At 70.0% G+C, this 57272-nt stretch carries 49 protein-coding genes, 1 tRNA gene and 1 pseudogene; 26 read left to right on the top strand and 25 right to left on the bottom strand.

Going from position 1 to position 57272, the window contains the following annotated elements; genetic code table 11:
- From MLY01S_RS04140 to MLY01S_RS04130, 3 genes are all read right to left on the bottom strand, one after another.
- Positions 1-385 (bottom strand): protein adenylyltransferase SelO family protein (locus tag MLY01S_RS04140; RefSeq protein ID WP_174520634.1); only part of this gene is annotated, 385 nt, incomplete at its 3' end.
- Between the two features lie 176 nt (positions 386-561).
- Positions 562-1443 (bottom strand): HpcH/HpaI aldolase family protein, encoded by an 882-nt coding sequence (locus tag MLY01S_RS04135; RefSeq protein WP_067189582.1) that lies wholly within the window; start codon positions 1441-1443, stop codon positions 562-564.
- A gap of 109 nt (positions 1444-1552) precedes the next feature.
- Entirely contained in the window at positions 1553-2338 is a 786-nt protein-coding gene (locus tag MLY01S_RS04130) for an FAA hydrolase family protein (protein WP_067189580.1), read from the bottom strand.
- Between the two features lie 189 nt (positions 2339-2527).
- Between MLY01S_RS04130 and MLY01S_RS04125 the strand changes: the two genes are divergently transcribed.
- The gene (locus tag MLY01S_RS04125) at positions 2528-3427 is read left to right on the top strand and encodes a CoA transferase (RefSeq protein WP_167635509.1); all 900 of its coding nucleotides are present in this window, start codon (positions 2528-2530) and stop codon (positions 3425-3427) included.
- Between the two features lie 269 nt (positions 3428-3696).
- Here the strand turns inward: MLY01S_RS04125 and hpaD are convergent, their stop codons facing one another.
- The 8 genes from hpaD to MLY01S_RS04085 all read right to left on the bottom strand — a co-directional run bounded on the left by hpaD (position 3697) and on the right by MLY01S_RS04085 (position 13059).
- Positions 3697-4860, bottom strand: coding sequence for a 3,4-dihydroxyphenylacetate 2,3-dioxygenase (gene hpaD, locus MLY01S_RS04120; RefSeq protein ID WP_067189578.1), 1164 nt, complete (start codon positions 4858-4860; stop codon positions 3697-3699).
- Between the two features lie 193 nt (positions 4861-5053).
- Positions 5054-5836: a hypothetical protein gene (locus MLY01S_RS04115; RefSeq protein ID WP_067189576.1), complete on the bottom strand. Its 783-nt coding sequence runs from the start codon at positions 5834-5836 to the stop codon at positions 5054-5056.
- 98 nt (positions 5837-5934) lie between these two features.
- Positions 5935-6270, bottom strand: coding sequence for a hypothetical protein (locus tag MLY01S_RS04110; protein ID WP_067189574.1), 336 nt, complete (start codon positions 6268-6270; stop codon positions 5935-5937).
- 345 nt (positions 6271-6615) lie between these two features.
- Complete coding sequence (gene hpaE, locus MLY01S_RS04105) at positions 6616-8139, bottom strand: 5-carboxymethyl-2-hydroxymuconate semialdehyde dehydrogenase (RefSeq protein ID WP_067189572.1); 1524 nt, start codon at positions 8137-8139, stop codon at positions 6616-6618.
- 132 nt (positions 8140-8271) lie between these two features.
- The gene (locus MLY01S_RS04100) at positions 8272-8997 is read right to left on the bottom strand and encodes a GntR family transcriptional regulator (RefSeq protein ID WP_067189588.1); all 726 of its coding nucleotides are present in this window, start codon (positions 8995-8997) and stop codon (positions 8272-8274) included.
- A 17-nt stretch (positions 8998-9014) separates the two neighbouring features.
- Entirely contained in the window at positions 9015-10679 is a 1665-nt protein-coding gene (locus MLY01S_RS04095) for a fumarylacetoacetate hydrolase family protein (RefSeq protein ID WP_067189570.1), read from the bottom strand.
- Between the two features lie 205 nt (positions 10680-10884).
- The gene (locus MLY01S_RS04090) at positions 10885-12099 is read right to left on the bottom strand and encodes an aminotransferase-like domain-containing protein (protein ID WP_087134478.1); all 1215 of its coding nucleotides are present in this window, start codon (positions 12097-12099) and stop codon (positions 10885-10887) included.
- A gap of 87 nt (positions 12100-12186) precedes the next feature.
- The gene (locus MLY01S_RS04085) at positions 12187-13059 is read right to left on the bottom strand and encodes a GerMN domain-containing protein (protein ID WP_067189566.1); all 873 of its coding nucleotides are present in this window, start codon (positions 13057-13059) and stop codon (positions 12187-12189) included.
- Between the two features lie 190 nt (positions 13060-13249).
- On the opposite strand from MLY01S_RS04085, the gene MLY01S_RS04080 reads away from it, so the two are divergent.
- Entirely contained in the window at positions 13250-14095 is an 846-nt protein-coding gene (locus MLY01S_RS04080; RefSeq protein ID WP_067189565.1) for an HpcH/HpaI aldolase/citrate lyase family protein, read from the top strand.
- A 216-nt stretch (positions 14096-14311) separates the two neighbouring features.
- Here the strand turns inward: MLY01S_RS04080 and ald are convergent, their stop codons facing one another.
- Entirely contained in the window at positions 14312-15466 is a 1155-nt protein-coding gene (gene ald / locus MLY01S_RS04075) for an alanine dehydrogenase (RefSeq protein WP_067189563.1), read from the bottom strand.
- Positions 15467-15723: 257 nt separating this feature from the next.
- On the opposite strand from ald, the gene pdxS reads away from it, so the two are divergent.
- Complete coding sequence (gene pdxS / locus MLY01S_RS04070) at positions 15724-16665, top strand: pyridoxal 5'-phosphate synthase lyase subunit PdxS (protein WP_067189561.1); 942 nt, start codon at positions 15724-15726, stop codon at positions 16663-16665.
- Between the two features lie 113 nt (positions 16666-16778).
- Here the strand turns inward: pdxS and aceB are convergent, their stop codons facing one another.
- Together aceB and aceA are read right to left on the bottom strand one after the other, a co-directional pair.
- Positions 16779-18458 (bottom strand): malate synthase A, encoded by a 1680-nt coding sequence (aceB, locus tag MLY01S_RS04065; protein WP_067189586.1) that lies wholly within the window; start codon positions 18456-18458, stop codon positions 16779-16781.
- Between the two features lie 68 nt (positions 18459-18526).
- Positions 18527-19828, bottom strand: a complete 1302-nt coding sequence (aceA, locus tag MLY01S_RS04060; RefSeq protein WP_067189559.1) for an isocitrate lyase — start codon at positions 19826-19828, stop codon at positions 18527-18529.
- Between the two features lie 273 nt (positions 19829-20101).
- Between aceA and MLY01S_RS04055 the strand changes: the two genes are divergently transcribed.
- The 3 genes from MLY01S_RS04055 to MLY01S_RS04045 all read left to right on the top strand — a co-directional run bounded on the left by MLY01S_RS04055 (position 20102) and on the right by MLY01S_RS04045 (position 22502).
- Positions 20102-21577 carry a helix-turn-helix transcriptional regulator gene (locus tag MLY01S_RS04055; protein ID WP_067189557.1) on the top strand — a complete coding sequence of 492 codons (1476 nt, stop codon included), beginning with the start codon at positions 20102-20104 and terminating at the stop codon, positions 21575-21577.
- 74 nt (positions 21578-21651) lie between these two features.
- Entirely contained in the window at positions 21652-22149 is a 498-nt protein-coding gene (locus MLY01S_RS04050) for a DUF456 domain-containing protein (RefSeq protein WP_067189555.1), read from the top strand.
- 146 nt (positions 22150-22295) lie between these two features.
- Complete coding sequence (locus MLY01S_RS04045; RefSeq protein WP_135103317.1) at positions 22296-22502, top strand: hypothetical protein; 207 nt, start codon at positions 22296-22298, stop codon at positions 22500-22502.
- A 179-nt stretch (positions 22503-22681) separates the two neighbouring features.
- On the opposite strand, the gene MLY01S_RS04040 is transcribed toward MLY01S_RS04045, so the two are convergent.
- Both MLY01S_RS04040 and MLY01S_RS04035 read right to left on the bottom strand, forming a co-directional pair.
- Complete coding sequence (locus tag MLY01S_RS04040) at positions 22682-23431, bottom strand: FadR/GntR family transcriptional regulator (protein ID WP_067189551.1); 750 nt, start codon at positions 23429-23431, stop codon at positions 22682-22684.
- Positions 23428-25101, bottom strand: coding sequence for an L-lactate permease (locus MLY01S_RS04035; protein ID WP_067189549.1), 1674 nt, complete (start codon positions 25099-25101; stop codon positions 23428-23430). Before MLY01S_RS04035 ends, MLY01S_RS04040 begins: the two co-directional genes overlap by 4 nt.
- Before the next feature lie 436 nt (positions 25102-25537).
- Between MLY01S_RS04035 and MLY01S_RS04030 the strand changes: the two genes are divergently transcribed.
- The 3 genes from MLY01S_RS04030 to MLY01S_RS04020 are packed head-to-tail and all read left to right on the top strand — an operon-like array spanning position 25538 to position 28661.
- A complete protein-coding gene (locus tag MLY01S_RS04030) occupies positions 25538-26455 on the top strand; it encodes a (Fe-S)-binding protein (RefSeq protein ID WP_067189547.1) in 918 nt (305 codons plus the stop codon).
- Entirely contained in the window at positions 26452-28002 is a 1551-nt protein-coding gene (locus MLY01S_RS04025; protein WP_067189545.1) for a LutB/LldF family L-lactate oxidation iron-sulfur protein, read from the top strand. Before MLY01S_RS04030 ends, MLY01S_RS04025 begins: the two co-directional genes overlap by 4 nt.
- Positions 27999-28661, top strand: coding sequence for a LutC/YkgG family protein (locus tag MLY01S_RS04020; RefSeq protein WP_067189543.1), 663 nt, complete (start codon positions 27999-28001; stop codon positions 28659-28661). Before MLY01S_RS04025 ends, MLY01S_RS04020 begins: the two co-directional genes overlap by 4 nt.
- Before the next feature lie 108 nt (positions 28662-28769).
- Here the strand turns inward: MLY01S_RS04020 and MLY01S_RS12770 are convergent, their stop codons facing one another.
- Together MLY01S_RS12770 and MLY01S_RS04015 are read right to left on the bottom strand one after the other, a co-directional pair.
- Positions 28770-28898, bottom strand: coding sequence for a putative transporter small subunit (locus MLY01S_RS12770; protein WP_209279948.1), 129 nt, complete (start codon positions 28896-28898; stop codon positions 28770-28772).
- 32 nt (positions 28899-28930) lie between these two features.
- On the bottom strand, positions 28931-30628 hold the full coding sequence (locus MLY01S_RS04015) for a sodium:solute symporter family protein (protein ID WP_067189541.1): 1698 nt from the start codon (positions 30626-30628) through the stop codon (positions 28931-28933).
- A 181-nt stretch (positions 30629-30809) separates the two neighbouring features.
- Here MLY01S_RS04015 and MLY01S_RS04010 point away from each other — a divergent pair, with 181 nt between their 5' ends.
- The 4 genes from MLY01S_RS04010 (at position 30810) to MLY01S_RS03995 (ending at position 34114) form a co-directional block, all read left to right on the top strand.
- Positions 30810-31292: a VanZ family protein gene (locus MLY01S_RS04010; RefSeq protein WP_135103318.1), complete on the top strand. Its 483-nt coding sequence runs from the start codon at positions 30810-30812 to the stop codon at positions 31290-31292.
- Between the two features lie 8 nt (positions 31293-31300).
- Positions 31301-31373: transfer RNA gene (locus MLY01S_RS04005), tRNA-Ala, on the top strand.
- A 267-nt stretch (positions 31374-31640) separates the two neighbouring features.
- Positions 31641-32918, top strand: a complete 1278-nt coding sequence (locus MLY01S_RS04000; protein WP_082739657.1) for a glycosyltransferase — start codon at positions 31641-31643, stop codon at positions 32916-32918.
- Entirely contained in the window at positions 32915-34114 is a 1200-nt protein-coding gene (locus MLY01S_RS03995; protein WP_245232147.1) for a glycosyl transferase, read from the top strand. The genes MLY01S_RS04000 and MLY01S_RS03995 overlap by 4 nt, the downstream gene beginning before the upstream one ends.
- Positions 34115-34152: 38 nt before the next feature.
- On the opposite strand, the gene MLY01S_RS03990 is transcribed toward MLY01S_RS03995, so the two are convergent.
- Positions 34153-36216: a glycosyltransferase gene (locus MLY01S_RS03990; protein WP_067189535.1), complete on the bottom strand. Its 2064-nt coding sequence runs from the start codon at positions 36214-36216 to the stop codon at positions 34153-34155.
- Between the two features lie 115 nt (positions 36217-36331).
- Between MLY01S_RS03990 and MLY01S_RS12360 the strand changes: the two genes are divergently transcribed.
- The 7 genes from MLY01S_RS12360 (at position 36332) to MLY01S_RS03955 (ending at position 43605) form a co-directional block, all read left to right on the top strand.
- On the top strand, positions 36332-37375 hold the full coding sequence (locus MLY01S_RS12360; RefSeq protein WP_067189533.1) for a WcbI family polysaccharide biosynthesis putative acetyltransferase: 1044 nt from the start codon (positions 36332-36334) through the stop codon (positions 37373-37375).
- Positions 37372-38709: a hypothetical protein gene (locus MLY01S_RS03980; RefSeq protein WP_067189530.1), complete on the top strand. Its 1338-nt coding sequence runs from the start codon at positions 37372-37374 to the stop codon at positions 38707-38709. The genes MLY01S_RS12360 and MLY01S_RS03980 overlap by 4 nt, the downstream gene beginning before the upstream one ends.
- Positions 38702-40093 carry a glycosyltransferase gene (locus MLY01S_RS03975; protein WP_067189528.1) on the top strand — a complete coding sequence of 464 codons (1392 nt, stop codon included), beginning with the start codon at positions 38702-38704 and terminating at the stop codon, positions 40091-40093. The genes MLY01S_RS03980 and MLY01S_RS03975 overlap by 8 nt, the downstream gene beginning before the upstream one ends.
- Before the next feature lie 83 nt (positions 40094-40176).
- A complete protein-coding gene (locus MLY01S_RS03970) occupies positions 40177-41259 on the top strand; it encodes a 3'-5' exonuclease (RefSeq protein WP_067189526.1) in 1083 nt (360 codons plus the stop codon).
- A 116-nt stretch (positions 41260-41375) separates the two neighbouring features.
- Positions 41376-42275 (top strand): transporter substrate-binding domain-containing protein, encoded by a 900-nt coding sequence (locus MLY01S_RS03965; RefSeq protein ID WP_082739652.1) that lies wholly within the window; start codon positions 41376-41378, stop codon positions 42273-42275.
- A gap of 159 nt (positions 42276-42434) precedes the next feature.
- The gene (locus MLY01S_RS03960) at positions 42435-43187 is read left to right on the top strand and encodes an S-layer homology domain-containing protein (RefSeq protein ID WP_067189524.1); all 753 of its coding nucleotides are present in this window, start codon (positions 42435-42437) and stop codon (positions 43185-43187) included.
- A 208-nt stretch (positions 43188-43395) separates the two neighbouring features.
- The gene (locus tag MLY01S_RS03955; protein ID WP_067189584.1) at positions 43396-43605 is read left to right on the top strand and encodes a hypothetical protein; all 210 of its coding nucleotides are present in this window, start codon (positions 43396-43398) and stop codon (positions 43603-43605) included.
- Positions 43606-43692: 87 nt separating this feature from the next.
- Here MLY01S_RS03955 and MLY01S_RS03950 read toward each other — a convergent pair whose 3' ends face one another.
- From MLY01S_RS03950 to MLY01S_RS03935, 6 genes are all read right to left on the bottom strand, one after another.
- The gene (locus tag MLY01S_RS03950) at positions 43693-44880 is read right to left on the bottom strand and encodes a type II toxin-antitoxin system HipA family toxin (RefSeq protein WP_067189522.1); all 1188 of its coding nucleotides are present in this window, start codon (positions 44878-44880) and stop codon (positions 43693-43695) included.
- Entirely contained in the window at positions 44877-45104 is a 228-nt protein-coding gene (locus tag MLY01S_RS03945) for a helix-turn-helix domain-containing protein (RefSeq protein WP_067189518.1), read from the bottom strand. Before MLY01S_RS03945 ends, MLY01S_RS03950 begins: the two co-directional genes overlap by 4 nt.
- A gap of 386 nt (positions 45105-45490) precedes the next feature.
- On the bottom strand, positions 45491-45655 hold the full coding sequence (locus MLY01S_RS12355) for a hypothetical protein (RefSeq protein WP_157531270.1): 165 nt from the start codon (positions 45653-45655) through the stop codon (positions 45491-45493).
- A gap of 101 nt (positions 45656-45756) precedes the next feature.
- Positions 45757-46065: an AtuA-related protein gene (locus MLY01S_RS12025; protein ID WP_082739649.1), complete on the bottom strand. Its 309-nt coding sequence runs from the start codon at positions 46063-46065 to the stop codon at positions 45757-45759.
- Positions 46065-47408 carry an acyclic terpene utilization AtuA family protein gene (locus MLY01S_RS12020; RefSeq protein ID WP_218000444.1) on the bottom strand — a complete coding sequence of 448 codons (1344 nt, stop codon included), beginning with the start codon at positions 47406-47408 and terminating at the stop codon, positions 46065-46067. Before MLY01S_RS12020 ends, MLY01S_RS12025 begins: the two co-directional genes overlap by 1 nt.
- On the bottom strand, positions 47405-48826 hold the full coding sequence (locus MLY01S_RS03935) for a CitMHS family transporter (RefSeq protein WP_067189515.1): 1422 nt from the start codon (positions 48824-48826) through the stop codon (positions 47405-47407). Before MLY01S_RS03935 ends, MLY01S_RS12020 begins: the two co-directional genes overlap by 4 nt.
- A gap of 89 nt (positions 48827-48915) precedes the next feature.
- Between MLY01S_RS03935 and MLY01S_RS12015 the strand changes: the two genes are divergently transcribed.
- From MLY01S_RS12015 to MLY01S_RS03910, 6 genes and pseudogenes are all read left to right on the top strand, one after another.
- Positions 48916-49848, top strand: coding sequence for a LysR family transcriptional regulator (locus MLY01S_RS12015; RefSeq protein WP_082739647.1), 933 nt, complete (start codon positions 48916-48918; stop codon positions 49846-49848).
- Positions 49849-49981: 133 nt separating this feature from the next.
- Positions 49982-51943, top strand: coding sequence for a type I restriction-modification system subunit M (locus tag MLY01S_RS03925; RefSeq protein ID WP_067189511.1), 1962 nt, complete (start codon positions 49982-49984; stop codon positions 51941-51943).
- On the top strand, positions 51940-53154 hold the full coding sequence (locus MLY01S_RS03920) for a restriction endonuclease subunit S (protein ID WP_135103310.1): 1215 nt from the start codon (positions 51940-51942) through the stop codon (positions 53152-53154). The genes MLY01S_RS03925 and MLY01S_RS03920 overlap by 4 nt, the downstream gene beginning before the upstream one ends.
- 14 nt (positions 53155-53168) lie before the next feature.
- Positions 53169-56426 (top strand): type I restriction endonuclease subunit R, encoded by a 3258-nt coding sequence (locus tag MLY01S_RS03915; protein ID WP_245232141.1) that lies wholly within the window; start codon positions 53169-53171, stop codon positions 56424-56426.
- A gap of 277 nt (positions 56427-56703) precedes the next feature.
- The gene (locus tag MLY01S_RS12350; RefSeq protein WP_135103309.1) at positions 56704-56982 is read left to right on the top strand and encodes a hypothetical protein; all 279 of its coding nucleotides are present in this window, start codon (positions 56704-56706) and stop codon (positions 56980-56982) included.
- A gap of 8 nt (positions 56983-56990) precedes the next feature.
- Positions 56991-57272 (top strand): annotated as a pseudogene (locus MLY01S_RS03910) (hypothetical protein); the annotation flags it as partial.

Genomic DNA, 57272 nt, shown 5'->3' with positions numbered 1-57272 from the left:
TGCTGGGGGTGGCGGGGATCTCGCCGAGCAGCAGGGCGCGGCCGTCGCCGAGCACGGGGGAGTAGTGCCCGAACTGGTGTCCCGCATACGCCTGGGCCACCGGCCGGGCGGCGGCGGGGTCCTGGCCCGGGCCGAGCGCCGGGCGCTCGCCGGTCAGCAGACGCAGCCCCTCCTGACTGCGCAGCCACGCCGGGTCCAGGCCGAGCTCGGCGGCCAGCTCCTCGTCCACGACCACGACGCTCGGGCAGATCGGCTCCGCCGCCTGCCAGGGCACGGCGAGCTCCGGGAAGGCGTCGGCGAACACCGAGGCGAGGTGCGGGGCGCAGGAGGGGAGGCCGTCATCGGGAGGGGTGGAGCCGGAGGCGGGGCGGGAAGTGGAGTCCATCGTCCCAGCGTACGGAGCGGGCCGCCCCGGACGGCAGGTGCCGGGTCCTGCGGACAGGGGCCCAGCCTCCCGGGCTCTGGCCGTCCTGGGCGAGGCCACGGCAGACGGTGCCGCGCTCGCCGTCAGTGCTCTGCGGCTCGGCAGCTCCGGCTCAGTACGAGGCGCGGGCCGCCGGCTCAGTAGGAGGCGCGCTCGCCGTCCGCGCCACCCTCGCCGGCCCCGCCGTCGCCGGTCCCGCCCTCGACGGCCGGGCACCAGGTGTCCGCGAGCGCCTCGGCGCCGCGGGCCAGGATCGCCACGTCCGCGCCCACGTTCACGTAGTCGGCGCCGGCGGCCGCGTAGGCCTCCGCCTGGGCCTTCACGAAGGCGTTGACGCCCACGATCTTGCCGGCGGCCTTCACCGCCCCGATGGTCTGCTCTACGGCGGCCACGACGTCCGGGTGGGACTGCTGGCCCAGCAGGCCCATGGAGGCCGAGAGGTCCGAGGGGCCGATGAAGACGCCGTCCACACCGTCCGTCGCGGCGATCTCGGCGGCGTTCTCCACGCCCTTGGCGGTCTCGATCTGGACCATGACGCCCACATGGCAGTCCCCGTCCTTGAGGTAGCCGCCGATCCGGTTCCAGCGGCCCGAACGGGCCAGGGCGGAGCCCACGCCGCGGAGGCCGGGGCGCTCGCCGGCAGCGCCCGGGTAGCGGGCCGCGGCCACGGCGGCGGCGGCCATCTCGGCGTCGTCCACCATCGGCACGATCAGCGTCTGCGCGCCCAGGTCCAGGAACTGCTTGATCGCCACCGGGTCCAGGGCGGGCACACGCACCATGGTGGGCACGCGGTAGCCAGCGATCGTGCGCAGCTGGGCGAGGATGTCCGCCAGCGTCAGCGGGGCGTGCTCGGCGTCGATCAGCAGGTAGTCCATCCCGGCGCCGGCGCAGATCTCCGCGGTGGTGGCGTCGCCGGAGCACAGGAACATGCCGGCGGCCGGGCGGCCTCCGCGCGCGGCCACGGCCTCGGCGGTGAACAGGTCGCGGAACAGGGGCTGGGCGTTGTCGATCACGGGCATCTCACAGGCTCCTGGGGTGTCAGCGTGCGGTGGGGCGGGAGGAGGCGGGCCGTTCCCGGGGCGACGGGCCGTGCCCGAGGCGAGGGGCCGTCGTCGGGAAGCGCGGGGCTCAGGCGAAGCGGCAGGTGATGGTGCCCAGCGGGCCGTAGTCGGCGTACACGGTGTCGCCCTCGTAGACCCACATCGGGCGCGTGAAGGAGCCCGCCAGGACGATCTCGCCGGCCTCGAGTGCGTCGCCGTGCCCGGCGATGCGGTTGGCGAGCCAGTGCACGCCGTTGGCCGGGTGGTTCAGCACGCCCGCGGCCACGCCGGTCTCGATGATCTCCTGGTTGCGGGACAGGACGCCGGCGACCCAGCGCAGGTCCACCTCGTCCACCGTCACCGGGCGGCCGCCGAGCACCATGGAGCCCAGGGCGGCGTTGTCCGAGATGGTGTCCGTGATGGTGCGGCCGGCCATCTCGATGCGCGAGTCCAGCACCTCCAGCGCCGGGACCACGTACTCGGTGGCGCGCAGCACGTCGATCAGGTTCAGGCCCGGGCCGCGCAGCTCATCCTTGAGCACGAAGGCCAGTTCCATCTCGATGCGCGGGTGGGTGTACTTCTTCCACTCGTAGACGTGGCCGGACTCGAAGACCTGGTCGTCGAAGATCACGCCGTAGTCCGGCTCGTCGATGCCTGTGGCGTCCTGCATGGCCTTGGAGGTCAGGCCGATCTTGTGGCCCACCTTGCGGCGGCCGGCCTGAACCTGGCGCTCGGCCCAGATGCGCTGGACGGCGTAGGAGTCCTCGATCTCCATCTCCGGGTAGCGGGCGGTCAGCAGGGGGACCGGTGTGCGGTCGATGCCGGCCTGGTGCAGCTCGTCGGCGATCTTCACGTGCGTCTCGTGGTTCAGCATGGCGCTCCTTGCGTCGGCGAGGGTACAGGGGCTCTGGACAGAATCGTATATGTTCACCGGCGTCACGTTCGTGACGTGCTTCACATCCGCTGGCATGCTGTGGGCAAGACCCACGACGACGGCCGCCTCGCCGGGCCCTTCGCAGCTCCGGTGGAACAGGCCGTCGCCCGAGCCCCCAGGAGGCCCGCCGTGACCGCTGCCGAGACGACCGCGACCGAGGAAGGCGCCGCGAAGGAGCGGGCGGCGGCCCCGGCGCCGCTGCGCCCGCTGGAGGGCGTCACCGTCCTGTCCCTGGCCCCGAACCTGCCCGGCCCGTGGGCGGCCTGGCGGCTGCGGCAGTGGGGCGCACACGTGATCAAGGTGGAGAGCCCGGGCGGGGACATGATGTCCCGCATGTCCACGCTGATCTACGAGCGCTTCTCTGCAGAAATGGAGATCGTCGAGGTCAACCTGAAGAACAAGACGGGGCGGGCACAGCTGGCGAAACTGGCCGACCAGGCCGAGATCCTCGTGACCTCCATGCGCCCCTCGGCGGCCGAGCGGCTCGGCCTGCCCGAGCTTGCGGACCGCATGTCACTGGCCTGGGTGGAGGTCGTCGGCTCGGAGGAGGACCCGGAGGATCCGGGACATGACCTGACCTACCAGGCCGCGAACGGGACGATCGCGGCGGGCGGTCCGGAGGCGCCGCGGCTGCCGGCCGTGCTGCTGGCGGACGTCATGGGCGGCGAGCGGGCCGCCGGCCAGGCGCTGGCCGCACTGCTGCAGCGGAGGGCCAACGTGGCCGGCGGGCACGGCGGCGCCGTCCGCGTGAAGGTCTCCCTCGAACAGGCCGTGCGGGACGCCGCCGTCACCACCGACCTGACGCACGCCGAGGCGATCCTCGGCGGGACCCTGCCCGAGTACGGGATCTACCGCTGCGCCGACGGGTACGTGGCCCTGGCCGCGCTCGAGCCGCACTTCCGCGAGCGTATGGAGGCGCTGCTGGGTACGAGCGCTGAGGAGCTGGCCGCGGTGTTCGCCGAGCAGCCGGCAGAGCACTGGGTGGCCTTCGCCAAGGAGCATGACCTCCCGATCGTACCGGTGACGTGAGTTCAGGCCCCCGCGCCGAACCAGAGGGTTTGTGGTTCGCCGAGCCAGAGGGTTCGGCTGGTTCGCGGGGTGGCGAAGTGTGCGTTTCTTCTGGTTCGCCGAGCCAGAGGGTTCGGCTGGTTCGTGGGGCGGTGAAGTGTGCGTTTCTTCTGGTTCGGCGCAGGGGCGGGGCGCCGGGAGGCAGGCACGGACAGACGGCGACGGCGGCCGCCTGAGGTGGGCGACCGCCGTCGTTGTTCAGCTCAGCGGCCGGAGCCGCGAAGGGAGGGTCAGAGCTGGTTGCCGAGCTTGTACTCGCCCTTCTTCCAGTCCGGCATCTCCTTCTCGTCCTCGGCGCGGGTGTAGGAGAAGCCGTCGGCGCCGATGGTCACGGCCATCTCGGAGTCGTCGGTGCGGGCCACGACCTCCTTGACGTTGCCGTCCAGGTCCAGCACGAGCGAGGCGTCGGTGTACCAGGACGGCACCACCGGGGTGCCCCACCAGTCGCGGCGCTGGTTGTCGTGCACGTCCCAGGTGACGACCGGGTTGTCCGGGTCGCCGGTGTAGTAGTCCTGGGTGTAGATCTCCACGCGGTGTCCGTCCGGGTCGCGCAGGTAGAGGTAGAACGCGTTGGACACGCCGTGGCGGCCCGGGCCGCGCTCGATCGCGTCGGACATGCGCAGCGAGCCGAGCTTGTCGCAGATGGCGAGGATGTTGTGCTTCTCGTGGGTGGCGAAGGCGACGTGGTGCATGCGCGGGCCGTCGCCGCCGGTCATGGCGGTGTCGTGCACGGTGGGCTTGCGGCGCATCCAGGCGGCGTAGACGGTGCCCTTGTCGTCCTGGATGTCCTCGGTGACGCGGAAGCCCAGGTCCTGCATGTAGCGGGCGGCGCGGGGCACGTCCGGGGTGACCTGGTTGAAGTGGTCCAGGCGGACCAGGGCTCCGGGGGAGTAGAGGTCGTAGCGCCAGGCCAGGCGCTCCACGTGCTCCACCTCGTGGAAGAACTCGTACGGGAAGCCCAGCGGGTCCTCGACGCGCACGGAGTCGCCGACGCCCTTCACGAAGCCGTCCTTCCTGCGCTCCACGCGGCAGCCGAGCTCCTCGTAGAAGGCGACGGCCTTGTCCAGGTCCTCGGGGGTGCGCACGCGGTAGGAGAACGCGGCCACGGCGGCCGTCTCGCCCTTGCGGAGCACCAGGTTGTGGTGGATGAACTCCTCCATGGAGCGCAGGTAGACGGTGTTCTCGTCCTCCTCGGTCACCACCAGGTCCAGGACGTCTACGTAGAACTGGCGGGAGGCGGCCAGGTCGGTCACCACGAGCTCCATGTAGGCGCAGCGCAGCACGTCCGGAGCCGGGGACGTCGGGGTGGGAATCGGATTCTCGGTCTTCACCGGGCCCTCCTGGCCCACGTAGAAGCCGGACGAGGTCTTGGTGCGGCCCTCGAGGTTGCTCATGCTCACTCCTGACTCTGGGGTGTGGTGCCGACGGCGACGTCGGTGCGGAGGGTGTGCGCTGGGGCACGTTCCTTCTGACCAAGATCGTATATGATCCTGCGCCGCGGAGGAAGGGGTGAGGGGAGAGGGGCTGCCGAGGGCGAGGTGGGCACAGTTCCCCGCCAACGCGACCGGATTCCGGGGATCTTCGCCCTCAACTCCGGGGAGGACGGGAGGAGGGCGGCTGCACGGCACCGGTGAACATCCCGGCCTTCGCCGGCGGTGGGCCCAACGGTTCGCGCGCGGTGGAGGCACGGAACCACAGCATCGTCCCGGCCATGACCGGCAGTCCGGTGCCGCCGAACAGTCCGCAGATCACAAGCACGGTGCCCTGCGGGACGTCTGCGGTGCCCAGGAGGAACCACCCGCCGATCAGCCCGCCCAGGAACGTGACAAGGAACAGCGGCACCCCCACCAGCAGCCCTGGCAGGAGCCTGCCGGGCTGAGCGGTCATGCGGAGCATGAACAGGGCGCTGGCGGTGGGCCAGCCGAGCATGCCGAGGGCGTGGAGCATGAACACGCTCCACGCGGTCGGGTCCGTGTCCAGCAGGGCGACCGTCGACCCGGGCTCGTGCAGCTCCGCTCCGATCCGGGAGAGCGGCCCCACCACCAGCGCCAGGGAGACGAGCCCGATCGTCTGGGTCAGCAGGAGCAGGCGAAGGAAGCGGGGGCTCTGCGGGATGTAGTCGTCCGAGGCGCCGGTGGCCCGGTGGTAGAGCGGGTAGAAGCCCTGCATCATCGTCCACGCGTAGAGGGCGTAGGCCGGCTCGACGGGGCTGCCGCTGCGGTTGGTGACGGCGCTGAGGCCGCACAGCAGCATCACGACCGCCACGGCCCCGTAGTTCAGCGCCCACAGCAGCGTGCTCTTCGCCGCCGCCCGCACCCAGGAGAACTTTCCCGGTGGGGCGAACTCCGGATTGCGCGTCGGAACAGCCATGATCCCCTCCCCGTCGGTCCTGTCTGGGCCCATCCTGCGGGGCGAGGCCATGGAGGGCAAGGGCAGGGGCAGGGGTCACGTGGAGGCAGGGGACGCAGTCACGTGGAGTCGGGTGCCCACCACGCGTCGCGCACCGCCGGCAGCCCCGCAGCGTGCAGGTCGGCAAGCAGGGCGTCGTACTCCCGGGTCAGCGAATCGCGCAGGGTGCTCGGCCAGGACTCCGGTGGCCGTCCTTCGCCGCCATGCGTGTAGTCGAACGCATCCCCCATGTGGTCGTCCCAGGCCTCGATCCTCGCCTGCAGCTCGGCGGGGACGTCGGCGGACATCAGCGCCGCGGGGGTCGGGGCGTCATCGACCGTGTCCGGCAGATCGATGAAGTTCTCGGCGCCATGGAGGTACGTGAAGCGCACCCGGCCGGGTGGGTGGTTGTGCATGTGCCCCATCATCCCCAGCGTGGCCGCGGAAGGACAAGGCCGGGACTCGACCCTTTCCCGAACGAAAGCGCGCCGGGACTCGACTCTTTCCCGAACGAAAGCGCTGCGGGGCGGGATGACGACGACGGCACTCACCTCCGTGAGGTGAGTGCCGTCGTCGGGGGATCACCGTGTCCGCGGTTCCCGCCCCCTCGCCGTCCCCTCGCCGAACCAGAAGGACTGGTCACTTCAGACAGGCCTGAAGCAGCCGAAGTCTCTGGCTCGACGCCAAAGAGGCGTCTCTGGCTCGGCGCCAAAGGGAAGCCTCTGGCTCGGCGCCGAAACGAGGAGGCCCGGGTCAGCCGGTCACTTGCCCTGCTTGCCGAACACCGGGTTGTGGACCTCGCCGAGGTTGATGTGCACGGCCTGCTGATCGGTGTAGAAGTCGATCGAGCGGTAGCCGCCCTCGTGGCCGAGGCCGGAGGCCTTCACGCCGCCGAACGGGGTGCGCAGGTCCCGCACGTTGTTGGAGTTCAGCCACACCATGCCGGCCTCCACGCTCTGCGCGAAGTTGTGGGCGCGCTTGAGGTCGTTGGTCCAGATGTACGCGGCCAGGCCGTACTTGGTGTTGTTGGCCAGCTGCAGGGCCTCCTCCTCCGTGTCGAAGGGGGTGATGGCCACCACCGGGCCGAAGATCTCCTCCTGGAAGATCCGGGCGTCCGGGGCCACGTCCACGAACACGGTCGGCTGCACGAAGTTGCCCTCGTCGAAGCCCTCCGGGCGTCCGCCGCCGGCCACCAGGCGGGCCTCGGACTTGCCGATCTCCACGTAGGACATGACCTTCTCGAAGTGCTCCGGGTGCACGATCGCGCCGACCTCGGTGGTCTCGTCGTTCGGCAGGCCGACCTTCACGTTCTTCGCCTGGGCGGCGTAGCGCTCCACGAACTCGTCGTAGATGGAGCGCTGGACCAGGATGCGCGAGCCGGCGGTGCAGCGCTCGCCGTTCAGGGAGAACACGCCGAAGATGGTCGCGTCGATCGCGGTCTCCAGGTCCGCGTCCTCGAAGACCACGGCCGGGGACTTGCCGCCGAGCTCCATGGACAGGCCCTTCAGGTGCGGGGCGGCGTTGGCGAAGATGATCTGGCCGGTGCGGGACTCGCCGGTGAAGGAGATCAGCGGCACGTCCGGGTGCTTGACCAGCGGGTCGCCGGCGTAGCCCTCCTCGCCGAAGCCGTTCACCATGTTGAACACGCCCTTCGGCAGGCCCGCCTCCTCGAAGATGCCCGCCCACAGGGAGGCCGAGAGCGGGGTGAACTCGGCGGGCTTGAGCACTACGGAGTTGCCGGTGGCGATGGCCGGGGCCAGCTTCCAGGACTCCAGCATGAACGGGGTGTTCCACGGGGTGATCAGGCCGGCCACGCCGATCGGCTTGCGGTTGACGTAGTTCGCCTGGCGGCCGGGCACCTTGAAGGCGTCGTCGTGCTGGGCCACGATCAGGTCCGCGAAGAAGCGGAAGTTCTCGGCGGCGCGGGCGGCCTGGCCCTTCGCCTGCTTGATCGGCAGGCCGGTGTCGAAGCACTCCATGGCGGCCAGCTGCTCGCCACGGGTCTCCATGATGTCCGCGATCCGGTGCAGCACGCGCGAGCGCTGGCGCGGCAGGGCCTGGGACCACTCGCCGGACTCGAAGGCCTTCTTCGCGGCGGCCACGGCGCGGTCGATGTCCGCGGCCTTGCCGGAGGCGGCCTTCAGGTACGGCTCGTTGGTCACCGGGTCGAGCACGTCGAAGGTGTCGCCGTCGAGCGAGTCCACGAACTCGCCGTCGATGTAGTGGCGCAGGACGTCCGGCAGGCCCTCGGGCTTGCGGGCCTCGATGCTGGTCTTCTCGGTCATGGTGTCTCCTTCGCTTCGGTGCTTCGGGTGCTTCGGTGCTTCGGGTGGGTCGGAAGGGTCGGAAGGGTCGGAAGGGGCGGATGGTCTTCTCGGCTCCTGGAGCCGGCCTCGGCGCCGTCTGCCGCCGGGCGGTCACGTGGACTGCGCGGCGCTGTGCTCCAGGTAGGCGTGCAGGGTGTTCAGACGGTGGGCGCGGGCCGCGGCCTCGATCTGCTCGAAGGGCGCCCCTTCCTCGATCAGGCGCAGCAGCTGCTCGTGCTCGTCCACGGAGGCGTCCGCCCGGCCGGGGACGTACGCGAACGTGGAGGAGCGCAGCGCGGCCAGGCGGTTCCAGCCGCGGTGCACCAGGTCGTGCACGTGCTCGTTCTGGCGGTGCTCGAACAGGATCGAGTGGAAACGGCGGTTGAGCTCGGTGTACGCCACCGGGTCCCACGCCTGCTCCGAGGCGGTCATCGCGCGCATGGCCGCGTTCACCTCACGGGCCGACGCGATGTCCTCGGCGGTCACGTGCGGGGCGCACTGGGCGGTGGAGAAGCCCTCCACCAGCGCCAGCGTCTCCATGGTGTGGCGGTACTCCACCGGGTCGATGCCCACCACGGTGGCGCCCACGTTCCGCTCGTAGGCCACCAGGTTCTCGGACTGCAGGCGGCGGATCGCCTCCCGCACGGGCACCACGGACATCTGAAGCTCCGCGGCGATCTGGGACAGCACCAGCCGGTCGCCCGGCTCGTGGCGCTGGTCCCGGATCCCCTCGAGGATCGCCTGGTAGGCGCGGTCCGCCTTCGAGGCGCTAGTCCCGACGGCGGCCTGTCCCGTCCCGTCCGACCCTCGCCTCGGCGCGGCCTCGCCTCGGGGCATGTCCGTGCCGCCCATGCTCAGGCGTCGCCCTCCGGAGCCGGGGCATCCGGCAGGGTCTTGCGGTACTCGGCGAACGCGGCCTTCCACTGGGCGTTCGGCGGGAACAGGCCGTCCACCGGGTGGCCGTCCTTGACCTGCTCGAAGACCCAGGCGTCCTGCAGCTCCTGCTCGTAGGCGTCGTGGACGACCTCCTCGAGCAGCGCGGGCGGGACGACCACCACACCGTCGTCGTCGCCGATGATGATGTCGCCGGGCTGCACGGTGGTGCCGCCGCAGGCGATGGTGCCGCCGACCTCCCACGGGATGTGGCGACGGCCCAGCACGGCCGGGTGCGTCGCGCCGGCGTACACCTGGATGCCGACCTCGGCCACGGCGGCGGAGTCGCGCACGCCGCCGTCGGTGATCACCGCGTTGGCGCCGTTGACCTGGGCGCGCAGGGCCAGGACGTCCCCGAGGGTGCCGGTGCCGTGCTCGCCGCGGGCCTCCATGACCACCACGTCGTCCGGCTGCACCGAGTCGATGGCCCGCTTCTGGGCGTTGAAGCCGCCGCCGAACTCCTTGGCCAGGTCCTCGCGCTTGGGGACGTAGCGCAGGGTCTTCGCGTAGCCGAGGACGCGCCGGCCTCGGTGGACCGGGCGCGGGCCGTCGATGGTCGCGTTCTGGATGCCGCGCTTCTGCAGCTGGGCCGTGATGGTGGCGACCGCGGTGGCGTTGATCGTGGCGCGCAGCTGAGGGGTCAGCAGGGAGCGGTCCGGCTGCGGGGCGTTCGGCACCCAGTGGCCGTTCTCGTCCACCGCGGACGACGACGGCGCCGCGGCCTGCGCTGCCGGGCCGGCGTCCTCAGTGCTGGACGGCACGGGGCCGGCGGCCTCCGTGTCCACCGGCGGCAGCCCTGCGGCCTGGCGGGACCCCCAGGCCTCCTCGCGCTGGGTGTCGTCCACCTTCGGGCCGTGGCCGAAGGGTGCCATCGGGCGGTCGGAGGCCACGACCTCGGTCACCAGGCGGCCGGTGGTCGGGGCGTCCGGGGCGGTGGGAGCGTCCACCTCGACCTCGACGACGTCGCCCGGCTGGGCCACGGACGAGCCGGCCGGGGTGCCGGTGAGGATGACGTCGCCCTCCTCGAGGGTCATCAGCTGGGACAGGTCGGCCACGAGCTGGCCGAACGGGAAGAGGAGGTCCTCGGTGGTGTCGTCCTGGACGATCTCGCCGTTGACCCAGGTGCGCACGCGCAGCGCCTTCGGGTCCAGGCCCTCGGCGGAGATCACGGCCGGGCCGAGCGGCGTGTAGCCGTCGCCGGACTTGTTCTTCACGTTGGAGCCCTTGTCCGCGTGGCGCAGGTCGTACAGGCCCCAGTCGTTGGCGGCGGTGATGCCGGCGACGTGGCTCCAGCCGTCCTCCGGTGAGACGCGGCGGGCCGGGGTGCCGATGATCAGCGCGATCTCGCCCTCGTAGGCGAGCAGCTCGGTGTCAGCGGGGCGCTCGATGGTGTCGCCCGAGCGGGCGATCGAGGTGCCGGCCTTGATGAAGTAGCCGGGGAACTGGGGGGAGCGGCCGCGCTGGGCGATGCGCGAGGGATAGTTCAGGTGCAGCGCGAGGACCTTGCCCGGGCGGTTCTCGCGGCGGGTGAAGTCGTGCTCCGTGACAGTCGGCGTGGCGGTGTTCTGGCCTGTGCTCTGCGTCATGGCTCGGATCATATACGATCCGCCCGTACCGGGGAAGGGGTGTTCGCCGTCGCCGGAAGGGGGTCGGCCGGCGGGGCACGGCAGGGGCGGTCGGGCACCGGAGGCGAGGGCCGTCGTCGGGCATCAGCATAACGACGACGGCCGCCTCCCCACGCAGGGAGGCGGCCGTCGGCCGGTGGCCGCCCGAAGGGGCCTGCCGAAGGGGTCAGCGGGTGCGCGCGACCGCCTCGTTGACCACGGGCGCCAGGCGCTTCACGCCCTCCACCAGCTTCTCGGCCTCCACGAAGGAGAACGCCAGGCGCAGGGTGGAGTGGGTGCCCTCGACCGGGGTGAACGCGGCACCCGGCACGAAGACGGCGCCGGCCTTGATGCCCTCGGTCATCAGCTCGAGGGTGTCCGCGCCCTCCGGCAGCGAGCCCCAGAGGAAGAAGCCGCCCTGCGGACGGATGAACTCCACTGCGGGGTCCCAGTGCTCCTTCACCGCGTCCCACAGCGCCTCGGCGCGCTCCTTGTAGAGGCCGGAGACCTCGCGGACGTGGCCCTGCCAGTCGAAGTGGTCCACGAACGCGGTGGACAGCATCTGGCCGTGGGTGGAGGCGTGGATGAACGCGGACTCCGCGGACAGGTAGAACTCGCGCTTCAGGGCGGCGGGAACGAGGGCCCAGCCGATGCGCACACCGGGGGAGAAGATCTTGGACATGGTGCCCAGGTAGACCACCTGGTCGCGGTGCTTCGCGGCGATCGGGGCCAGTGGCCGGCCGTCGAAGGCGATCTGGCCGTACGGGTTGTCCTCCACGATGAGCACCCCGTGCTTGGCGCAGATCCGGGCGATCTCGTCGCGGCGGTCCTCCGGCAGCAGGGCGCCGGACGGGTTGGCGAAGGACGGGATGGTGTAGAGGAAGGCCACGCGGCGGCCCTCGGCCTCCATCAGCTCGAGGGTGGCGTCGAGCTCGGCCGGGATGAGGCCGTGTTCGTCCGTGCCGGCGGCCACGGCGTCCAGCTCCCACGTGTTGAAGCTGGTCAGGGCGCCCACGAAGGTGGGGTCCTCCACCACGACGACGTCGCCCGGGTTGGCGAAGGCGCGGCAGGCGGTGTCGATGGCGGCCTGGGAGCCGGGGGTGATGACGACGAGCTCGGGATCGGCGTCCGGGATGCCGTCGCCGGCCATCACGGTGCACGCCGCCTGGCGCATCGGCTCCAGGCCCTGGCCGGGACCGTACTGGAGCGACTCGGTCCCGTGCCGCGAGACGAGCTCGCCGGCCGTCTTGCCGAGCTCGTCCAGGGGCAGGCCCGAAAGCCACGGGTTGCCGCCGGCGAGGGAGACGAGATTGGGGTCCATGGCGATGTCGAAGACATCACGGACCGCGGACTGCTTCACGCCGAGGGCGCGCTGGGAGAGGAAGTCACGACTCTGGGACACGGCACAGAAGGCTAACAGCCGACGCATGCGCGCGCGATGCCCCTGTTCCCTTTCCGCTGTGACAGCCGGCGTATGCGCGCGCGATGCTCAGGGGCCGTTGGGCGGGACGACCGGATGGGTCTGAACACCGTACGAGGGGGAGGCTCCCGGCAGGCTCGGCTGGCCCTCGCCGGGGGCACTCTCGCTGGGCGTCCCCTCGCTGGGGGCCGTCCACCCGGGGGCGCTCTCGCTGGGGGCACCCCCGCCGGGAGCACCCCCGCCGGGGGCACTCTCGCTGGAAGCACCCTCGCCGGGGGCGGGCGTCTCGGACGGCTCCTCCGGTTCCGGGGGAGCGGTGTACTCGTCGCCCGGCTCGTAGGGGAGCAGGCCGAGCACGTCGGCGATGTCCTCGCCGTCCACGGTCACGCGGACCTCGCCCGCGTCCGTGTTCGCGGCGGCGGTGGCCTCCAGCTGGGCGCGGACGCGCTCGGCGTCGCAGGCGTCCTCCACGGTCACGGTGCCGGCGAACTCGAACACCTCGGTGTCGCCGTCGCGGCGGTGGCCGGTGTAGGTGAGGGTCTTCGCGGAGGCGGCCACGGCGTTGGTCAGGGCCGGCTCCCCGTGGGTGCCGGTGGTGTCCTGCAGCAGGAAGTCCATGGCCATGTCCGCAGGGTCCTCGGCCTTGGTCGGCGCGGTCTGCACGGCCACCAGCAGGTCTTGGTCCTGGCAGCCGACGCGCACACCGGAGGTGCCCGGCGGGGCGGACCACACGGGCGCCACGAGATGGACGGTCAGCGGCTGGTAGCCGTCCCGGTCCACCTGGGGGATGCCGGTCTGCTCTGCGGCGCTCGGAGAGCCGCTGCCGTCTCCGGCCGGTGCCTCGTCCGCGGGGGTGCATCCGGCCAGGGCCGCCGTGCCGAGGGCCAGGGAGCCGGCCCAAGCGAGCGCGCGGGCGGCGGGGCGGCGGCCGGTGCGGTGCATGGGCGCTTACTCCTGGCGGGATGTGACGGCGGACGTGCGGGACGGAAGGGGGACGAAGGCGGGCGCGTGCGTGGCGGAGGTGCGGGGCCGTCGTCGTGGGCCCATGCTACCGCCGCCACCGCCGTCCGGCAGGCGAGCACGGACCTCGGGGCCGTGTCCGGCGCGGGCCCGAGCCAGTAGGCTGACGGGCATGCCTCTGCGCAATCGACGTGCCGCCGCCTTGCCCGCCAAGCTCAGCCGCTCCTGGCTGCTGGTCAACGCCGCCAAACCGGAGGACTTCGCTCCGGGACTGGCCTCCGAGGCCGACTCCGTGATCTTCGACCTCGAGGCCGCCGTGCCGGAGGAGCACAAGGAGCAGGCCCGCGCGAACGTGGTGGACGCCCTCTCCAGCGGTATGACCGCGTGGGTGCGCATCTCCGCGACGACCACGGACCACTGGGCGGAGGACCTCGAGGCCCTCAAGGACCTGGAAGGTGTGCGCGGGGTGATCCTGGCCGAGACGGAGGAGCCGGAGCAGGTCACCTTCACCGCCATGCGCCTGCGCGCGGGCACCCCGGTGATCGCCCTGCTCGAGTCCGCCCTCGGCGTGGAGAACGCCACGGCCGTGGCGAGGGCGCCGGGCACCTTCCGCCTGGCCTTCGGCACCAACGACTTCCGCAAGGACGTGGGCGTCGGCGACGACCCGATCGCCATGGCCTACGCCCGTTCCCGCCTGGTCATCGCCTCGCGCGTGGGCGGCCTGCCCGGCGCGATCGACGGGCCGCCCGGCAACACCGACGGCGAGGACGCCGTGGCCGAGACCTCAGGCCTGACCAACACGATGGGCATGACCGGCCGCCTGGTGCTCTCCCGCGACCAGGTGGACTGGGTCAACAAGGCGCTCTCCCCGTCCGAGGACGAGGTCAAGTGGGCCCACGACCTGCTGGACCAGCACGCCGCCGGCGCGGCCGTGGGCGACGGCTCCTACCTGCCGCGCCTGCTGCGCGCCCGGAAGATCGCCGACCTGGCCGACTCCTACGGCCTCTGGAACGCCTGACCCCAGGCGCTTTCGTTCGGGAAACTGTCGAGTCCCCGGGCGTTTTCGTTCGGGAGACCGTCGAGTCCCCGGACGCTTTCGTTCGGGAAGGAGTCGAGTTCCCGGGCGTTTTCGTTCGGGAGACCGTCGAGTTTCGGCGCCCGCACCCCTTTCACCCACGACGGCGGCCGCCCACCTCCGCGAGGTGGGCGGCCGCCGTCGTGGGCCGGCCTCTGCTCAGTCGGTGACGCGCAAGACGTCGTGGACCGGGCGGAGGGTGTCCTGGGACAGGCCGAGGGGCTCGGCGAGGGCATCGAACACGGACTGGTGCTGCAGGGTGCCGTCGACGGTGGACAGGCCCGCGGCGAAGCCCGGGTCCGAGGCGAGCGCTGCCTGCCAGCCCTTCGCGGCGAGCTTCTTCACGTAGGGGAGCGTGGCATTGGTCAGGGCCGCGGTGGAGGTCTGCGGCACCGCGCCGGGCATGTTGGCCACGCAGTACATGACCTTGTCCCCCTGGAGGAACGTCGGGTCGGTGTGGGTGGTGGGCCTCGAGCCGGCGAAGCAGCCGCCCTGGTCGATCGCGATGTCCACGAGCACCGAGCCGGGGCGCATGGACTCGATCATCTGCTCGGTGACCAGCTTCGGGGCGGCGGCGCCCGGAATGAGCACGGAGCCCACCACCAGGTCTGCATCGGTGATCTGCTCGGCGAGGGTGTGGTGGTTCGAGGCGAGGGTGCGGAAGCGGCCCTGGTGCACCAGCTCCAGCTGGGCGAGGCGCTCGAGGTTCACGTCCAGCACGGTGACGTCCGCGCCCATGCCGGCGGCCACCATGGCCGCGTTCTCGCCGGCCACGCCGCCGCCGACCACCACGACCTTCGCACGGCGGGTGCCGGGGACGCCGGGCAGGAGCACGCCGGAGCCGCCCTGGGCCTGCAGCAGGTGGTGGGCGCCCTCGATGGGCGCCAGACGGCCGGCGACCTGGGACATCGGGGCCAGCAGGGGCAGGGTGGTGCCGGCGGCACCGCGGCGGGTGACCATCTCATAGGCGATGGACGTGGTGCCCGCCTCCAGCAGGGCCTTGGCGGTGTCCGGGCAGGCGGCCAGGTGGAGGTAGGTGAACACCACCTGCTCGCGGCGCATGCGCTTGAGCTCCGGGCCCACCGGCTCCTTCACCTTCAGCACCAGGTCTGCGCGCTCCCACACCTCGTCCGCGGTCTCCACGAGCTCCGCGCCGGCGTCCGCATAGGCGTCGTCCGTGACGGATGAGCCGACGCCGGCCCCAGCCTCCACGACCACCGTGTGGCCATCCCGGACCAGCTCGGTCACTCCGGCGGCGGTGAGCGCAACGCGGCGCTCGTTGTCCTTGATCTCTGCAGGCACTCCGATCAGCATGCGGACAGAGTAGGGCGGAGCGGGCCGGAAAGGACAGCATCCAGGGATCGGCGCGCCGTGTGCGCGGGGACGGGCGGTCGGTCCTGTATGACGCGCGGACGTGCCCGCCGGCCGGAGCCTGCCCGGCGGTGGCGGCGCGCGCCGTCACGCGGTGGCACGATGGTCTCTTGGCGCGGGCCCGACGCGAGGCCCGTGAGACATCGGCGGCAGCGGGGCGAAGACGCCCTCCCGCCCGAGCAGATCGGAGAAGCATCCGCATGAGCCAGAACACCACCTCCTTCTCGCCCTCCACCGCCGGCTCTGCCGACGACGGCGCCCGCGGCACCGGCACCACCCGGGTCAAGCGCGGTCTGGCGGACACGCTCAAGGGCGGCGTGATCATGGACGTGGTCACCCCGGAGCAGGCGCGGATCGCCGAGGACGCCGGCGCCGTGGCCGTCATGGCGCTCGAGCGCGTCCCGGCGGACATCCGCGCGCAGGGCGGGGTGGCTCGCATGTCCGATCCGGACCTCATCGACGGGATCGTGGACGCCGTGTCCATCCCCGTGATGGCGAAGGCGCGGATCGGCCACTTCGTGGAGGCCCAGGTGCTGCAGGCCCTCAAGGTGGACTTCATCGACGAGTCCGAGGTGCTCTCCCCGGCGGACTACGTGAACCACATCGACAAGTGGGACTTCGACGTCCCGTTCGTCTGCGGCGCCACCAACCTGGGCGAGGCGCTGCGCCGCATCACCGAGGGCGCGGCCATGATCCGCTCCAAGGGCGAGGCGGGCACCGGCGACGTCTCCGAGGCCGTCAAGCACATCCGCACCATCCGCAAGGAGATCGCCCAGCTGAAGGGGCTGGCGGAGGACGAGCTGTACGTGGCGGCGAAAGAGCTGCAGGCCCCCTATGAGCTGGTGCGCGAGGTGGCCGAGACCGGCACCCTGCCGGTGGTCATGTTCACCGCCGGCGGCGTGGCCACCCCGGCGGACGCCGCCCTGATGATGCAGATGGGCGCGGACGGCGTGTTCGTGGGCTCGGGCATCTTCAAGTCCGGCAACCCGGCCGAGCGTGCCGCGGCGATCGTGAAGGCCACCGCCCAGTTCGACGACCCGCATGCCATCGCCGAGGTCTCCCGTGGCCTGGGCGAGGCCATGGTGGGCATCAACGTGGCGGACCTGCCCGCCCCGCACCGCCTGGCCGAGCGGGGCTGGTGAGCCGAGGCCTGCGCGTGCGTTCGCGCGGTGCCTTCGCGTGCGTTCGCGCGGCGCGGGGGCCGGTGTTCCGCAGCTGAGGAACACCGACCCCCGCGTGAGGCCGGAACGCTGCGTCAGGCGGCGTCGGCGAAGGACCCTGCGCGCCGGCGTGCGGCGGCGGACAGGAACCGCTCGTAGGCCGGGAGGGTGAGGAAGTCCGGGAACTCCTCGGCCAGCGCGACCTCGGTGAAGATCTCCCGGGCGTCGTCGAACCGATCGCCCTCGGAGCGCTCGATCCGGCCGAACTCCTCCTCGGTGAGCTGCTCCACCCACTCCCGGGTCACCGTGCGCTCGCCGCCGTCGGCCAGCCGTGCGGAGGACCCGGCATGGATCCACTGCCAGATCTGGGAGCGGGAGATCTCGGCGGTGGCCGCGTCCTCCATCAGGTTGTGGATGGCGGCGGCGCCGTTGCCCCGCAGCCAGGACTCCACGTAGCGGATGCCGACCTCGATGTTCATGCGCAACCCCTGCTCCGTGATGGACCCGGTGGTGGCCTTGACGTCCACCAGTGCGGCGGCGTCCGGCACCACGTCGTCCCGCTTGCGGGAACGGATCTGGTTCTGGGCGTCCTTCAGGACGTCGTCGAACACCTCCATGGCCACGGGCACCAGGTCCGGGTGGGCCACCCACGAGCCGTCGAAGCCGTCTTCGGCCTCCCGGGTCTTGTCCGCGCGCACCTTGTCCAGCGCGGCGGCGTTGGCCTCCGGGTCCCTGCGGTTGGGGATCTGGGCGGCCATGCCGCCGATGGCGGAAGCGCCGCGCCGGTGGCAGGTGTGCACCAGCAGCTCGGTGTAGGCGCGCATCATCGGCTGGGTCATGGTGACCTCGGACCGGTCCGGGAGGACGAAGTCCTCGCCCCGCTCGCGGAAGGTCTTGATGATGCTGAAGATGTAGTCCCAGCGGCCGGCGTTGAGCCCGGCGGCGTGGTTGCGCAGCTGGTAGAGGATCTCGTCCATCTCGAACGCCGCGGTGATCGTCTCGATCAGCACCGTCGCGCGGATGGTGCCCTGCGGGATCTCCAGGAGGTCCTGGGCCCGGACGAACACGCAGTTCCACCACCGCGCCTCCAGGTGCGACTCCGTCTTCGGCAGGTAGAAGTAGGGGCCGCGGCCGCGGCGCAGCAGCTCCCGCGCATTGTGGAAGAAGTACAGCGCGAAGTCCGCCAGGGCTCCGGAGACGGGGGCGCCGTCCACCAGGATGCGGTCTTCCATCAGGTGCAGGCCGCGGGGCCGGACGATGATGGTGGGGCGGTCCACGAGCTGGACGCCGCCCAGCTTGTACTCCTTGCCCTCGGCCGTGGTCAGGGAGATGGTCCGGCGGATGGCGTCGTGCAGGTTGACCTGTCCGGCGATCACGTTCTCCCAGGAGGGGGTGGAGGAGTCCTCGAAGTCGGCGAGCCAGCACTTCGCCCCGGAGTTCATCGCGTTGATGGTCATCTTGCGGTCCACCGGACCGGTGATCTCCACCCGGCGGTCGCGCAGGCCGGGTGCCAGGGGTGCGACTCTCCAGGAGGCGTCCTCACGCACAGTCCGGGTGGCGGGACGGAAGTCGAGGGGCTCGCCCTCGGCGATGGCGCGCCGGCGCTCCGTGCGCAGCTCCATGAGCTCCTGGCGCCGCGGCTCCATGGCGCGGTGGAGGGTGGCGAGGAACTCCAGCGCGTCACGGGTCAGGACGCGGTCCTGGCCGGGCACGGGGGCGCCGAGCACGCGCACGCCGTTGACGGTGGTGTCGGAGTGGGTGGTCTGCAAGGTCATCATGAGGGGATCCCTTTCGATCTCTGCAGGTCCGGCTGGGCCTGCGGCTCAGCCGGTGGGCCTGCGGCTCAGTGGAACTGACCGGCCTCGGTGGACTCCTTCAGGGCCACGGTGGAGGACTCGGGGTTGATGGCGGTGGAGATGGCGTCGAAGTAGCCGGTGCCGACCTCGCGCTGGTGCTTGGTGGCGGTGTAGCCGCGGGCCTCGTCGGCGAACTCGCGCTCCTGCAGCTCCACGTAGGCGGACATCTGGCGCTCGTTGTAGCCCTTGGCCAGGTCGAACATGGAGTGGTTCAGGGCATGGAAGCCGGCCAGGGTGATGAACTGGAAGGTGAAGCCCATGGCTCCGAGCTCGCGCTGGAACTTCGCGATGGTGTCGTCGTCCAGGTTCTTCTTCCAGTTGAACGAGGGCGAGCAGTTGTAGGCCAGCATCTGGTCCGGGAACTCGGCCTTGACGGCCTCGGCGAAGGACTTCGCCAGCTCGAGGTCCGGGGTGCCGGTCTCCATCCAGATCAGGTCGGAGTAGGGGGCGTAGGCCTTGGCGCGGGCGATGCAGGGCTCGATCCCGTTGCGCACCTTGTAGAAGCCCTCGGCGGTGCGCTCGCCGGTGATGAACTCGGCGTCGCGCTCGTCCACGTCCGAGGTGATCAGGGTGGCGGCCTCGGCGTCCGTGCGGGCCACGATCACCGAGGGGACGCCGGCGACGTCCGCGGCCAGGCGGGCGGCGTTGAGCGTGCGGATGTGCTGGCCGGTGGGGATGAGCACCTTGCCGCCGAGGTGGCCGCACTTCTTCTCCGAGGCCAGCTGGTCCTCCCAGTGCACGCCGGAGGCGCCGGCGGTGATCATCGACTTCATGAGCTCGTAGGCGTTGAGCGGGCCGCCGAAGCCGGCCTCGGCGTCGGCGACGATCGGCACGAGCCAGTCCTCGACGGACTGGATGCCCTCGGAGTGCTCGATCTGGTCCGCCCGCAGCAGGGCGTTGTTGATGCGGCGCACCACCTGCGGCACGGAGTTGGCCGGGTACAGGGACTGGTCCGGGTAGGTGTGGCCGGAGAGGTTGGCGTCGGCCGCCACCTGCCAGCCGGAGAGGTAGACGGCGCGCAGGCCGGCCTTGACCTGCTGCACGGCCTGGTTGCCGGTGAGGGCGCCCAGTGCGTTGGTGAACCTGCCCTCGGCGTGCTCGGCGGTGAGCTGCTCCCAGAGCTTCTCGGAGCCGCGGCGGGCGAGGGTGTGCTCCTCCTGGACGCGGCCCCGGAGGCGGACCACGTCCTCGGCGGTGTAGGTGCGCTCGACGGTGGCCCAGCGGGAGTCGGTGTCCCAGCTCTGCTGCAGCTGCTCGGCGGTGGGGGCGGTGGTGTTCAGGTCGGTCATCGTCCTGGTCCTTTCTGGGTCAAGGGCGGGCTGCTCGGCTGCGGTCTGCGGCGTCGCCTCCCGGGGTGTGGACACCACCCTGGACCCGGACGGAGGCGCCTGGCGGCGATCGGCGCAGGAAATTTCCGCCCCGATTCCCGGTCTGTCAAGAAATGCCAGAGTTCACGCACGAACGCGAGAACTGCAGGCATCCGACTCCCCATCGGAGAAAGCACCGTGAAATGTGACAGATTGCCCTCGCGTCGGCGTGTGACCGCGGTTACTCTCGTCGCCATGACTTCCGCCCCGGAACCCACGGACACCGCCCCGCGTGCCGACTCGCTCGTGCTGGGGCGCCGCCTGCGCCATCTGCGCCGCGGCGCGGGCAGGACGCTCTCGGACGTCGCGGACCGGGTAGGGGTGACCGCCTCTCACCTCTCGCTCGTCGAGAACGGGCATCGTGAGCCGCGGCTGAGCCTGCTGTCCGAGCTCGCCGAGGTGTACGGCGTGGCCGTGGAGGACCTGTTGCGCCCGGAGGCTCCGAGCCGGCGTGCAGCCCTGGAGGTGGCCGTCGAGCGGGCCCAGCGCGGCCCGCTGTTCCAGCGGCTGGGCCTGCCGGCCCTGAAGATCGGCCCGCGCACGCCGGACGACGTCCTCGAGGTGATCGCCGGACTCCAGGCGGAACTCGACCGGCAGATGGCAGAGCGGGTCTCCACACCGGAGGAGGCGCGCCGGGCGAACAGCGCGCTCCGGGAGGAGATGCGTGCGTGCGGGAACCACTACCCGGACCTGGAGCGCACGGCTCAGCAGCTGCGTGAGGTGGTGGACGCGGCGGACGGTCCGCTGACCCACCACCAGGTCTCCGCCCTGGCCGCGCACCTGGGCTTCGCCGTGCGATTCGTGCCGGACCTGCCGCACTCCACGCGATCGGTCACGGACCTGAAGAACCACAGGATCTACCTGGCCCGGTCTCGGCGCCCTGATCACGATCCCCGCGCCGTCCTGCTGCAGGCCGTGTGCTCCTCCGTGCTCGGCCTGGGGGAGCCGGAGGACTATGCGGACTTCCTGCGGCAGCGCGTCTACACGAACTACCTGGCCGCGGCGATGATGATGCCGGAGCGCGCCGCGGTGCGCCTGCTGGTGGAGGCGAAGGAGCGCCGGGACATGTCCGTGGACGACCTCCGGGACCGCTTCGGCGTCTCATGGGAGTCCGCGGCCCACCGCTTCACGAACCTCGCCACCGAGCATCTGGGGCTGACCTGCCACTTTGCGAAGGTCCACGAGTCCGGGGTGTTCCACAAGGCCTATGAGAACGACGGCATCCCGTTTCCCACGGACCACATCGGGGCGATCGAGGGGCAGACGGCGTGCCGTCATTGGGTGAGCCGGAAGGTCTTCGACGTGGCCGACCACCTCGGCGCGTTCCCGCAGTACACGGACACCCCGGCCGGCACGTTCTGGAGCGCTGCCGTGGTGGAGCCGACGTCCACGGGCTTCTACTCGTTGTCCGTCGGCGTCCCGTTCGACGGGGCCAAGTGGATGCGCGGACACGACACCTCCGCGCGCACCACGAGCCGGTGCCCGGACCCCGAATGCTGCCGGATGCCCTCGCCGGAGCTGGAGGCGGCGTGGGGAGGACAGGCCTGGCCGGCCGCCCGGGCCAACGCACACCTGCTCGCGGCGATGCCCAGCGGCGCGTTCCCGGGGGTGGAGGAGGTCCAGGTGTTCGAGTTCCTGCAGACCCAGGAGGGGCGCTGGCCGCCGGAGTGACGCGCAGCGGCCGGAGCAGCAGGCCCTGCCGCCCCGGTCACCGGATCCGCCGTGGCTGGCGCATACTGATCCCCATGGAGCTCGCCGTCGTCGCCACCGTCGTCGCCCTCGTGCTGCTCGCCGTGGGGGCGTTCGGCACCGTCTACCCGATCCTGCCCGGCTCGGTGCTGACCGCGGTCACTGCGGTGGCCTGGGCCTGGGTCGTCGGTTCGACCGCCTCGTGGACGTTCGGCCTGATCGCCGCAGGCTTGGCGATCGCCGGGGCCTCCGCCTCGGCGGTCCTCACCGGGCGCCGTCTGTACCGCGAGCGGGTGCCGCGCGGCCCGATCCTCGTCGGCATCGTCGCCGGCGTCATCGGCATGGTCGTGATCCCGGTGGTCGGCCTGTTCGTCGGCTTCGCCGCGGGCCTGTTCGGCGCTGAGTGGGCCCGCCGCAGGGACGTCCGTGCCGCGCTGTCCTCCTCCGTGGGGGCGCTGAAGGCGATGGGCCTGGGCATGCTCATCGAGTTCGCCTGCGCCTGCCTGGCCGCGTCCATGGTCACCCTCGGCGCGCTCGTCCACTTCTTCGCCTGAGCGGCCGCCTCCGCGCCCGTTTCCCGACGACGGCCGCTCGCCTCGGACGTATGAGGCGCCTTATCCTGTCCGAACCAGTCCGTAGCCTCACGCCCAGCATGTCGAGTGGGTGTGGAGTCGGAGCCGATCCGAGGTCCGCACAGGAGGTGAACAGCACGATGGGTGCAGTCATGCCGGAAATGCTCTCTGTCGAGGAGGCAACCCAGCAGTTGGCCACGCTGAAGGCAAGGCTTGAACGCCGCTACGGCAGTGTCGAGGCCTTTCGCCGTGAGGCGGAGGCCTACCGGCTCGATGAGAACGAGCAGGCTCTCTCCGACCGCCTCTCGACGCTGGAGTACCTCCTTGGCGCCTGACCCGGGAACTGACGACCTTCAGCAGGCGGCAGCGGACTTCGCGGACGAGCTCACACGGACCGTGCCATGGGCGAACCCCGAGTGCGTCCCCTTTCGTGCCATGGGCGTGGAAGGACGTGACAGGGTCGTTGTCGCGCAGTCCCCGGACACTGGGATCGACCTTGAGGCCGTGCCGGGGGTCATTCCACGATCGCGTCCTGCTCCTCGTCCTCCAGCGCCAGGGAGGAGAACCACAGGATGTGCTCACGCAGGGCGGCCACGGTCGCCTCGGTGTCCGCGGCGGTGTAGGAGGCCAGGATCTGTCGGTGCTGCTGCTGCAGTCGGGCCCGCACCTCGTCCCAATCCCGGCGGCCGGCCACGGTCTCCTGCACGTAGCCGACCGTGGCCTCGCGCAGGGACTTCATCATCGTCTCCACCACCACGTTGCCCCCGAGCGTGGACAGCAGCACGTGGAACTCGGCGTCGAGATGGTGGAAGTCCTCGGCCGGCAGGTCCGGGGAGTCCATGCGGTCCAGCAGCTCGCCGGCCCGGTGCAGGATCTGTTGAGCCTCCTCGCCGGTCTTGCCGTGCGGGCCGCGGGCGCGGCGGGCGGCGCCGGTCTCCAGCAACAGGCGGGTGGAGACGATGTCCGCCACGGGCAGCGCCTGGGTGGCCACGTGCATGCGCAGCGCCCACGTCAGCGCGGCGGAGGGCTCGGAGATCACGATCGCGCCGGCTCTCGGCCCGGACCCGGCGGCGGTGCGGACCAGGCCCATGGCGTCCAGGACGCGCACGGCCTCGCGGACGGAGGGCCGTGAGATGCCGAACTGCTCGGCCAGGACGCGCTCGCCGGGGAGTTTGTCCCCGACCTTGATCGAGCCGGCGCGCAGCTCCTGTTCCAGCCACTCCAGGACGACGGCGGAGGTGCGGGCAGTGGGAGAGTCGGTCACGGAGCCGGCACCAGCCAGTGCAGGACGTTCGACTGCAGGAACACCAGGGTGCAGACGGCCAGCAGCAGCAGCAGCGACCAGCCGACCACCTTGCGGAACACGGCGGACTCCTGGCCCTCCATGCCCACGGCGGTGGCCGCGATCGCCAGGGACTGCGGAGAGATCATTTTGCCGACCACGCCGCCGGAGGTGTTCGCGGCCACCATGAGCGCCGGGTCCAGGCCGGCATTGTGGGCGGCGGTCTGCTGCAGGGTGGCGAACAGAGCGTTCGCGGAGGTGTCAGAGCCGGTGACCGCCGTGCCGAGCCAGCCGAGCACGGGGGAGAGGAAGGCGAAGGCGGCGCCGACGCCGGCGATCGCGGTGCCCATGGCCAGGGTCTGGCCGGAGAAGTTCATGACGTAGGCCAGGGACAGCACGAGCATGATGGTCAGGGCGGAGAAGCGCATGCGCCAGAAGCAGCGTCCGATCTCGGCGAGGGCGTCGCCGAAGGACAGGGGGCGGGAGCCGCCGTCGTTCCACACGGTGTAGACCACGGCCACGATCAGACCGGTGATCAGCAGCAGGGTGCCCGGGGAGGACAGCCACTGCAGGGAGTAGACGGTGCCTCCGATCGGCTCGCCGGCGGCGTCCAGCAAGTGCCCGTCCAGGCCGGGCCACGGGATGGTCGCGTCGGTGGACTTGAGGAACGCGGGGATGTCCGCGCCCAGCGTCCAGAGCTTGGCGATGCCGAACACGGTCACCACGGCGAGGTACGGGAACACGGCCATCCAGATGCGGCGGCCGGTGAGCTCCTGGGCGGAGGTCGTGCTCGGCTCGATGCCGAGGCGGGCAGAGGCCTCGGCCGCGCCCTTCGGACGCCAGAAGCGCAGTAGCACCACGGCGGCGGCCATGGCGGCCAGGGAGGCGACCACGTCGGTGAGCTCGTAGGAGAAGTGCGCGGAGGACCACCAGATGGCCGCCGCGAAGACGCCGCCGATCACCAGCAGAGCCGGCCAGGTGTCCTTCACGCCGTGCAGGCCGTCGATCAGCGCGACCAGCAGGAAGGGCACGAAGATCGCCACGAACGGGGCCTGGTGGCCGACGATCGCGCCGATGTGCGCGGCGTCGATCCCGGTGAGCTGGCCGGCGGTGGTGATGGGGGTGCCGACGGCGCCGAAGGCGACCGGGGCGGTGTTGGCGATCAACACCACGGTGGCGGCCTTCAGCGGAGGCAGGCCGAGCGCCAGGATCATGGTGGCGGTGATGGCCACGGGGGCGCCGAAGCCGGCGAGGGCCTCGAGCATGCCGCCGAAGCAGAAGGCGATCAGCACGGCCTGGATGCGGATGTCCCCGCCGCCGATCGAGTCGAAGATCGCGCGCATGTCCTCGAAGCGGCCGGAGAGCACCGTCACCTGGTAGAACCACAGCGCCATGACCACGATCCAGACGATCGGGAACAGGCCGAACACGGCGCCCTGGCTTGCGGAGAGCAGCGCCAGGGGCGCCGGCATGCCGTAGCCGAGGATCGCGACGGCGAGCGCGGCCACGAGGGCGGCGATGCCGGCCTGCCAGGCCTTGGCCTTCACGATGATCAGCAGCAGGAAGAACGTCAGCAGCGGGACGGCGCCGAGCAGCGCCGAGAGCCCGAGGCTTCCGCCGACGGCGTCGGTGGTGGCGGTGAACGTGGACACGGTGACTCCTGGTGGTGTGCGGGCAGGCGGGATAGCTGTGGACTGACCACTGTGGTCTGACCGCAGAATGTATATGGCCCGGGTCACAGTTGGCAAGCGCGGGATGATCCGGCCGGAGGTCACGCGGGACCAGGCGGCCGGAGGTCACGCGGGACCAGGCGGCCGGATGTCACGCGGAACGATCCGGCCGGACGTCACACGGGACGATCCGTCCGGACGTTACTTCGTCCCGGGCGGGGGATTCCGCCGCCCTGCCCCTCAGGTGTTGTGCCCCGTGTCACCGCGCGCTATGGTCTGACCACATCGGGGTGGCGTCGTCGGTCTCCGGTCCGCGGACCGCCCCGGGCTCCCGGACGGTCCGGGGAGCGGCCACGCCGCCGTGCCCGGCCTCCGCGTGAGAACCGAACCCGCACATCAGCCTCCATGGAGGAGCGTCATGAAGATCGCCCTGTTCGCCACGTGCATCGTGGATGCGATGTACCCGCGGGTCGCGCACGCCACCGTGCAGATCCTCGAGCGCCTCGGCCACGAGGTCGTCTTCCCTGCAGGCCAGGGGTGCTGCGCCCAGATGCACGTGAACTCCGGCTACATGGCCGACGCCCTGCCGGTGGTCCGCAATCACGTGAAGACCTTCACCGAGGCGGACTACGACCTCGCGGTGGCCCCCTCCGGCTCCTGCGTCGCCTCGCTCGGCCACCAGCAGCCGATGGTCGCCCGCCGCGGCGGGGACGAGGGCCTGGCCAAGGACGCCGAGGCCGTCGCCTCCCGCACCTACGAGCTCGCCCAGCTGCTCACGGACGTGCTCGGCGTGACCGACTCCGCCGCCCAGCTCGGCTCCTGGTTCCCGCACGCCGTCACCTACCACCCCTCCTGCCACGGCATGCGCCTGCTGCGCCTCGGCGACCGGCAGAAGGACCTGCTGCGCAGCGTCGGGGGCATCGACTTCCACGAGCTGCCGGACGCGGAGGAGTGCTGCGGCTTCGGCGGCACCTTCGCCCTGAAGAACGCGGACGTCTCCGGCGCCATGGCCGAGGCGAAGATCGCCAACGTCACCGCCTCCGGGGCGTCGCTCTGCTCTGGCGGGGACGCCTCCTGCCTCATGCACCTGGGCGGGGCCATGTCCCGCCGGGGCTCCACCGGCGCGGACGGCACCCCGCTGCGCACCGTCCACCTGGCCGAGATCCTCGCCTCCACCCGTGAGGAGCCCCTGGACGTCTCCGGCCCGCTGGAACTGTCCATTCCGGGCGGGAAGGCGACCGTCCGTCGTCGGGAATCCGCTAACACCGCGACGACGGCACCGGCCGCCGCCACTCAGCCCGCCTCCCAGCCGACCACCGAGGAGGTCTCCCGATGAGCCGCACCGACCTGGGCATGCCGACCGTCCGTCCCGCATACGGCCACGGCCACATCACCCTGGACGAGCCCTTCCCGGACTCGGCCCGCACGCAGCTGGGCAACGCCCAGATGCGCAAGAACATCCGCCACGCCACCCACTCCATCCGTGCCAAGCGGGCCAGAGTGGTGGACGAGCTGCCGGACTGGCAGCGGCTGCGTGCCGCCGGGTCGGCGCTGAAGCAGCAGGTGATGGCGGACCTGCCCGCGCTGCTCGAGCAGCTGGAGGCCAATGTCACCGCCCGCGGCGGCGTGGTCCACTGGGCCCGGGACGCCGAGGAGGCCAACCGGATCGTCACCGAGCTGGTCAAGGCCAAGGGCGTGGACGAGGTCATCAAGGTCAAGTCCATGGCCACCCAGGAGATCGGGCTCGAGGAGGCGCTGAACGCCGAGGGCATCGCCGCCACCGAGACGGACCTCGCGGAGCTGATCGTCCAGCTGGGGCATGACAAGCCCTCGCACATCCTCGTCCCGGCCATCCACAAGAACAGGAACGAGATCCGGGACATCTTCGTGCGGGAGATGGAGGAGACGGACGAGTCCCTGACCTCCGAGCCGAAGGACCTGGCCGAGGCCGCCCGGCGGCATCTGCGCGAGCGGTTCCTGCGCTCATCCGTGGCGATCTCCGGCGCGAACTTCGGCGTGGCCGAGACCGGCACGCTGTCCGTGGTGGAGTCCGAGGGCAACGGCCGCATGTGCCTGACCCTGCCGGAGACGCTGATCACGGTGATGGGCATCGAGAAGCTGGTGCCGACCTTCCAGGACCTCGAGGTCTTCCTGCAGCTGCTGCCGCGCTCCTCCACGGGCGAGCGTATGAACCCGTACACCTCCATGTGGACGGGCGTCACGCCCGGCGACGGCCCGCAGGAGTTCCACCTGGTGCTGCTGGACAACGGCCGTTCTGCGGTGCTCTCCGACCCGGCCGGCCGCTCGGCCCTGCACTGCATCCGCTGCTCGGCCTGCATGAACGTGTGCCCGGTGTACGAGCAGACCGGCGGCCACGCCTACGGCTCCGTGTATCCGGGCCCGATCGGCGCGATCCTCTCCCCGCAGCTCACCGGCGTGGAGGACGGGGCCAACGGCACCCTGCCCTACGCGTCCAGCCTCTGCGGCGCCTGCTACGACGTCTGCCCGGTGGCCATCGACATCCCGTCTATCCTGGTGCACCTGCGCGACCAGGACGTCCAGGCCACCCACGCCCGGAAGAAGGCGGAGAAGAAGGTCCCGGTGCCGTCCCAGATGGACCTGATGATGAAGGGCGCCTCCACGGTCATGTCCTCCGGCTCCCTGATGAGCCTGGCCGAGCGGGGCCTGCCGGTGGGACGCCTGCTCGCCGGCAAGGACGCGAAGCTCGGCTGGCTGCCGGGCATTGCCGGCGGCTGGACGGACCAGCGCGACGTGCCCGCCCCGCCCCAGGAGTCCTTCCGCCACTGGTGGAAGAGGAACCGTAGCGGGAGCGGTCAGCAGGATGCCGAGCAGACCACGACCTCCGAGGAGGAGCAGGCATGAACACCGCGAAGGACGAGATCCTCGGCCGCATCCGCACCGCACTGGCGGACCGGCCGCAGCCGGATACGGTGGAGCGCGACTACCGCCGCGTCTCCGAGGCGAGCCGTGAGCAGGTGGTCGAGCAGCTCGTGGACCGCCTCGAGGACTACCGGGCCAACGTCTACCGGGAGACCGCCGAGACCGTCGCCGCCCGCGTGGGCGAGCTGCTGACCGACGCCTCCTCCTACGTGGTCCCCTCCGGGCTGGAGGCCTCCTGGCTTCCCGACGACGGCGGCGCACCCGAGGCCCGCCGGCTCACCGAGCCGGCGGTCGGGTCCGCAGACGCCGGTGAGGAGCGGCGCGTGCTGAGCACGCGGGAGCTCAACGAGGTCTCCGCCGTGGTGACGAGCTCGACCGTCTCTTGCTCCGAGACCGGCACGATCTTCCTCTCCGGCCGCCCCGACGAGGGCCGCCGGGCGATCTCCCTGGTGCCGGACCACCACATCTGCGTGGTGCCGCTGGAGTCCGTGGTGGAGCTGATCCCGGAGGCGTTGGAGCGGCTCGAGCCGACCGCGCCGATCACGATGATCTCCGGTCCCTCCGCCACCAGTGACATCGAGCTGGAGCGTGTGGAGGGCGTGCACGGGCCGCGCCGGCTGGATGTGATCCTGCTCGGTTGAGGCGCTGAGGCGCTGAGGCAGACACGACGGCGGGGACGAGGCGATTGTGCCTCGTCCCCGCCGTGCTGTGTGCGCAGGGTGCGCGGAGGACGGTCCGTCCGGAACCGGTCAGATCATCGGGCGGCCCTGCCTGCGGGCCTCGCGCATCTCCTTGAAGAAGTTGCCGGCGATCACGGCGAGCACGCCGAAGACGATCACGGGCCACATCAGGACGTACACGGTCAGGGCGACGGTCATGTCAGCTGCCTCTCTGTTGTCGGTCGGTGTGCTCAGCGGGCGGCGGCGGTCTGCTTCTCGTCGGCGGTGGCCGCAAGGTCGCGGTCGTCGAAGTCGCCGGTGACCTGCTTGATGCGATCGAAGTCGAACTCCTGCGTGGAGCGGAACGACATCAGGTAGCAGACCAGGAAGGACACCGCGTACGCCACCAGCGCGCCGGAGAGCTCGAGGTAGTCACGCAGGAACCCGAAGGCCACGAAGCACATGGCCACGGAGGCGGCGATGCCCACGACCTTGCCGGCGGTCGGGCCGAAGAAGCCGAACGCCATGATGCCCAGGACCACACCCACGCCGATCACGCAGAGCGCCTCCACCACGATGCCCCACAGCCCGTCCACCGGGAACCAGCCGAAGCGGACCGGCAGGAACACGGCGAGGGCCGCCAGCACGGAGACGGTGAACGCGGCGTTGGTGACCTTCTTCCAGTAGAAGGAGGCGATCACCGGGAACACCAGGCAGCCCCAGAGGGCGCCGACGAACACCAGCAGGTCCAGGATGTTGAACTTCGCGGTGGCGAAGTACAGGGCGGCCGCGGTGGCCACGATCATGGTGATGCGGCCGATCAGCAGCATGGTCTTCGGGTCCGCGTTGCCGCGTCCCTTGGACTGCCCGTAGATGTCCGCCATGACGATCGACGACAGGGCGGACAGGTCCGAGTCCGCGGTGGAGGACAACGAGCCGATGATCATCAGGAACGCCAGGGCGACGACGGCCAGCGGCAGGTACTCGGCGACGATCTGCGGGATGAGGTTGTTCACGTCCCCGTCCATGGGGGTGATGCCGAGGTAGAGCGCCATGACGCCGAGCATGCCGATGCCGATCACCGAGCCGCCGTAGCCGATGGTGGCGGTGACGAAGGTCGGCTTGATCAGGTCCTCGCGCACGGCGAAGAGGCGCTGGGCGATGGTCTGGTTGCCGATCGCGTAGGCGAGCACGGCGGCGATGTACGGCGCGCCCTGCTTCATGAACGCCTCGGAGGAGAAGAAGTCCTGCTGCTCGGCGGTCACGTTGCCTGCGGCGACGCCGGCCTCGAACATGGCCGGTCCGCCGGCGGCGAAGAACACGGCCGGGATGATGACCACGCAGGCCCCGAGCATCGCCATGACCTGTGCGAAGTCCGTCAGCACGGAGGCGCGGAAGCCGGACCACAGGGTGTAGAGCAGGACGCCGGCCGCCACGATCAGGATGCCCGCGCCGAACGGCAGCGGGGACAGGATGGCGATCAGCGCACCGCCGGCGATGAAGTTCGAGGTCAGGGAGATGACCGAGCCGAGCACGTTGGAGCCGGCGAGCATCAGCTGGGAGGAGCGGCCGTGGCGGGCGTACATGACCTCGGCCAGGGTGTGGGCGCGCGGTGCGACGGAGCGGATGCGCTTGCCGAACGGGTAGATGAACAGGATCATCAGCGCGCCCCACAGGCCGTAGTGGATGGGGCCGGAGATGCCGTAGGTGTAGCCGGCCGAGGCGGAGGCGTACATGGAGGACGCCCAGATCCAGGTGGCGGTCATGGAGGCGGCGGAGATGCCGAAGCCGATCTTGTTGCCGGCGGTCATGTAGGAGTCTGCGTTCTCCTTGCGCCGGGAGATCGCGACCGACATCCACATGGTGCCGCCGTAGAAGACGAGCAGGAGGACGACGACGCCGACGACGCCGAGGGTGGTCAGTGTTGCTCCGTCCGAAGCGGGCGGCATGCAGGTTCCTTTCGTCAGTGTGGACACAGGACAACGGACCCGGGACAGCGTGCGGCAGGGGCGCACGCACGTGCCGGGTCCGCAGATGACCATGTCATGGATCGACTGTGAGTTTCCACCAGGAAGTCAGGGAGCGTTCACCTGGCGGTGGTGGGGTACGGGGCTTCGTATGCTGGTCTGCATGCCTGGAGCGCACCCGGAACGAGCAGGAGGTGGCCGCCGTCGTGCCCGGCCGACGGCAGACGGCGGCGGGCCGCACGGACGACGCCCCCTGCTGCCGGCCTGGGCGTGGGCCGTGCTGCTCGTGCTCGCCGTGGCGGCGCACCTGGTGGTCCTCTATCTGCCGGGGGAGGGCCTGCCCGCGCAAGGGTTCGAGATCCCCTTCCTGGACAAGCTCATCCACGTGGCGGTGTTCGCGGCGCCGACGCTGGCGGCCGTGGTGTTGGGACGCAGCGCCTGGTGGTCCGTGCCGTTCCTGGTGCACGCCCCGGTCAGCGAGTGGGCGCAGGCGACGTTCGTGCGGCAGCGCTCGGGAGACCTCTGGGACATCGTCTCGGACGTGGTGGGCGTGGTGCTCGCCGTGGCCGTCGGACGCCGGCTGCAGCGCGGATTGGTGGCCGGGCGCGAACGGGAGTATGCTTCACGGGTGCCTCTCGCAAGGTAAGTGAGCACGGGGCTATAGCTCAGTTGGTAGAGCGCGTCGTTCGCAATGACGAGGTCAGGGGTTCAATTCCCCTTAGCTCCACAGCTGGATAAGGGCCGGAATCGTTGAGATTCCGGCCCTTTTTCTTCTGTGCGCAGGACGCATCGGTGCAGGGTGACGGGCTGTGCGCAGGACTGCTCACAGGCGTGGCAGAGGGACTCGAACGGTCGAAGGCGCCCCATGGCATACAGTCAGGTTCTATCCGCGCTTCGCCGTTCCCGTCGGGGGCAGTCCAGGTGCACCCCTGGACCCGCTGCGTCATGCAGGCCCACCCGGTGTGCGGCGAATCGCCCTTCCTGAGGAGGCACCGTGCGTCTTGCACTGCTCGCGCATCCGCGCCATCCCCTGCGTCCCCCGTTCGACGGTGGGCTGGAGGCACATACCGCGCTCACGGTCCGCCACCTGGCGCGGCTCGGTCACGATGTCACGGTCTTCGCCCGGGAAGGCAGCGATCTGGAGGCCCGGGACGTCGGGCCTCGGGCAGGGTCGGTGACCGTGGTACCGACGTTGCCTGTCCTGCCCGGTCCGCGGCCGGCGCCTGAGGCGGACGGCGTGCAGGAGCAGTGCCAGACCCCGGTGAACGGCACGCGCTGGTGGTCTGCCGAGCCGTGGACGCCGCCGTCGGACGACGTCATGGACGCCGCGCTGACCGCCGCCTGCCAGCAGGTCCTCGGCGGCGGATTCGACGCCGTGCTGAACAACTCGCTCTCCCCGGTGCCGCTGCAGCTCCTGGAGGAACTGCCGATGCTGACGGTCCTCCACACCCCGGCGACTCTGCCCCGGGTGCTGGCAGTCCTGGGCCGCCCGGGCTGGCGGCCGTCTCCGCTCCACCGCTGGGCCTCGGTGTCCGCGGCGAACGCCGCCACCTGGTCCCACTGGATCCCGGGGATCGACGTGGTCCACAACGGCATCGAGACCGAGCTGTGGCAGTCCGGCTCCGAACCGGTCCCCGGCCGCGCCGTGTGGGTCGGCCGCATCACCGAGGAGAAGGGCCTGCACATGGCCATCGAGGCCGCGCGCGGGGCCGGGATGGAGCTGCACTTCGCCGGGCCGATCGCAGACCACGACTACGTGGAGCGCATGGTCTTGCCGCTGCTCGGGGAGGACACGGTGCACCGCGGGCACCTGGACCACGCGGAGGTCGCCGCGCTGATGGGGGAGGGCGAGGTCTGCCTCGTCACCCCGCTGTGGGCCGAGCCGTTCGGGCTGACCGCCGTGGAAGCCATGGCCGTCGGCACCCCGGTGGCGGCCGTGCTGACCGGCGCCATGGCCGAGGTGGTGGCGCCGCAGGCCGGGGCGCTGGCCGAGCACCACACCGCCGCCGCACTCACCGCCGCCGTGCACACCGCCCGGACACGCAGCCGCACCGCCACCCGGGCATGGGGACAGACCTTCAGCGCCGCCGCCATGGCCGAGTCCTACGACGCCCTGCTCCGTCAGGCGATCCAGCGCAGCACGTCTTCGGCGGACCGTGGGCCGGGGCCGGGGCCGGGGCCGGGCCTGGGGCCGGGGCCGAACGGCCCGACGTCGAACCGGACAGGACAGGCGCACCGCTGCAGCCCAGAGCGTCCGTGGGGCACGGTGTGAGGCGCGTCCTCTACTACGCGCACCAGCACGGTTCCGGACACCTGCAGCATGCGGCCGCGGCAGCCGGCACGGGACGGTTCGACCTCACCGTGGTCTCGGCGCACGCGCGCGCGGCGGAGGTGGTCGGCCGGGCCGCTGCCACCGCGCGGGTGCCCCGCCCGGCCGTGCTGCCCCTGCCCTCGGACCTCGTGGACGGTCACGTCCAGCCCACCGGGTCGCCGCTGCACCACACACCCACCGGCCCGGCGATCCGAGACCGGTTCGCCGCGCTCTTCGACGCCGCCCGCAGGACCGGCGCCGAGGCCGCCGTGGTGGACGTGTCCGTGGAGGCCGCGCTGTTCCTGCGCCTGGCCGGCTACCCCGTGGCACACCGCCGCATGCACGGGGACCGGACGGACGCGGCCCACCGGATCGTCTACGCCGAGGCCGACCACCTGTTCGCCCACTACCGTGCCGAACTCGAGGACCCGCGGTGGCGGGCCGAGCACGGGGACCGGACGACCTTCCTCGGCTCGGCGGATCTGACGGGGCGGCTCGAGCGGAGGGCCTCGACGCCCCCGGCCGGCCTCCGGGGAGCGCACATCGCCGTGCTCACCGCCACCGGAGGCGGGGGCGTGGCCGTGGACGCGCTCCGACGTGCGGCGGAGGCGGTCCCGCAGGCGGTCTGGCACGTGCACGGGCCGGTGCGCGGACAGGGACAGCAGGAGGCCCCCGCCTCCCTCTCCGCCGGGGCGACGGAGAGGAAGACGGAGAGGAATGCGAGCGCCCACAGGGCCACCGACGGGACCGCCCCGGCGCGTGCGGGGGAGGGCGGACTTCCCGCGAACCTCGTGCTCCACGGGTGGGCCGAGGACGTCCCCGGGGTCCTCGCCGCCGCAGACCTCGTGGTGGTCTCCGCAGGCCACGGCGGCACCGTGGAGGCGGTCGCCTCCGGACGACCCGTGGTGATGGCCCCGGAACCGCGCCCCTTCGCGGAACAGCACCGATTCGCCGAGGCCGCCCGCCGCTGCGCCGGGGTGCCCTGGGCCGTCTGGGAGGACCCGGTGACCGACTGGGCCGGCGCTGTGCAGGCCGCGGCCGAGGACCCGGGCTCCGCGGACCGTCTGGCTGCCGCCCTGCTCACCCCGCCGGACGAGTACGCCGACCTGTGGGAACGGGCCGTGGAGCGCACGATCGCCGGGCGGCAGCCGCGCTGACCGCCGGGCGGCGGCCGCGCTGACCTCCGGCCTCCGCGTCAGTAGGCGGCGTCCGCCACCTTCGCGGCGGCGAGCTCCTGTTCGGTCGGACGGCGCCGCAGCTCGAGCCGCCCGCCGTCCTCGTCCCAGTCGACGAGCCCGGCCGCGGCGAACTCGCGCAGCCAGCCCTCCATGGGCCAGAGGCCGTGCACGGCACGGAAACGCCGGGCGTTGACCAGGATGTCCTCGAGGTGGTTCAGCGGAGGACGGTGCACGCCGTGGTGCTGGTGGAACACCTCGGCCGGATGGAAGCGCAGGCCCATCCCGGCGTCACGGGCGCGGAAGGCCAGGTCCGTGTCCTCGGCGCCATAGCCGACGTAGCCCTCGTCCAGGCCGCCGATCGCCTGCAGGAGGCTGCGCCGCATCGCCAGCACGAGCGTCCACACCATGTGCCACTGTTCGGAGTCCCCGGCCGGCAGGTGTGCCCGGGCGCCGTGCGGCACGGACGCCGCGCGCAGGGCCGCGTCCTCGGGCAGGGCGGCCTCCGCGAGACCGGTCCGCTCGCGCCAGTCCGGCAGCAGGTACCGCGGCGTGCCCATCACCATCGCGTGCGGGTGGGCGGCCACCTCCGCGGCCAGCTGCTCCACGGTGCCGTCCGCGGGGAGGCAGTCCACATCCAGGAACACGAGGATCTCGGCCGATGCGAGCGCGGCGGCACGGTTGCGTGCGGCGGCCAGCGGCAGGTGCCCGTCGGCGGCCACGTGCCCCACAGTCACCGGCAGGTCCGTCTCCGGCACCTGCCCGTCAGGCTGGCCCATGAACACCACCACAACCTCATCCGGCCGGCGCGTCTGCCGTTCCAGTGCCTGCAGTACCCGGGCCAGGTGGGTGTCCCGGTCCCCGGTGATCACCAGGACGGCCACACGCTCCGCGTGCTGCCGCCGCGCAGTGCGGACCGCCCGCGCACAGGCTGCGGCGTGGGAGGACGCCACCTGGGCCCGCTGCGTCCGGCGCCACAGCGGCGGTGCCGGCTTCCGGGGGCTCAGAGCCATGCGCCGGATCGCCTCCGCTGCGGCGGCCGGGTCCTGCATCCCGACGACGGCCACCCCCTCCCCGGGGCGGCCCGCCTCCGACGCCTGTTCGCCCGGCAGGGGCGTGTCCGCCACCTGGGAGGCGATCGCACCGACGTCCGTCACCACCACCGGCGTCCCCAGGTCCCGGCACATCTCCACCCAGCCCGAGTGCGTGCCCCGCACGTAGGGCAACACGGACACGGCGGCCCGCCGCAGCAGGGCGTGGAGGGAGGCGTCGTCCAGTCGCGGGTGCTCCCACACCCGGATCCCGAGCTCCTCCGCCGAGGCCCGCAGCCGGTCTGCCCGCACCGGGTCCTGGGTGGTCTCCTGCATCTCCAACACCGCCTGTGCCGGACGGCCCTGCGCCCGCAGCCGTCGCACCCCCTCCGCGACGGCAGGCAGCAGCGGCTCCGGGTCCACGGAGGCGCGCAGGTCCTTGGCATGCACCAGCACCAGGAGCTCCTCGCCGGGACCGGGACCCTCGCCCGCGGCGTCCTCGTCCTCCCGGTCCAGCGGCAGCACGTGCGGGTGCGGGATCACGATGGCTTCACGCCCGTAGTCCTTCCGCACAGCCTCCGCGGCCCCGGTGGAGAGCGTCACCACCTCGTCCGCGGCGGCCAGCAGCACGGCCAGCCGAACCCGGTGCGCGGGCTGCTCGGACTCCGGCAGGTGGGGGTTCTCCAGGTCATGGACGGTGACCAGCACGGCTGTGCCGACGTCATCGGCGGCATCCATGGCCGCCTGCAGCTGAGCCGGGGTGAAGTGCTCGAAGCCGAAGTGCACGTGCAGCACGTCCGGGCGGTGCTCGCGGATCCACTCCGGGGTCAGGGCGGACGGCGGCCACCACACGCCCGGTTCCGCTCCGGGGACCTCCGGGTCGGGCAGGTGCTCCACTGACGTGGCCGTCGCATCACCCCCGGACCCGGCTCCGTGGGGGCCGGACGGGCCCGCAGCGGCGTCACGCTCGCCGTCGGGAGAGGAGTCCGGGAGGGGGAGCAGGTGCCGTACATACGGGTGGTCCGCGGGAACGGGCTGGACGATGAGCGGCATGCATACTCCTGACGGCGGCGACGCCCAGCGCTTCTCCTGCGGGCGGGCCGCCCCTAGTGTGGGCGGGCGCCCCCGGTCGGAGCGCGCCCGCCATTCCACCACTCCGGGAGGTGCCGTGACCACAGCCCAGTCGCCTTCACTCGACCCTGAAGTGGAGGGACGCCGCCGCCACTATGGGCACTTCTACGGGCTCACGCCCCTGCCCGAGCAGCCGCTGCTGCTGGTGTGGGGCAACTGCCAGGGGGAGTCCTTCCGGCTGCTGCTCGGGGAGGAGCCGGGCACCGCGCTGGCCGACGGCGAGCTGGCCTCCGTCCGTGTCCCGCCGGCGTTCGAGCTGACCGCGGACGAGGTCCCGCTGCTGCACCGTCTGGTGGCCCGGGCCCGGGTGCTGGTCTCCCAGCCGATCCCGGACGACTACCGCGGCATGCCGGTGGGGACGGGCCAGCTGGCCGCGCTGTTGCCGGAGGGCGCCGAGCTGGTGCGCGTGCCGGTGCTCTACTGCACCTCGCGCTTCCCGTGGCAGACCACGCTGCGGCACTGGAAGGCCGCCCCCGGCGCCGCCGAGCGTCCCGGCGAGGATCCGCCACTGGTGCCGTATCACGACCTGCGGACCCTGGTGGAGGCACACGGCCGCCTCACCGGTGCGGAGGTCGCCGTGCGTGCCGTGGCCGCCTGCGGCGCCGGCACCCGCCTTCCCGTGGATCCCGCCTCACTGCAGGAGGCGGCCGAGGAATCCGTGGGTCTGCTCGCGCACCGCGAGAAGGTCAGGGGACTGCTGCCGGTCTCGGACCTGGTGGCCGCCGAGCGGGGCGTGGGCTTCCATGCCGTGAACCACCCGGACAACCCGCTGCTGCTGGCGGCGGCGCAGCGGGTGGCCGAGGAGATCGGGCGGCGGACCGGACTGTGCCCGGAGGCGGCCCTTCCGGCGGACGGTCGCACCCTGCTGGGCGGGATCCGCACACCGGTGGAGGAACAGGTGGTCGAGGCTCTCGGGCTGGACTGCGAACCGCGGCCGGAGTGGACCATCGGCGGGGAGACAGTTCTGGACGCGGTGGTGCGGCAGACGCATCTGGACTGGTACCTGTCCAACCCCGCCTGCGTGGCCGCCGGCATGGAACGCTTCGCCGCCCGCATCCGGCTGCTGAGGATGCTGCCGTGACCGGCCGAGCACGCCGGGTGCACCTGGTGGCGGTCGGGCCGGCCGAGCACGGGGTGACCCGTCACGCCCTGCAGACCGCGGCACGCGCCCAGCAGACGTTGGCCGGCACCTGGGACGTGGAGCTGGTGCGCTGCCCGGATGCGGACGCGTTCCGTGCGGCGGGGCAGCGGCTGGGGGCGGCCGCGGCGGCGGGCGGGGCTGTCCATGTGGACGTCACCGACGCGCTGTTCGGGGACGGTCCTGCCGAGGCGGCCGCCGTGCTGCGGCAGGTGCTGCCCGCGTCTGCGACGATCGCACTGCACGATGTGCCCCAGCCTGCCGAGGGCGCCGCGCGCTATGCGGCCCGGGCGGCGGCCTACGCCGAGCTGGCGCGGTCCTTCGCCGCCGTGGTGGTGGCCAGCGAGCACGAGGCAGGGTTCCTGCGTGCCGCCTGCGCGGACGCCGAGGGCCTCGGCGGGGAAGCGTGTGGGGGAACCCGCGACCCGGCGACCGGGGACGACGGGACGTACGACCGGGGCACGGGGGAGCCGGCGCCGATCGCCGTGGTCCCGCTGCCCGTGCCGGACGCGCGGGGCGACGTCGGTGGGGAGGACGGGGAACCCGAGATCGAGGGGCTGGGCCGGGACGTGGTGGTGCTGGGCCACCTGTACCCCGGCAAGGGCCATGCCGAGGCGATTGCCGCCCTGGCCGCCGTGCGCGGTGAGGCCGTGGCGCGGGGCGTGTCCCTGGAGGGGTTCCCGGACCGCGTGACCGCGCTCGGGCCGGTGGCGGCCGGGCACGACGACCTCGTCGCCGAGCTGGAGCGGGCCGCCGCGGACAGGGGGGTCGCCTTCAGGGTGACCGGCTTCGTCCCGGACGAGCAGCTGCCCGCCGCGCTTGCGGCGGCCGCGGTGCCGTTCGCGGCGCACCGGAACGTGTCCGCCTCCGGCTCCTTGGCGACGTGGATGGGCCACGGCCGCCGGTGCATCGTCCCGGCGGGCGCCTACGTGGAGGAGATGGACGCCCTGCGCCCCGGCACCCTGCACGTGGCCCGGCCCGGGGAGGGCGACGAGGGCCCGGCAGGCGGTGCCGGTCCCGAGGCCGGGGACCGTGCGGCTCAGCCGGCGGGCGACCGTGCGGTTCAGCTGGCGGGCGAGGATGCTGTGCTCGCCGCCCTGACCCGGGCGCTCGCCGCCGCGGTGGCCGACCCGTCGCTGACCAGGCTGGCGCCTGACGTCTCCCTGGCGCCCACGCCCGAGGACACCGTGCGGGCGCTCGCGGAGGTCTGGTCCCGGGCGCTCGAGTGCCGCCGGCCTGTGCCGGCCCCGGTGGAGGGAGGCGGACGGGATGACTGAGGTGTCCGTCGTCGTGCCCTACTACGAGGATCAGGACGGACTGGACCGGCTGCTGGCCGCGCTGGCGCGGCAGACGATGCCGGCGCAGCGGTTCGAGCTGGTCGTCGCGGACGACGGCTCCTCGCGGCCGCCGCGGATCCCGGACGGGCTGCCGTTCGGTGTGCGGGTGGTGCGGCAGGCCGACCTCGGGTTCCGGGCGTCTGCGGCCCGGGCCCTGGGCGCGCGGGCCGCTGCGGGGCGGGTGCTGGCCTTCCTCGACGGGGACATGCTCCCCGAACCCGGCTACCTCGAGGCCGCCTGTGCGCTGCCGCTGAAGGATCCGGAGTCGGTGGTGGTCGGACGGCGGCGGCACGTGGATCCGCGGGCGGTGGAGGCCGGCTGGGCCCCCGGGGCGGGTCTGCCGGCCGGAGCCGAGCTGGAGGAGCCGGCCTGGCTGATCGACGGCTACGCGCAGACGAAGGACCTGCGGCGGGCCGATGCGACCTCGTACCGGTTCGTCATCTCCGCCGTGCTGACGGTGGCCCGTCAGATCTACGAGGAGGCCGGGGGCTTCGACCCGTCCTTCGTGGGCTACGGCGGTGAGGACTGGGAGCTTGCGTCGCGGCTGTGGCGCTGCGGGGCGCGGCTGCGCCACGTGCGTGAGGCGGTCGCCTGGCAGCCGGGGGAGGACTTCGGCGGCCGGGAGGATCCGGTGCGGGCCCGGCGCGTGAAGAACGCCGAGGCCCTGACGCTGGCGGGGAAGATCGCCGCGCCGACCGCCCGCGGGTGGGCGCTGGGTCTGGACGGGCCGCGGCGTGTGGGGGTCCGGATGGCCGCTGGCGGTGCCGGGGTGGACGGTGCCGGGGCGGGCGGAGCCGGTGGCAGGCCGGCGGGAGCGGCGACGACGGCGGACGAGGCCGCCGTGGTGCTCAGTGTGGACGCCGCTCTGCAGCTGTTCCCTGCGGCGCAGGCGGCCGTGGACGCGAGCGGTCTCGGCGCCGCGGCCCGCGGCTGCCTGGAGGATCCGCGGGTGGCGCGCGTGGCGTCGCCGGAGGGCGGGGCGCCTGCCGAGCCGGCACTGGAGGAGGCCCCGGACTGGGACGTGCTCGTGCACGAGCCCCTGTGCCCGGCGGAGCCCGGGCGGCGCCCGGACCCGGCCGCGGCGAGCGAGCTGCTCCTGCGCCTCGAACGGGCCGGCGTGGAGACCCTGGTGCTCACCGCCGGTGGCGAGCCGGACGGAGCCGGCCCCGTCCGCGAGGTGGGGCGGCTGACGGGGGTGCGGGGCCGCCGTCGGGAAGCGCGGGGCGGGACGGCGACGACGCTGACGCTTCCAGTGCAGCGGCTCGGCTGGGCGCCCGTGGGCGAGGCGCCGGACCTCGAAGGCTGGTGGGGAGGATGGGCCTGAGGATGCGGAGGCGGCTCCCTAGAATCGGGGGAAGGGAAGACGCCTAACCGGCAAGGGCGCCGGATCGCAAGGAGACAGCAGACGTGAGCAGCTTCAGCGGCCTGGACTTCGTGGCCGTGGATGTGGAGACCGCCAACACGCAGCGGGCCTCTGTGTGCGCGGTGGGCATCGCGCTGGTCCGCGCCGGCGAGGTGGTGGCCACCGAGAAGATCCTGGTACAGCCGCCGACCGGCCTGGACTCGTTCTCTGCCCTGAACCGCGGCATCCACGGCATCTGCGCCGAGGACGTGAAGGACGCCCCGGCCTGGAACGAGGTGGCCGGCCAGCTCGAGGTGCTCGGGTCCCAGCTGCCGCTGGTGGCGCACAACGCCGCCTTCGACCGCGGCGCCTACGAGGCGGCCTGCGCCGAGGCCGGCCGCACCGCCCAGCCCATGGAGTGGCTGGACCTGCTGGAGCTGTCCCGCCGCCTGCGCCCGGACTCCCGCCAGCACACGCTGCCGGTGCTCGCCGAGGCCTACGGCGTGACGCTGGAGAACCACCACGACGCCGAGCAGGACGCCCGGGCGTGCGCGGAGGTGCTCGTGGCGATCGCGAAGGAGCAGGGCGTGCAGCGGCTCGGCGAGCTGTGGCCGCAGGGCGGGCAGGTGGGGACGCCGGCCGGTGCGGCAGTCGTGGCGGAGGCGCCGGCCGGGTCGGGGGCTGCTGAGGGCGGGCAGGTGGTCGAGGTGGAGGCGCCGGCCGAGGCGGAGGCGCCCACAGGGCAGGACCGCGGGAGCTCCGCCTTCACACCGTCGGCGCTGCGCCGTTCCCGCTTCAACGATGACGGCCCGCGTCCCTGGGAGCAGCCCGCACCGCCGCAGCAGGCCCGGGCTTCCATGCCGCCCGGCAACGGGGCGGCTCCTCAGCAGCGGGGTCAGGTCCCGGTTCCGCAGCGCCAGGACCGTACGAGCGAGGGCGTGCGGGTGGCGAAGAAGATCGGTGGGGCGGTCATGATGCTCGTCGCGTTGTTCATCACGGCGATGACCGCCGCCGGAGTCGGGCAGGTGATCGAGGACCTGAGCGCCGGAGACGTCAGCGACGTGGCCCTCGGCGTGGGAATGACTGCCGTGTGCGCCCTCATCAGCATCTGGCTCGCCACCACGGCGCTGCGCTGGATGCGAGGCTGACCCGGCCGCCGCCGCACCGGCGTCTCGCCATGCGGGCCGCTGGTGTTCAGAGAGTGCTCGGCAGGAGTAGAGTGACTCACGTCACTCACTTTGCACCTGACCGAGAGGGGCTGTTCATGCGCGCCCGCCCCCACCGCGCCGTCCCGGCCACGGCCCTTGCCGCCTCCTTCGCCCTGCTTGTCGCCGCCTGCACGGATTCCGGGAGCGTGCCGCAGACCTCGGACAGCGTGCACACAGCCGAGGTCTCCACGCCCACCCCGACGCAGACCGTCACCGCCGCCCCCGAGGCGCCGGAGTCCCGGCTGACCGCCGTGAAGCAGGCCGGCGAGCTCCGCATCTGCTCGACCGGCGACTATCCGCCGTTCACCGAGATGTCCGAGGACGAGGAGTGGAAGGGCATCGACGTGGACATGGCCAAGGACCTGGCGGCGACCCTCGAGGTGGAGCCGGTGATGGTGAAGACCACCTGGGGCGAGCTCATGGACGACTTCCTCTCCGACTGCGATGTTGCCGTCGGCGGGATCTCCATGAACCCGGAGCGTGCCGAGCAGGTCTACTTCTCCGAGAAGACCCTCGAGGACGGGAAGACGCCGATCGCCCGCTGCGAGGACGTGGACAAGTACCGGAGTATCGAGGACATCAATCAGCCGGGCGTCCGTTCGATCTTCCCGGAGGGCGGCACGAATGAGGAGTTCGCGCGGGAGCACTACCCGGACGGCGAGCTCATCACGCATGACAACCTGACGATCTTCGACGCCCTGGCCGCCGGCGAGGCCGACGTGATGACCACCGACCGTGCGGAGGTCCTCTACACAGACCACGAGTACGACGAGCTGTGTGCCGTGAACCCGGACGAGCCCTTCGACTACTCGGTGCAGGGGTACATGCTTCCCCAGGGCGATGACGTCTTCAAGCACTACGTGGACCAGTGGCTCATGGTGGCCCTCGAGGACGGCACCTACGACGGCTTCGCCGAGCCCTGGGTGGGGGAGGCGGACCTGAACCCGGAGGGCTGAGCCGGGTGGGCTCGGTCTGCGAGGTGACGGGGGCGCTCAGGTATTCACTGAAGGTCGGACGTCAGATCTGGGCCGGGCAGATTTCCTTGTCTTCCGAAGCAAAACTCATGAGGAATATGCTGAGTGAGCAAGACCATCGACCTTTGACAGGAGGGGACCGTGAGCAATCAGATCAACCGACGTCAGGCCCTTGTGGGAAGCGCGGCCGCGACGGCAGCTGCGGCAGTGGGAGCCGCCGCTCTGGCGCCGTCGGCGTCCGCTGCGGGGGACTTTGCGGATGTGAGGCCGGGGACGCCGTTCTACAAGGAGATCACCGCCCTGAAGAACGCCGGGATCATCAAGGGCTGGCCGGACAACACCTTCCGTCCCGCTGAGCCGATCAAAGTGGACGCGTGGGCTGCGTTCCTCTACCGTGCGGTCGGCCAGCCGGACGTCGACCTGTCCCTGGCGAAGTTCAAGGACATGACCTCCAGCCAGCCCCACTACAAGGAAGTAGTGTGGAGCTGGAACATGGGACTGTTCTTCTACCCGCTCACCGGGGAGAACGCGCTGTATCCGCTGCGGCCGCTGACCCGGATGCACACCCTCTGGGCTCTGTACAACACTGAGAAGAAGGTCGTCCGAACGAACCGACAGTCGGGGTACGGTTTCTCCGGCTCCGGCTTCGCGGACGTTGACGATGACTCGTATTTGGCAGACGCCACCAACTGGGCGAGCATGGGGTCTGACCGGATCGTGAACGGGTATCCGGGGGAGCCAGTCCCCGGAGGGGCTACCCCGATCTACTTCAAGCCGGATGACCTCTGCCTTCGCCGTGATGCTGCGGCGTTCCTGTACCGGTACATCATCCAAGCACGGCGGTGGTCAACTCTGAGTCGTGTGCCGCTTCCTCCGAACTTCGCTCGGGTCTGACCGACGAGGATCTTCGGGCGCAGGGTCCCACGGCCCTTGACGGGTCGTGGGACCTTGTTGTGTGTCGCCTTTCCCAGCCGACCACGATGGGCTGGGCGCACTGCTGGGATTTCTTCTGCTACGGCCGGCGTCGTTGTGGGCGGCAGTATGAGTGGGAAGGTCAATGGGAAGTCCCCATCGGGTCCACCCCACCGGCTACGCTCGCACCATGAAGATCGGTATCCGCAAGCCCTCCCCGAGGAAGTCCATCTCCGCCCGCACCACGGGCCGCGCCAAGCGAGCGATCAAGCGCAAGGTCATCCCCGGCTACGGCCGCAAGGGGATGGGCTGGCTGCGCGATCCGAAGCGCGCCGCCTACAACGCCGTCTACCGGCGCACCACGGTCGGCCTCGGCGACGTTTTCAAGATGTTCAAGTGACCTCGAGGCCGTCTCACTCTGGAGTGGGGTCACTGGCGGGGCTGCGTCGAGTGAGGTCCTGGCCGCGTGGTCGGTCGAGGAGATCGGTCAGCCATCCAGCTCGTAGCGGCGGTGGCGCAGCTCCCGCTGGGCGCCTGTCAACGGCGAACCAGTGAACGGCAAGACAGACAGGTCCACTTTCGCCGTTGCTGCCATCGCCACCGTCATGGCGGAACGGGCAGCACGCGGGGGTAGGCCGATGCTCGCGGCGAGACCGTCCCAGTGGCGCAGACGCAGGTTGTTCGTGCGCCCGTCCACGGACAGGGCCATGGTCATGTCTTCGTAGAGGGCTGTGCAGGGCACGTCGTACATCGGGGCGATGCCCCATCGGCCGTCCAAGGACTGCAACACCGAGACGTTCTTCGCGTGGAGGTCGCCGTTGCCCGTCAGCCATGCGTAGAGGAACTGCAGGTACAGGTTGCGCACGGCCACGGGCCGATGGGGAGTGAGGTCGGCCAGGGCAGAGATGACCTCTTCCGTGGTGACGTTGTACTTCTGCGCCGGGTAGATGCCGAGGGCTTGTCCGGCGTCTTCGAGCGCGAGCCGGTTCGTCTCACCGGAGCGGGCCGTAGTGCGGTCGAATCGGCGGACGAGGAGTCCTGGGAGTCCGTGCCTGTCGTAGACCACCGTGTGCTCGGACACAGGGATGCCGAGCGCCGCGGCATGCTGCAGATGGAGCGCCTCGTTGACCACGAGGTGGGGGTGGTTCGGTGGATCCAGCTTCAGCAGGGCGCTGTGCTCCTGAAGGTGTACGGGCACGTTGACCATGGAGGCCGAAGCCTTCGCCTGGATGCCGGGGAGGGCGTTGCGGTCCGGCATGCCCGCGAGGGCGGCGAAGTCCAGCGTCTGTGGATCGTCCGTGGCGAGGGGAGCCTCTGTGCGCAGTCGGTCGCCGGCAGGGATGACCTGCACATCGCCGGGCGCGTCTGTGCCGACGGCCAGGAGCAGGGTCAGCTCGTCGTCAGCCGAGGTCTTGGCTGCCGTGCGCAGGACGGTGAGGCGGTGCCCTTCGGGCAGGAGCCCTGAGAAGAACGGTGGGAGACCGCCTCCGGCAGCGGTGACGGGGTCCTGAGAGATGGGCAGCGTGGAGGCCACGGGATCGCCGTCGTATCCCGCCAGGTAGCGGAAGGTGATGGTTCCCTGCTCATCGCGGGTGAGCGTCCCCGCCGGGACGCCGGCCTTGTAGACGTCCGCGGCGGCGACGCGTTTCAGGTCCTCGAGCGCAGGCGTCGTCACCCGGTCACCTCGAGCTCGAGGCCGAGCACTTCCATGACGGAGAGCACTGATTTCAGGGTGCTCTTGCCGGTGCCGCGCTCGATCTGGCGGACGGTTGCGTCCGAGACTCCAGCCAGGTCTGCGAGCTGCTGCTGGGTCAGCCGGAGCTCCTTGCGCATGGCGCGGACGCGGTCGCTGATCTTCGTCAGTGCCGCGGCGGAGGAGACTGCGCGGGTGGTGGCCATGGCTCCATGGTGGCAGAGAAGTTACCGAGTTCCGAAGAATTCTTCGCAACTGGCGGCGATCGACTGCCTTAGCGACGTGCAGGCGGAGCAATCCGAAGAAAAGTTCGGATATGTGGCCCGCGGGGCCGATCGTCGAGGCACTAGGTGCTCAAGCCGAAGAATTCCTCGGATTCATTGCCCGGACGAGCGCACCCGCTGACTCAGGGACCGCGGCAGCGATGACCGGCCCGCACTGTGCGCCATGACCTCCGCGGCTTGGCCTCCGGCAGGGGTATGGGCTCGCCGGGGCCACGCCGCTCCTCTTCGGCACCGATTCCATCTCCACCACCCCGTACGGTGGTGAAGAGCAGGCCCTCCATGTGGTCGATGGAACGCCCGCAAAGTGGTCACTTCCGGTGCTCCCGCAGCACGACGACGGCCACCTCCTCGTCCTGTCCGATCGCCTCGCACTCACCGCTCAGTGCGTGGCGCATGCCTGGGGTGAACGCGTCGCGCTGGGCGGCAATGTCCAGGGTGAGGTGGCGACGGGGCCGACGGGGCTCGTTGCGCATCGCGCGTATGCGGCTGCTGATGCGCGTCAGCGCCGAAGTGACGTCTTTCCGTGTGCACAAGACTGCGGCTCTGGAATCACCCCTCCATGAGGATGAGGCGCTCAGGCAGGAAGTTCGAGGTCGAGGAGGTGGTAGCTCAGACACTTTCCGTGACCGTCTAGAACAGGTGAGCCCGTGACGCCGCCCCCGAGAACTCCAGGCAAGTTGAAGACCATTGCGTTCACATTCGGCATGAGCGTGCGGGTGGGTGTCTTGTTGGCTGCTACGGCGTACCGCTCTCCGACGGCTTCGGCCGAGAGATGGGTTTCGAGTAATCGGTAGGCTGCATCGTCTCGGGCGACCACAGCGACGATGAGGGTGTCTCCCTTGTCTCCCGTGCGGACATCAGCAAGGTCATCGATGACTGCCATCAGGCCTCCAGAACTTCGACGCGCGTGGTGACGGCACTGCGGGGAACGGTGCATGAACGAACTGCGAGGACGTCGCTGACGGAGCGACGAGCTCCTCCGCCCCCTGCCGGGCCATTGGTATAGAGCGCTTCTACTTCCCACCCGATGGCGTCGGCCGACACTTGGTCGTCTACCCGGCCGGCAATCCGCAGGCGGACCTCGGGTGATTGCACTGTCGGTGAGGCATCGCGGAAGGCGGCACCGGTGCCAATCAGCTCTACGCTGAGATCTTCCGTGTTGATCCCATGAACCTCATGAAGTCTCTCCAGGACGATCTCGGATGCCAGCTTTGCTCGCTCCGTCGCCCGCGTCCCGGCGTAGGAGATCTGTCCTTCGCCAAGCCAGCCTCCCTTGAACCCCAGCGTCACCTTGAGTTCATCGGGGCGCGCGGTACCGGTCGCACCGGTCGCGTGAACCTGATCAGTTCCTGTCTGCTTGAAGCGCACGTTGGTGAAGTCAGCCGTCACGTCCGGTGTCACGTATCGGGCGGGATCCCCGACTTCGTAGAGAAGCTGTTCAGTCGCCGTTCTGCAATTCAGGACACCTCCGGTATCGGACAGCTTGGAGAAAACCGCTTCTCCATCATTGGCGACGTCGGCGAAAGGGAATCCAAGATCGGCAAGCCCTGGTACGGGTTTCGTGACGGGATCGGCGAAGTAGCCTCCAGTCAGCTGTCCGGCGCACTCCAACAGATGTCCGACCATGGTGCCCTTGCCAAGGAGATCCTCGGCGCCCTCGGTTGCCCATCCAAACTCATGGATCATCGGCGCGAGATACAGGGCTGGGTCCGCGATTCGTCCGCCGATGACCACCTGTGCACCCTCATCCAGAGCTTCGACGATAGGGGCTGAGCCGATGTAGGCATTGGCCGAAACCAGCTCAGCCGTTTCATTCGACAGGACAGTTCCCGACTCCCACACCACGGGATCGATCTCGCGGACGACATCTCTAACGTCGTCACCAAGGACGGTGGCTACGAGCAGGCCGTCAAGGCCTAGCCTCCTGGCCGTCTCCACTGCTGCCTGGCCCGCGCTTCGTGGATCGGCGGCACCTCCGTTGGTGATGATCTTCGGGCTCTTACCCTTGTGTGGCTTGAGCGATGCTTCGAGACGCCGTTGGAGGAGAGGGTCGAAGCCGACGCTGTTGTGAGAAATCTTCCGGGAGTTCGCGGCCGCAATAGTGCGTTCGCCCAAGACCTCGAAGACGAGGTAGTCGAGCCCTGCATGGGCAGCCAGTTTCGCCGCGGGGTCGATACGGTCGCCTGCGAAGCCGGCGCCGGCGCCGAGTCGAATTGTCTTGTTCACGAGCCAACTCCAATCGAAATGACTCCGGTCACTACTGCTGTCACCAGCATGATGATGCTCAGGAGCCAGGCCCAGCCGAACAGCGCCCGGATGTGCTTTCCGATGTCGACCTGGGCCAAGCCGACCAGTAGGTAGAAGGAACCGGTCAGTGGGCTGATCGGGAAGCCAACGGTCTCCTGGCCAAGCAGGGATGCCTGCGTGATTTCAACGGCGGACACACCGTACTCAGTTCCCAGAGCGTTCAGGACCGGCAGAACGCCGAAGTAGTACGCGTCCGGGCCGAAGAGCAGGCTCAGGGGTACCCCGAGCATGCCGGCTATGAGCGGCAGGGATGGTGCTGCGCCAGCAGGGACTGCAGAGGCGGCGGTTTCAGCCATGGCCGTGATCATTCCCGATCCTTCGAGAACTCCGAGGAAGGCGCCTGCCGCCAGCAAGGTGGTAGCCATGAGCATTGCGCCGGTCGCGTGAGCCTCGATACGGGAGGTCTGCTTCTCGAGCCCCGGGTAATTCACGATGAGAGCGATGACCGCGGCCACCAAGAAGAGCATCTCCGGCGGCGCAACACCAACAACGAGGCAGACCAGGAGGGCAACGGTCAGCAGCGCGTTGAACCAGAGCAGCTTGGGCCGCCGAAGCTCCGCTTCTTCCTCGGTGAGGACCAGGCCGGCTGTCTCGTCGGGCGCAGTCTGAGGGGAGCCATTATCGGCCACCGGGGGGTCCGAAACGTCACTGTCGGGTGTCGCGGAGTTCTCCGACCGCTCGGTGGCTACCGCCTGAGGAGCGCCGCTCTTGAGGCCGACCGTGCTCAGACGGCGTTGCTCTCGTCGTCCCAGGAACCAGGCAATGCCGAGTGCAGTCAGCATTCCGGCGATCTGCGCGGGAATGAGTGGGACCCAGAGATCATTGGCCGAGACGTTGGTGGTCGCAGCCGCTCGTGCGGTCGGGCCCGCCCACGGCAGAAGGTTCATGGTTCCTGCACCCATGCCGACGCAGACAGTAAGCGTGAGGCGGCTCAAGCCCAGTCGGTCGAACAATGGCATCATCGCAGGAATCGTGACGAGAAACGTGGTTGCCCCTGCACCGTCAAGGTGGGCCACCATGGCCAGGACCGTCGTCGCGACACAGATGGTCACCGGGGCGTTGCCTGCCCAGCGAACGATCCTCTTGATGAGGGGGTCGAACATTCCGGCGTCACGCATGATGCCGAAGTAGGTGATGGCGAAGACGAACATCACCGTCACGCCGACCACACCACCCAACCCGTCCGAGACGAACTCTCCGATGTCGCTCAGGCTGTAGCCCGAGATGAGTGCGAAGACGATCGGAACGGCTACAAGTGCCACCACGGCGGCTACTCGGTTGGTGAGGAGGAGGGCGAGGATGACTCCAATCGTGAGAAACCCACTCCATGCGAGCATCGGATGCTCCCTTCTGACTCGAGTTACCCCAAGAGTGATCCAGGGCACCTTATGAAGTCCAACATCACTAAGGGATAGATTGATGCGGTATGAGCATGAATCTCGGGGTGCACCATCTGAAAGCGATCGTGGCGTTGGCCGACAACCTGAACTTCACGAGTGCTGCTGCTGGGCTGGGCGTCTCGCAATCCGCGCTGAGCAGGACCATCGCCGAAGCTGAACGGCGCCTCAGGACACCGCTCTTCTTGCGGTCTACGCGGCGCGTGGAAGTTACTCCAGATGGGCGAGCCGTGGTCTCCGTGGCGCGTGAAGCTGTGGCTCAGATGGAGGCGAACATGCGCCACATCGAGGGCTACCTGTCGGGCCGCCGTGGACGAGTCACGATTGCCGCATTGCCGTCATTGGCAGCGACGTTGTTGCCACCGGTCGTGCATGAGTTCCACCATCAGCATCCTGACGTAGATCTCCGAGTCGAGGACGTCCTGAGCGGCAAGGTCGCCGACATGGTGTCTAGCGGTGAAGCCGACGTGGGAGTGACGGCCGATTTCAAGACCGCACCCGGCATCGCCAAGCGAGTCATCGCGGAGGACGCCTTTTCTCTCGCAGTCCATCCCGAACACCGGCTGGCCCGTGAGCCTTCAGTGGAATGGCGAGTGCTCGCAAGCGTCCCACTGGTCAGATTCAGTTCCGGCTCGAGCGTGGCGAGGGCTGTGGATGCGGCCTTGTCTGAGGCAGGTGTGCAACCGCCTCTGGGGGTCCAGGCGCGTAATGTCGCCGCAATCGCTGGACTGGTTGCCTCGGGTCTGGGTGTGGCCCCAGTGCCAGCCTTCGTGAGACCGCTGATGGACTTCGCCGGTCTGAAGTTCGTTCCCCTGAGCCCGGTCAGAACCCGAGAGATCAGTCTTGTCCGGCATCAGACCAGGCCCATGACTCCGGCAGGGCGCGCCTGGGTGCAAGCATTCGAACGCGTGCTTCCTACCACGTACGCCGACCTCGTAGGGATCACATGGCGAGGAAGATGAACCAGGCTCAGCGGTATCGAAAGGTCAACAACTCTTCTGCCTCGGGCCGGACAGGGCGCAGCCTCTTCTCAACTCGCTGGGTGCCACAATGTGTCTTGAATGATTGCCGCCGTGCTCCGAAAGGCCCGCCACCATGCCCTCTCCCCAGAACCTCTCGAACTTCGTGTGGGGGATCGCGGATCAGCTGCGTGGCGTGTTCAAGCCGAACCAGTACGGCACCCTCGTCCTTCCCATGACGATCCTGCGCCGCCTGGAGGCGGTCATGGCCCCGCACCGCCAGTTCTTCGCGGAGCTGGTGGCCAAGGATCATCCGGATTTCGTTCTGGAGAACCTGGTGGAGTCTCGCACGGGTCTGACGTTCTACAACCTCAGCCCCTTAACCTTGGATCGCATCCTGCAGGAGCCGGACCTGCTCCGCACGAATCTGCTGGCCTACGTGGACGGGTTCTCCCAGAACGTGGCGGACCTGTTCACTTACTACGAGTTCGACAAGACCGTCGCCAAGCTGGACGAGCACGACCGCCTGTTCCTGGTCCTGCAGCAGTTCGCCTCCATCGACCTCTCCCCGGAGACCGTGTCCAACGCGGACATGGGCACCCTCTTCGAGGACCTCATCCGCCGCTTCGCCGCCGCCTCCAATGAGACCGCCGGTGAACACTTCACCCCGCGTGACGCGGTGAAGCTCCTGGTGGACCTGCTCACCGCCCCGGATGACGACGTCGTCACCGGCTACCCGGTCCGCACCGTCTATGACCCCACGGCCGGCACCGGTGGCATGCTGTCCCTGCTGGATGAGCGCCTGCGCCGCATGAACCCGAACGCGGAGGTCCGCCTGTTCGGGCAGGAGCTCAATGACCAGTCCTATGCGATCTGCAAGTCCGAGCTGCTCGGCAAGGGCCAGGACGCGGACGGCATCGCCCGCGGAGACACCCTCAAGAACGACGCTCACCTGACCGAGCGCTTCGACTACGTCCTGTCCAACCCGCCCTACGGCGGCGACTGGAAGGCATCCCGCTCCGCGGTGGAGAAGGAGATCGCCGCCGGTGGCGCCACGAACCGCTTTCCGGGCGGCGCCCCCGCCATCAGCGACGGCCAGATGCTGTTCCTCCAGCTCGTGGCCTCGAAGCTCCGCCCGGTCTCGGAGGGCGGGGGACGGGCCGGCATCGTCCTCAATGGCTCCCCGCTGTTCACGGGCGGGGCGGGCTCGGGGCCGTCCGAGATCCGCCGCTGGCTGTTGGAGTCGGACCTGGTGGACGCGATCGTCGCCCTGCCCACGGACATGTTCTACAACACCGGCATCGCCACCTATGTGTGGGTGCTGGACAACAACAAGCCGGCAGACCGCCGCGGCAAGGTCCAGCTGATCGACGCCCGCACCTTCTTCACCAAGCTGCGCCGCAACGTGGGCTCGAAGAACAAGGAGCTGTCCAAGGCGGACCGCCAGCGCGTGCTGGACATCTACCGTGACTTCGACGCCCAGTCCGAGGACAACGCCGAGTTCTCCAAGGTCCTCACCGCCCAGGACTTCGGCTACCGGGAGATCACCGTGGAGCGACCCCTGCAGCTGCGCTTCGAGGTGGAGGGCGCCACCATCGCTGCGGCGCTCGCCACCAAGCCGGTCTCCAAGCTTCCCGACGACGGCCGCTCGGCCCTCGAGACCGCCCTCGCCTCCCTGCGTGGCCGGGTCTGGGATCACCAGCCCACCTTCGTGCTGGACCTGAAGAAGGCGCTGAAGGAGCACGGCGTGACCGCCGGCGCCCCGCTGGTGAAGGCACTGACCGGGGCGATTGGCGTGCACGATCCGGAGGCCGTGGTGGTGACGAACAAGAAGGGTGAGCCGGAGCCGGACACCTCGCTGCGCGACACCGAGCTGGTGCCCTTTGGCCGTGACATTCACGAGTACTTCGAAGCCGAGGTGGCCCCACATGTGCCCGGTGCCTGGATCGATGAGTCCAAGACGAAGATCGGCTACGAGATCCCCTTCACCCGGCTGTTCTACACGTACGTGCCGCCGCGCCCGCTCGAGGAGATCGACGCCGAGCTCAAGCAGCTCGCGGCCGAGATCATCGAGCTGCTGCAGGAGGTCGAGCGGTGATCTTGGATTCTCTGGAGCTGCCTTCAACATGGCGCCGCTCGCCGGTTTCAGCGCATTTTCGCCGCGTCAGCCGGAAAGGCTTCGATGACAAACCGCTGTTGTCTGTCTATCGCGAGCACGGAGTTGTCCCGCGAGGATTCACGGATGATAACTGGAACCTCATGCCGACGGACCTCACCGCGTATCAGCTGGTTGAGCCCGGGGACCTTGCGGTCAACAAGATGAAGGCTTGGCAGGGGTCGTTGGGGCTGTCTCAGCTTGAGGGGGTCGTCAGTCCGGCCTACTTCATCTACACACCCATCAGCCGCAGTTTCGATCAGCGGTACCTGAACTATCTGATTCGCTCGCGGCTCCTGGCAGCAGAGCTCGCGCGTTTGTCGGATGGTGTCCGCCCGCAGCAGTGGGATCTCGATCCGAAGGCCTTTGAACGAGTCCCATTGCCAGAACCACCGATGAAGGAACAGCGGCGCATCGCGGACTACTTAGACCGCGAGACCACCACGATCGACGCCCTGATCGAGAAGCAGCAACGCCTCCGTTCGGTTCTCAAGGAACGTCGCCAAGAATTAGTCCGTGCGCACTTGGCGGACGTCGGTCCACAGGTCCAACTGCGCCATCTTGTGGTCCGTGAACGACCAATGACTTACGGCATTCTGCAGGCTGGCGAGCATGACGATGGTGGTGTGCCATATATCGGTCCCGCGGACATCTCGCGTGTCGGAGGGACGCCTGCACTGCAAGATCTGCGACGTACGACGGTCGAAATCGCAGCGCAGTATCAGCGTTCGACTCTGCGCCCGGGTGACCTCGTGGCATCGATCGGTCCGGCCTATGGGCACGTGATGGAAGTCAGTGAAGAACTGGACGGTGCCAATCTGACGCAGGACACCGTGCGGCTTGCCCTAGACCCTGATCGGGCGGAAAGGCGCTATCTGATGTGGGTATTGCAGGGGGCCGCATCACGAGATTTCTGGAACTTCGAGATCACAGGCGCCACGTTCCGACGCTTGAACCTCGGCACTCTTGCCAGGACACCGGTGCCGCTCCCGTCATTGAATGAGCAACGAGAAATCGCCGACCACCTCGACCGCGAGACCGCCAAGATCGATGCCCTCATCGCCAAGGCCGAGCGGTTCATCGAGCTTGCCCAGGAGCGTCGCGCCGCGCTGATCACAGCCGCCGTCACCGGTCAGATCGAGATCCCCACGTAAGGACTGAGGACCCCATGGCCATCCACAACGAGAGCGAGCTCGAGACCTACATCTGCGAGTACCTGCAGCAGCACGGCTGGCTCTACTCGCCCGACGATGACGGCTACGACCGCAAGAACGCCATCTTCCCCGAGGACGTCCACGGATGGTTGGCCGAGAATCAACCGGAGGACTACGGGCGCATCGTGAAGGCCGATGCCCCGGCCTCTGCGCAGCAGGCACAGCGGGACCAGATCACCACCCGCCTGATCGACGTGCTGAACAAGCCGCAGGACACCGGCGTCGGCGGCACGCTCAACGTGCTCCGCAAGGGCTTCAAGGTCGGCACCTCCGCCACCCTGCGCATGGCCGAGCCGCGGCCGGCCACGAAACTGAACCCGGCCGCCGTCGCCTCCTACGAGCGGATGCGGCTGCGCGTGATGCGTCAGGTGCACTTCAACGCGGCGACCAACCACTCCGTGGACCTGGTGCTGTTCGTCAACGGCCTGCCCGTGGCAACGGTCGAGCTGAAGACCGACTCCACCCAGTCCATCGGCGAGGCCAAGAAGCAGTACCGCGATCGCAACCCGAAGGCCTCCCCGCTGTTCGGCTTCGGCACCCGCGCCGTGGTCCACTTCGCCGTCTCCAACCGCGAGGTCTGGATGACCACCAAGCTGGCCGGGAAGGACACCTTCTTCCTGCCCTTCAACCAGGGCGACAACGGCCGCGCAGGCAACCCGCCGAACCCGAACGGCTCCGCCACCGCCTACCTGTGGGAGCGGATCCTGCAGCGGGATACCTGGCTGGAGATCCTGCAGAAGTTCGTCTTCCTCAAGAAGGAGACCGTGGAGGACGAACACGGCCGCTCGCGCCGCAAGTCCACGCTGATCTTCCCGCGCTTCCACCAGTGGGAGGCCGTGACCGAGATGCTCGCCGCCGTCCGTGAGGAGGGTGCTGGCAAGACCTACCTGATCGAGCACTCCGCCGGCTCCGGCAAGACCAACACCATCGCCTGGACCGCGCACCGGCTGCTGTCCACCTACGGGGTGGACGAGCAGCGGGTGTTCGACTCGGTGATCGTGGTCACTGACCGTACCGTGCTGGACGATCAGCTCCAGGAGGCCGTCCGGCAGATCGAGCGGACCTCCGGCACCGTGGTGGCCGTGGACCGCAAGAACCTCGGGGGAGAGGCCACCAGCAAGTCCGCCCTGGTCACGCAGACCCTGCTGCGGGGCAACCGGATCATCGTGGTGACGCTGCAGACCTTCCCCGCCGTGCTCGAGCTCCTCAAGGGCGACTCGACGCTCGCTGGCCGCACCTACGCGGTGATCGCGGACGAGGCGCACTCCTCCCAGACCGGCTCCGCCGCGGCCAAGCTCAAGCGTGTGCTCACCCCGGCCGAGCAGGCCGACCTTGACGACGGCGGAGAGGCGGACACCGAGTCCATCCTCGCCGCCGAGGTCGCCGCCACCGGGCGCCCGGAGAACATCAGCTTCTTCGCCTTCACCGCCACCCCGAAGGACAAGACCCTGCAGATGTTCGGCCGGCCCTCCGGCGAGTACGACGAGAAGGGCCAGGAGATCCCGGCCTCCTTCCACCGGTACACCATGCAGCAGGCCATCGAGGAGAAGTTCATCCTCGACGTGCTGAAGAACTTCACCAACTACGACACCGCTTTCAAGCTGGCCCTGGCCGGACAGCAGGGCGAGTTCCGTCCGGAAGGCGACCGGGCCGCCGTCGGGAAGTCGACCACCGAGGTGGACCAGACCGAGGCGAGCAAGAAGCTCATGCGGTGGGTCAAGCTGCACCCGACGAACATCGCGCAGAAGGTCACGATCATCGTGGAGCACTTCCGCGCCAACGTGGCCGGGCTGCTCGACGGGCAGGCCAAGGCCATGGTGGTCACCGACTCCCGCGCCGCCGCCGTCCGCTACAAGCGCCAGATGGACAAGTACATCCAGGACATGGGGTACACGGACGTGGGCACCCTGGTGGCCTTCTCCGGCGAGGTCACCGACGACGAGTTCGGGCTCGAGAAGGTCACCGAGCGGTCCATGAATCCGTCCGTGAGCGGGGATCTGGCGAAGGCGTTCGACGGGGACGGCTACCAGGTGATGATCGTGGCCAACAAGTACCAGACCGGCTTCGACCAGCCCAAGCTCTGCGCCCTCTACGTGGACAAGAAGCTCTCCGGCGTGCTCGCCGTGCAGACGCTGTCCCGGCTGAACCGCGCCGCGCCCGGCAAGGACACCACCTACGTGCTGGACTTCGTGAACTCCGAAGACGACATCCAGGCCGCCTTCGAGCCGTACTACACCGGTGCGAAGCTGGAGACGGTGACGGACCCGAACCTGATTCACGACCTGGGGACGAAGCTCGACGCCGCGGGCGTATACGACTGGGACGAGGTGGACGCCTTCGCCGACGTGTGGGTGGCGTGGACGCCCGGCAGCGGGCAGGAGGGCCTGCAGGCTGCGCTGGAGCCGGTGGCATACCGGTTCCGCAAGGAGCTGGCGGATGCGCGGATGCGTCAGGACGAGACGCGGGTGAACGAGCTCGTGCTGGTGCGCAAGGACATGCGTTCCTTCGTCAGCCTCTACGACTTCCTCTCCCAGATCTACGAGTTCGGGGACACCGACCACTACAAGCGGGCGCTGTTCCTGCGGCACCTGGTGCAGCTGGTGGGCGATCAGCCCGGTGGGGAGGAGCTGATCGATCTTTCGGACGTTCAGTTGGTGAGCATCCGGCAGAAGAAGAAGTCCTCTGGCGATATAGGGCTGACCGGTGGGGCCGCGCTGAGGGGGACGAACGCCGTGGGCGGCGGGCAGGTGCGCGAGAAGCAGCGCGGGCCGCTCGAGGAAGTGATCGAGAAGATCAACGAGATCTTCGCCGGCGAAGGCGTGGATGCCTCCCCGTCCCAGCAGGAGGCCTGGGTCACCGCCCTCGTGGCGCCGCTCATGGAGGACGAGAAGCTGCTGGGACAGGCCGGAGCGAACTCGCTGGAACAGTTCCTGGCAAGCCCGAACCTGGAACGGTCGGCGATGGGCGCCGTGTACGCAAACGAGGACGCCTTCGCGAAGATGACAGACATCGTGGGCAGGGGCGGAGACCCGTCCAAGATGATCGTCGCCGCGATCGGGGAGTACCTGTACTGGAAGGTGCGGGGTGAAGGGGCCGGCGACGTCTCCGGCGGTGCCGACTATGCCGAAGGCAGCGGTGTGGTGAGGTACGAAGGGGAGAAAGCCTCGCGGATCGCTGGATCTAAACCAGCTACAGTTCGCGATAACTTCTAGAGACGACAGGTTGGGGTGGAGGATGAGACTCGCCGCACGTCGAGCAAAGAAGCGTTGGAGGGTGTGGAACCGGGACTTGAAAGCCGTCCAAAAAGTCACGTGTCAAAGATGTGACTCCAGATCCTGGTCAACCTTGAACGTTCAAGATTGGCAGGCAATTCATCGGCGATGGGTCGTAGCGTGGAAGTTCGAGTCACCGTCCGTCTCTTCAACTCTCAGTGAGGGACTTAACCTTTTTACCGGTCTATCAGCGCTCTTCATTGCCTTGGCGACCTTGATGGGAAGTAACAGCAAAATTGACCTCTCTTGGGGCGAAGTGTCTGTGATTGTTCTGAAGGGTGTGCGCTACGCCGGTTTCGTGACGCTGTTGTTTTTGCTGTTCAAGCTTTGCGTGCTGGATCAGTTCGCCGAGCGACGGCGGCGGCGCCGTGCGATCTACGAGGCTTGGTCGCAACGTCATGAGCTGGCCGAAGCAAAGGGGCGGACCCTTTCTCATGTCCCGGCCAATCTCTCCTGGAAAACACTGCTCTGTCGGCGCAATACCAAACGCTCTTAGTCAAAGCCATGACCGGAAAGTCCCACGACTGGGTCATCGACGTTGATGCTCTCGGCCCTGGCCGCGTTTATGCCGAGGCAAGGCGCTACGACGACGCGAACACGGTCGGCCGCGAGGTCCAGGGCGACGCCGCCCTACGGGGGCTTCCTGATGCCCAAGGCCAGGTGACCGAGCAGGCAACGGCGAGGGCCGTCGTCGTGATTCTCCACCGGCATGTGTCGTGCCGATCGACTTTCCGCGAGGATGCGCTGTGCGTGGTCAGGGCGGGACTGCTTCGCCGCTGGCGGCGC

The organism is Micrococcus lylae NBRC 15355, from assembly GCF_001570885.1.
Lineage (GTDB): Bacteria > Actinomycetota > Actinomycetes > Actinomycetales > Micrococcaceae > Micrococcus > Micrococcus lylae.
This window is presented reverse-complemented; position numbering and strand designations above follow the sequence as displayed.

What these genes read in the sequence shown, in the direction of transcription:
- MLY01S_RS04135 (WP_067189582.1), bottom strand. Translation starts at nt 1,443, where the DNA reads ATGCCCGTGATCGACAACGCCCAGCCCCTGTTCCGCGACCTGTTCACC.
- MLY01S_RS04130 (WP_067189580.1), bottom strand. Translation starts at nt 2,338, where the DNA reads ATGCTGAACCACGAGACGCACGTGAAGATCGCCGACGAGCTGCACCAG.
- hpaD (WP_067189578.1), bottom strand. Translation starts at nt 4,860, where the DNA reads ATGAGCAACCTCGAGGGCCGCACCAAGACCTCGTCCGGCTTCTACGTG.
- MLY01S_RS04115 (WP_067189576.1), bottom strand. Translation starts at nt 5,836, where the DNA reads ATGGCTGTTCCGACGCGCAATCCGGAGTTCGCCCCACCGGGAAAGTTC.
- MLY01S_RS04110 (WP_067189574.1), bottom strand. Translation starts at nt 6,270, where the DNA reads ATGCACAACCACCCACCCGGCCGGGTGCGCTTCACGTACCTCCATGGC.
- hpaE (WP_067189572.1), bottom strand. Translation starts at nt 8,139, where the DNA reads ATGACCGAGAAGACCAGCATCGAGGCCCGCAAGCCCGAGGGCCTGCCG.
- MLY01S_RS04100 (WP_067189588.1), bottom strand. Translation starts at nt 8,997, where the DNA reads ATGCCCCGAGGCGAGGCCGCGCCGAGGCGAGGGTCGGACGGGACGGGA.
- MLY01S_RS04095 (WP_067189570.1), bottom strand. Translation starts at nt 10,679, where the DNA reads ATGACGCAGAGCACAGGCCAGAACACCGCCACGCCGACTGTCACGGAG.
- MLY01S_RS04085 (WP_067189566.1), bottom strand. Translation starts at nt 13,059, where the DNA reads ATGCACCGCACCGGCCGCCGCCCCGCCGCCCGCGCGCTCGCTTGGGCC.
- MLY01S_RS04080 (WP_067189565.1), top strand. Translation starts at nt 13,250, where the DNA reads ATGCCTCTGCGCAATCGACGTGCCGCCGCCTTGCCCGCCAAGCTCAGC.
- ald (WP_067189563.1), bottom strand. Translation starts at nt 15,466, where the DNA reads ATGCTGATCGGAGTGCCTGCAGAGATCAAGGACAACGAGCGCCGCGTT.
- pdxS (WP_067189561.1), top strand. Translation starts at nt 15,724, where the DNA reads ATGAGCCAGAACACCACCTCCTTCTCGCCCTCCACCGCCGGCTCTGCC.
- aceB (WP_067189586.1), bottom strand. Translation starts at nt 18,458, where the DNA reads ATGACCTTGCAGACCACCCACTCCGACACCACCGTCAACGGCGTGCGC.
- aceA (WP_067189559.1), bottom strand. Translation starts at nt 19,828, where the DNA reads ATGACCGACCTGAACACCACCGCCCCCACCGCCGAGCAGCTGCAGCAG.
- MLY01S_RS04055 (WP_067189557.1), top strand. Translation starts at nt 20,102, where the DNA reads ATGACTTCCGCCCCGGAACCCACGGACACCGCCCCGCGTGCCGACTCG.
- MLY01S_RS04050 (WP_067189555.1), top strand. Translation starts at nt 21,652, where the DNA reads ATGGAGCTCGCCGTCGTCGCCACCGTCGTCGCCCTCGTGCTGCTCGCC.
- MLY01S_RS04030 (WP_067189547.1), top strand. Translation starts at nt 25,538, where the DNA reads ATGAAGATCGCCCTGTTCGCCACGTGCATCGTGGATGCGATGTACCCG.
- MLY01S_RS04025 (WP_067189545.1), top strand. Translation starts at nt 26,452, where the DNA reads ATGAGCCGCACCGACCTGGGCATGCCGACCGTCCGTCCCGCATACGGC.
- MLY01S_RS04020 (WP_067189543.1), top strand. Translation starts at nt 27,999, where the DNA reads ATGAACACCGCGAAGGACGAGATCCTCGGCCGCATCCGCACCGCACTG.
- MLY01S_RS12770 (WP_209279948.1), bottom strand. Translation starts at nt 28,898, where the DNA reads ATGACCGTCGCCCTGACCGTGTACGTCCTGATGTGGCCCGTGATCGTC.
- MLY01S_RS04015 (WP_067189541.1), bottom strand. Translation starts at nt 30,628, where the DNA reads ATGCCGCCCGCTTCGGACGGAGCAACACTGACCACCCTCGGCGTCGTC.
- MLY01S_RS04010 (WP_135103318.1), top strand. Translation starts at nt 30,810, where the DNA reads ATGCCTGGAGCGCACCCGGAACGAGCAGGAGGTGGCCGCCGTCGTGCC.
- MLY01S_RS03990 (WP_067189535.1), bottom strand. Translation starts at nt 36,216, where the DNA reads ATGCCGCTCATCGTCCAGCCCGTTCCCGCGGACCACCCGTATGTACGG.
- MLY01S_RS03975 (WP_067189528.1), top strand. Translation starts at nt 38,702, where the DNA reads ATGACTGAGGTGTCCGTCGTCGTGCCCTACTACGAGGATCAGGACGGA.
- MLY01S_RS03965 (WP_082739652.1), top strand. Translation starts at nt 41,376, where the DNA reads ATGCGCGCCCGCCCCCACCGCGCCGTCCCGGCCACGGCCCTTGCCGCC.
- MLY01S_RS03955 (WP_067189584.1), top strand. Translation starts at nt 43,396, where the DNA reads ATGAAGATCGGTATCCGCAAGCCCTCCCCGAGGAAGTCCATCTCCGCC.
- MLY01S_RS03945 (WP_067189518.1), bottom strand. Translation starts at nt 45,104, where the DNA reads ATGGCCACCACCCGCGCAGTCTCCTCCGCCGCGGCACTGACGAAGATC.
- MLY01S_RS12355 (WP_157531270.1), bottom strand. Translation starts at nt 45,655, where the DNA reads ATGCGCAACGAGCCCCGTCGGCCCCGTCGCCACCTCACCCTGGACATT.
- MLY01S_RS12025 (WP_082739649.1), bottom strand. Translation starts at nt 46,065, where the DNA reads ATGGCAGTCATCGATGACCTTGCTGATGTCCGCACGGGAGACAAGGGA.
- MLY01S_RS03935 (WP_067189515.1), bottom strand. Translation starts at nt 48,826, where the DNA reads ATGCTCGCATGGAGTGGGTTTCTCACGATTGGAGTCATCCTCGCCCTC.
- MLY01S_RS12015 (WP_082739647.1), top strand. Translation starts at nt 48,916, where the DNA reads ATGAGCATGAATCTCGGGGTGCACCATCTGAAAGCGATCGTGGCGTTG.
- MLY01S_RS03925 (WP_067189511.1), top strand. Translation starts at nt 49,982, where the DNA reads ATGCCCTCTCCCCAGAACCTCTCGAACTTCGTGTGGGGGATCGCGGAT.
- MLY01S_RS03915 (WP_245232141.1), top strand. Translation starts at nt 53,169, where the DNA reads ATGGCCATCCACAACGAGAGCGAGCTCGAGACCTACATCTGCGAGTAC.
- MLY01S_RS12350 (WP_135103309.1), top strand. Translation starts at nt 56,704, where the DNA reads ATGGGAAGTAACAGCAAAATTGACCTCTCTTGGGGCGAAGTGTCTGTG.